The organism is Steroidobacter flavus (genome assembly GCF_042651805.1).
Lineage (GTDB): Bacteria > Pseudomonadota > Gammaproteobacteria > Steroidobacterales > Steroidobacteraceae > Steroidobacter > Steroidobacter flavus.
The window spans coordinates 115,343-172,678 of record NZ_JBHSDU010000010.1; the positions used below are offsets into that span (position 1 = coordinate 115,343).

At 61.8% G+C, this 57,336-nt stretch carries 53 protein-coding genes (2 of these 53 only partly in view); 38 read left to right on the top strand and 15 right to left on the bottom strand.

Translation table 11 applies throughout. The features are described from left to right. Positions 1–1,435: the 3' portion of a TonB-dependent receptor gene (locus ACFPN2_RS21900; protein ID WP_380600570.1), read on the top strand. Its footprint begins 737 nt before the window's first position; 1,435 of the gene's 2,172 nt are visible here — the last part of the coding sequence; its start codon lies off the left edge, out of view; it ends in the stop codon at positions 1,433–1,435. 67 nt (positions 1,436–1,502) lie between these two features. Here ACFPN2_RS21900 and ACFPN2_RS21905 read toward each other — a convergent pair whose 3' ends face one another. Next, on the bottom strand, positions 1,503–2,051 hold the full coding sequence (locus ACFPN2_RS21905) for a hypothetical protein (RefSeq protein WP_380600572.1): 549 nt from the start codon (positions 2,049–2,051) through the stop codon (positions 1,503–1,505). A gap of 139 nt (positions 2,052–2,190) precedes the next feature. Here ACFPN2_RS21905 and ACFPN2_RS21910 point away from each other — a divergent pair, with 139 nt between their 5' ends. From ACFPN2_RS21910 to ACFPN2_RS21940, 7 genes are all read left to right on the top strand, one after another. After that, positions 2,191–5,478, top strand: a complete 3,288-nt coding sequence (locus ACFPN2_RS21910) for a LamG-like jellyroll fold domain-containing protein (RefSeq protein WP_380600574.1) — start codon at positions 2,191–2,193, stop codon at positions 5,476–5,478. A gap of 105 nt (positions 5,479–5,583) precedes the next feature. After that, positions 5,584–7,155 carry a M48 family metalloprotease gene (locus ACFPN2_RS21915; protein WP_380600576.1) on the top strand — a complete coding sequence of 524 codons (1,572 nt, stop codon included), beginning with the start codon at positions 5,584–5,586 and terminating at the stop codon, positions 7,153–7,155. A gap of 6 nt (positions 7,156–7,161) precedes the next feature. Then, on the top strand, positions 7,162–8,421 hold the full coding sequence (locus tag ACFPN2_RS21920; protein WP_380600578.1) for a phospholipase D-like domain-containing protein: 1,260 nt from the start codon (positions 7,162–7,164) through the stop codon (positions 8,419–8,421). Positions 8,422–8,489: 68 nt separating this feature from the next. Continuing rightward, entirely contained in the window at positions 8,490–8,708 is a 219-nt protein-coding gene (locus tag ACFPN2_RS21925; RefSeq protein ID WP_380600580.1) for an AbrB/MazE/SpoVT family DNA-binding domain-containing protein, read from the top strand. A gap of 258 nt (positions 8,709–8,966) precedes the next feature. Further along, positions 8,967–9,155: a BrnT family toxin gene (locus ACFPN2_RS21930; RefSeq protein ID WP_380600891.1), complete on the top strand. Its 189-nt coding sequence runs from the start codon at positions 8,967–8,969 to the stop codon at positions 9,153–9,155. Beyond that, positions 9,130–9,510 (top strand): helix-turn-helix domain-containing protein, encoded by a 381-nt coding sequence (locus ACFPN2_RS21935; protein WP_380600582.1) that lies wholly within the window; start codon positions 9,130–9,132, stop codon positions 9,508–9,510. Before ACFPN2_RS21930 ends, ACFPN2_RS21935 begins: the two co-directional genes overlap by 26 nt. A gap of 49 nt (positions 9,511–9,559) precedes the next feature. Then, on the top strand, positions 9,560–9,790 hold the full coding sequence (locus ACFPN2_RS21940; RefSeq protein WP_380600584.1) for a DUF433 domain-containing protein: 231 nt from the start codon (positions 9,560–9,562) through the stop codon (positions 9,788–9,790). Between the two features lie 63 nt (positions 9,791–9,853). On the opposite strand, the gene ACFPN2_RS21945 is transcribed toward ACFPN2_RS21940, so the two are convergent. Next, positions 9,854–10,081 (bottom strand): hypothetical protein, encoded by a 228-nt coding sequence (locus tag ACFPN2_RS21945; RefSeq protein WP_380600586.1) that lies wholly within the window; start codon positions 10,079–10,081, stop codon positions 9,854–9,856. A 97-nt stretch (positions 10,082–10,178) separates the two neighbouring features. Further along, positions 10,179–10,433, bottom strand: coding sequence for a type II toxin-antitoxin system CcdA family antitoxin (locus ACFPN2_RS21950; protein WP_380600588.1), 255 nt, complete (start codon positions 10,431–10,433; stop codon positions 10,179–10,181). A 273-nt stretch (positions 10,434–10,706) separates the two neighbouring features. Between ACFPN2_RS21950 and ACFPN2_RS21955 the strand changes: the two genes are divergently transcribed. The 3 genes from ACFPN2_RS21955 (at position 10,707) to ACFPN2_RS21965 (ending at position 13,640) form a co-directional block, all read left to right on the top strand. Continuing rightward, positions 10,707–11,099 (top strand): cupredoxin domain-containing protein, encoded by a 393-nt coding sequence (locus ACFPN2_RS21955; RefSeq protein ID WP_380600590.1) that lies wholly within the window; start codon positions 10,707–10,709, stop codon positions 11,097–11,099. Further along, on the top strand, positions 11,096–12,568 hold the full coding sequence (locus ACFPN2_RS21960; RefSeq protein ID WP_380600592.1) for a hypothetical protein: 1,473 nt from the start codon (positions 11,096–11,098) through the stop codon (positions 12,566–12,568). Before ACFPN2_RS21955 ends, ACFPN2_RS21960 begins: the two co-directional genes overlap by 4 nt. A gap of 301 nt (positions 12,569–12,869) precedes the next feature. Beyond that, on the top strand, positions 12,870–13,640 hold the full coding sequence (locus ACFPN2_RS21965) for a hypothetical protein (protein WP_380600594.1): 771 nt from the start codon (positions 12,870–12,872) through the stop codon (positions 13,638–13,640). Here the strand turns inward: ACFPN2_RS21965 and ACFPN2_RS21970 are convergent. From ACFPN2_RS21970 to ACFPN2_RS21990, 5 genes are all read right to left on the bottom strand, one after another. After that, positions 13,595–15,001, bottom strand: a complete 1,407-nt coding sequence (locus tag ACFPN2_RS21970) for an MFS transporter (protein ID WP_380600596.1) — start codon at positions 14,999–15,001, stop codon at positions 13,595–13,597. The genes ACFPN2_RS21965 and ACFPN2_RS21970 overlap by 46 nt on opposite strands. Continuing rightward, positions 14,998–16,014 carry an alpha/beta hydrolase gene (locus ACFPN2_RS21975; protein ID WP_380600598.1) on the bottom strand — a complete coding sequence of 339 codons (1,017 nt, stop codon included), beginning with the start codon at positions 16,012–16,014 and terminating at the stop codon, positions 14,998–15,000. The genes ACFPN2_RS21970 and ACFPN2_RS21975 overlap by 4 nt, the downstream gene beginning before the upstream one ends. Positions 16,015–16,022: 8 nt before the next feature. After that, positions 16,023–17,372 carry an MFS transporter gene (locus ACFPN2_RS21980; protein WP_380600600.1) on the bottom strand — a complete coding sequence of 450 codons (1,350 nt, stop codon included), beginning with the start codon at positions 17,370–17,372 and terminating at the stop codon, positions 16,023–16,025. Between the two features lie 87 nt (positions 17,373–17,459). After that, a complete protein-coding gene (locus ACFPN2_RS21985; RefSeq protein ID WP_380600602.1) occupies positions 17,460–18,440 on the bottom strand; it encodes a DUF6282 family protein in 981 nt (326 codons plus the stop codon). A 13-nt stretch (positions 18,441–18,453) separates the two neighbouring features. Next, positions 18,454–21,333, bottom strand: coding sequence for a TonB-dependent receptor plug domain-containing protein (locus ACFPN2_RS21990; RefSeq protein ID WP_380600604.1), 2,880 nt, complete (start codon positions 21,331–21,333; stop codon positions 18,454–18,456). Positions 21,334–21,511: 178 nt separating this feature from the next. Between ACFPN2_RS21990 and ACFPN2_RS21995 the strand changes: the two genes are divergently transcribed. The 5 genes from ACFPN2_RS21995 (at position 21,512) to ACFPN2_RS22015 (ending at position 27,463) form a co-directional block, all read left to right on the top strand. Then, positions 21,512–22,921: an aldehyde dehydrogenase family protein gene (locus ACFPN2_RS21995; protein ID WP_380600606.1), complete on the top strand. Its 1,410-nt coding sequence runs from the start codon at positions 21,512–21,514 to the stop codon at positions 22,919–22,921. A 64-nt stretch (positions 22,922–22,985) separates the two neighbouring features. Next, complete coding sequence (locus ACFPN2_RS22000) at positions 22,986–23,483, top strand: MarR family winged helix-turn-helix transcriptional regulator (RefSeq protein ID WP_380600608.1); 498 nt, start codon at positions 22,986–22,988, stop codon at positions 23,481–23,483. 93 nt (positions 23,484–23,576) lie between these two features. Next, the gene (locus ACFPN2_RS22005; RefSeq protein ID WP_380600610.1) at positions 23,577–24,428 is read left to right on the top strand and encodes a p-hydroxycinnamoyl CoA hydratase/lyase; all 852 of its coding nucleotides are present in this window, start codon (positions 23,577–23,579) and stop codon (positions 24,426–24,428) included. A 3-nt stretch (positions 24,429–24,431) separates the two neighbouring features. Then, entirely contained in the window at positions 24,432–26,528 is a 2,097-nt protein-coding gene (locus tag ACFPN2_RS22010) for an acetate--CoA ligase family protein (protein WP_380600612.1), read from the top strand. Then, on the top strand, positions 26,525–27,463 hold the full coding sequence (locus tag ACFPN2_RS22015; protein ID WP_380600614.1) for an acyl-CoA thioesterase: 939 nt from the start codon (positions 26,525–26,527) through the stop codon (positions 27,461–27,463). Before ACFPN2_RS22010 ends, ACFPN2_RS22015 begins: the two co-directional genes overlap by 4 nt. On the opposite strand, the gene ACFPN2_RS22020 is transcribed toward ACFPN2_RS22015, so the two are convergent. Continuing rightward, positions 27,438–28,358, bottom strand: coding sequence for a beta-keto acid cleavage family enzyme (locus tag ACFPN2_RS22020; protein ID WP_380600616.1), 921 nt, complete (start codon positions 28,356–28,358; stop codon positions 27,438–27,440). The genes ACFPN2_RS22015 and ACFPN2_RS22020 overlap by 26 nt on opposite strands. Positions 28,359–28,522: 164 nt before the next feature. Here ACFPN2_RS22020 and ACFPN2_RS22025 point away from each other — a divergent pair, with 164 nt between their 5' ends. After that, positions 28,523–29,323 (top strand): HpcH/HpaI aldolase family protein, encoded by an 801-nt coding sequence (locus ACFPN2_RS22025; RefSeq protein ID WP_380600618.1) that lies wholly within the window; start codon positions 28,523–28,525, stop codon positions 29,321–29,323. Between the two features lie 192 nt (positions 29,324–29,515). Here the strand turns inward: ACFPN2_RS22025 and ACFPN2_RS22030 are convergent, their stop codons facing one another. Further along, positions 29,516–30,448, bottom strand: coding sequence for a DUF6282 family protein (locus ACFPN2_RS22030; protein ID WP_380600620.1), 933 nt, complete (start codon positions 30,446–30,448; stop codon positions 29,516–29,518). A 100-nt stretch (positions 30,449–30,548) separates the two neighbouring features. On the opposite strand from ACFPN2_RS22030, the gene ACFPN2_RS22035 reads away from it, so the two are divergent. The 8 genes from ACFPN2_RS22035 to ACFPN2_RS22070 all read left to right on the top strand — a co-directional run bounded on the left by ACFPN2_RS22035 (position 30,549) and on the right by ACFPN2_RS22070 (position 38,460). After that, positions 30,549–31,526, top strand: a complete 978-nt coding sequence (locus tag ACFPN2_RS22035) for a LysR family transcriptional regulator (RefSeq protein WP_380600622.1) — start codon at positions 30,549–30,551, stop codon at positions 31,524–31,526. Positions 31,527–31,917: 391 nt separating this feature from the next. Further along, on the top strand, positions 31,918–32,436 hold the full coding sequence (locus ACFPN2_RS22040) for a LeuD/DmdB family oxidoreductase small subunit (RefSeq protein WP_380600624.1): 519 nt from the start codon (positions 31,918–31,920) through the stop codon (positions 32,434–32,436). Between the two features lie 7 nt (positions 32,437–32,443). Next, positions 32,444–33,547 (top strand): M24 family metallopeptidase, encoded by a 1,104-nt coding sequence (locus ACFPN2_RS22045; protein ID WP_380600626.1) that lies wholly within the window; start codon positions 32,444–32,446, stop codon positions 33,545–33,547. Further along, positions 33,544–34,479: a hypothetical protein gene (locus ACFPN2_RS22050; RefSeq protein ID WP_380600628.1), complete on the top strand. Its 936-nt coding sequence runs from the start codon at positions 33,544–33,546 to the stop codon at positions 34,477–34,479. Before ACFPN2_RS22045 ends, ACFPN2_RS22050 begins: the two co-directional genes overlap by 4 nt. After that, positions 34,476–35,756, top strand: a complete 1,281-nt coding sequence (locus tag ACFPN2_RS22055) for an aconitase/3-isopropylmalate dehydratase large subunit family protein (RefSeq protein WP_380600629.1) — start codon at positions 34,476–34,478, stop codon at positions 35,754–35,756. Before ACFPN2_RS22050 ends, ACFPN2_RS22055 begins: the two co-directional genes overlap by 4 nt. Further along, complete coding sequence (locus ACFPN2_RS22060; RefSeq protein ID WP_380600630.1) at positions 35,753–37,015, top strand: 3-isopropylmalate dehydratase large subunit; 1,263 nt, start codon at positions 35,753–35,755, stop codon at positions 37,013–37,015. Before ACFPN2_RS22055 ends, ACFPN2_RS22060 begins: the two co-directional genes overlap by 4 nt. A gap of 22 nt (positions 37,016–37,037) precedes the next feature. After that, the gene (locus tag ACFPN2_RS22065) at positions 37,038–37,547 is read left to right on the top strand and encodes a LeuD/DmdB family oxidoreductase small subunit (RefSeq protein WP_380600631.1); all 510 of its coding nucleotides are present in this window, start codon (positions 37,038–37,040) and stop codon (positions 37,545–37,547) included. 4 nt (positions 37,548–37,551) lie between these two features. Beyond that, complete coding sequence (locus ACFPN2_RS22070) at positions 37,552–38,460, top strand: hypothetical protein (RefSeq protein ID WP_380600632.1); 909 nt, start codon at positions 37,552–37,554, stop codon at positions 38,458–38,460. Here ACFPN2_RS22070 and ACFPN2_RS22075 read toward each other — a convergent pair. Next, positions 38,457–39,236, bottom strand: coding sequence for an SDR family oxidoreductase (locus ACFPN2_RS22075; protein WP_380600633.1), 780 nt, complete (start codon positions 39,234–39,236; stop codon positions 38,457–38,459). The two genes, ACFPN2_RS22070 and ACFPN2_RS22075, sit on opposite strands and share 4 nt — an antisense overlap. Before the next feature lie 134 nt (positions 39,237–39,370). Here ACFPN2_RS22075 and ligM point away from each other — a divergent pair, with 134 nt between their 5' ends. Together ligM and ACFPN2_RS22085 are read left to right on the top strand one after the other, a co-directional pair. Further along, on the top strand, positions 39,371–40,777 hold the full coding sequence (ligM, locus tag ACFPN2_RS22080) for a vanillate/3-O-methylgallate O-demethylase (RefSeq protein ID WP_380600634.1): 1,407 nt from the start codon (positions 39,371–39,373) through the stop codon (positions 40,775–40,777). Positions 40,778–40,893: 116 nt separating this feature from the next. Next, entirely contained in the window at positions 40,894–42,267 is a 1,374-nt protein-coding gene (locus tag ACFPN2_RS22085; RefSeq protein ID WP_380600636.1) for an MBL fold metallo-hydrolase, read from the top strand. Between the two features lie 9 nt (positions 42,268–42,276). Here the strand turns inward: ACFPN2_RS22085 and ACFPN2_RS22090 are convergent, their stop codons facing one another. Then, complete coding sequence (locus ACFPN2_RS22090) at positions 42,277–43,830, bottom strand: hypothetical protein (RefSeq protein ID WP_380600637.1); 1,554 nt, start codon at positions 43,828–43,830, stop codon at positions 42,277–42,279. A gap of 272 nt (positions 43,831–44,102) precedes the next feature. Between ACFPN2_RS22090 and ACFPN2_RS22095 the strand changes: the two genes are divergently transcribed. After that, positions 44,103–44,444, top strand: coding sequence for a type II toxin-antitoxin system RelE/ParE family toxin (locus ACFPN2_RS22095; protein ID WP_380600639.1), 342 nt, complete (start codon positions 44,103–44,105; stop codon positions 44,442–44,444). Continuing rightward, positions 44,441–44,737: a helix-turn-helix domain-containing protein gene (locus ACFPN2_RS22100; RefSeq protein ID WP_380600641.1), complete on the top strand. Its 297-nt coding sequence runs from the start codon at positions 44,441–44,443 to the stop codon at positions 44,735–44,737. The genes ACFPN2_RS22095 and ACFPN2_RS22100 overlap by 4 nt, the downstream gene beginning before the upstream one ends. Positions 44,738–45,068: 331 nt before the next feature. Here the strand turns inward: ACFPN2_RS22100 and ACFPN2_RS22105 are convergent, their stop codons facing one another. Together ACFPN2_RS22105 and ACFPN2_RS22110 are read right to left on the bottom strand one after the other, a co-directional pair. Then, positions 45,069–46,139, bottom strand: coding sequence for an AbrB family transcriptional regulator (locus tag ACFPN2_RS22105; RefSeq protein WP_380600642.1), 1,071 nt, complete (start codon positions 46,137–46,139; stop codon positions 45,069–45,071). A gap of 7 nt (positions 46,140–46,146) precedes the next feature. Continuing rightward, positions 46,147–47,463, bottom strand: a complete 1,317-nt coding sequence (locus ACFPN2_RS22110) for a CitMHS family transporter (RefSeq protein WP_380600893.1) — start codon at positions 47,461–47,463, stop codon at positions 46,147–46,149. A 75-nt stretch (positions 47,464–47,538) separates the two neighbouring features. Here ACFPN2_RS22110 and ACFPN2_RS22115 point away from each other — a divergent pair, with 75 nt between their 5' ends. From ACFPN2_RS22115 to ACFPN2_RS22155, 9 genes are all read left to right on the top strand, one after another. Beyond that, a complete protein-coding gene (locus ACFPN2_RS22115) occupies positions 47,539–48,297 on the top strand; it encodes a GntR family transcriptional regulator (RefSeq protein WP_380600644.1) in 759 nt (252 codons plus the stop codon). A gap of 152 nt (positions 48,298–48,449) precedes the next feature. Then, positions 48,450–50,597, top strand: a complete 2,148-nt coding sequence (locus ACFPN2_RS22120; protein ID WP_380600646.1) for a TonB-dependent receptor — start codon at positions 48,450–48,452, stop codon at positions 50,595–50,597. Further along, the gene (locus tag ACFPN2_RS22125) at positions 50,597–51,997 is read left to right on the top strand and encodes an acyclic terpene utilization AtuA family protein (protein ID WP_380600648.1); all 1,401 of its coding nucleotides are present in this window, start codon (positions 50,597–50,599) and stop codon (positions 51,995–51,997) included. The genes ACFPN2_RS22120 and ACFPN2_RS22125 overlap by 1 nt, the downstream gene beginning before the upstream one ends. Continuing rightward, complete coding sequence (locus ACFPN2_RS22130) at positions 51,997–52,308, top strand: DUF4387 domain-containing protein (RefSeq protein WP_380600650.1); 312 nt, start codon at positions 51,997–51,999, stop codon at positions 52,306–52,308. The genes ACFPN2_RS22125 and ACFPN2_RS22130 overlap by 1 nt, the downstream gene beginning before the upstream one ends. A gap of 2 nt (positions 52,309–52,310) precedes the next feature. Next, positions 52,311–53,330 (top strand): phosphoglycerate dehydrogenase, encoded by a 1,020-nt coding sequence (locus tag ACFPN2_RS22135; RefSeq protein ID WP_380600652.1) that lies wholly within the window; start codon positions 52,311–52,313, stop codon positions 53,328–53,330. Positions 53,331–53,337: 7 nt separating this feature from the next. Further along, positions 53,338–54,114: a class II aldolase/adducin family protein gene (locus ACFPN2_RS22140; RefSeq protein WP_380600653.1), complete on the top strand. Its 777-nt coding sequence runs from the start codon at positions 53,338–53,340 to the stop codon at positions 54,112–54,114. A 13-nt stretch (positions 54,115–54,127) separates the two neighbouring features. Beyond that, entirely contained in the window at positions 54,128–55,543 is a 1,416-nt protein-coding gene (gene leuC, locus ACFPN2_RS22145; protein WP_380600654.1) for a 3-isopropylmalate dehydratase large subunit, read from the top strand. Continuing rightward, positions 55,533–56,171 carry a 3-isopropylmalate dehydratase small subunit gene (gene leuD, locus ACFPN2_RS22150; RefSeq protein WP_380600656.1) on the top strand — a complete coding sequence of 213 codons (639 nt, stop codon included), beginning with the start codon at positions 55,533–55,535 and terminating at the stop codon, positions 56,169–56,171. The genes leuC and leuD overlap by 11 nt, the downstream gene beginning before the upstream one ends. A gap of 91 nt (positions 56,172–56,262) precedes the next feature. Further along, positions 56,263–57,039, top strand: a complete 777-nt coding sequence (locus ACFPN2_RS22155) for a MipA/OmpV family protein (RefSeq protein ID WP_380600657.1) — start codon at positions 56,263–56,265, stop codon at positions 57,037–57,039. 32 nt (positions 57,040–57,071) lie between these two features. Here the strand turns inward: ACFPN2_RS22155 and ACFPN2_RS22160 are convergent, their stop codons facing one another. Then, on the bottom strand, positions 57,072–57,336 hold the end of the coding sequence (locus tag ACFPN2_RS22160) for an MmgE/PrpD family protein (protein ID WP_380600659.1). The gene runs 1,100 nt beyond the window's last position; 265 of the gene's 1,365 nt are visible here — the last part of the coding sequence; its start codon lies beyond the right edge, outside the window; its stop codon occupies positions 57,072–57,074.

Consider the following 57,336-nt stretch of genomic DNA (forward strand, 5'->3'; position numbering starts at 1 on the left):
CCTGACGGCCGACTTGAAGTACACCTACGTCGATAAGCTCGGACCGAGCTTTCTCTACCATCAAGTGACCGACATCGATGACAAGCACGGCCAACTGCGGGTCACTCCGCGCTTCGGCGCCGCGACGGGCGCGCTGGCTGGAAGCCGCCAGCAAAGTCGTGTCCGCAGCGACGCCTATTCGGGCCGGCTTACCTACGCGGCCGATGCTTTCGAACTGACGAGCACCTCCGCACTAACCAAGATTCAGTTCAGCGATACGTTTGACATCGACACCATACCGTCCGATTTCTTTGCGGCCAGAGGAGTCAGCGCTCTGCATGACTTCAGTCAGGAAGTGCGTGCGCTGTCGGCCGGTGAAGGGCCCTTCAAGTGGCTGGTCGGCGGCTACTACAATCGCGGCAAGGTAGGCGATTGCGGTGAGTGCGGCAATACGCTTGGCGGTGCCGTGGTGGGCGGCGGTTCGCTGTTTCAAAAGGCGGCTTCCGTTCATTATGAAGCCTACGCAGCGTTCACCGATCTGGAATACAGGCTGACCGATCATGTGGTGATCGGCGGCGGGGCGCGCTATGACGAAATCGAGCAGGAGTTGCGACCGGCCGGCGGCGTATCGGCCGATGCGACATTCCATGGCTTCCAGCCCAAGCTGACGGCTCGTTATCAATTCGATCCCGACACTCAAGTCTACGGCACGATCAGCAAAGGCTTCACCCAGGGAGGCTTCAATGCTCCGCTGGTCGGGACCGGCAGTGCGCTCGCAACCTTCCCGAACCAGGAGCTGTGGTCGTACGAAACGGGATTCAAGACCAACTTCGACGATCGACGCGGCAATGTTTCTGTCGCCCTGTTCTATATCGATGCGGAGTCCTTCAACGCCGCAGCGACGGTTCCTACCCCGCTCGGACCCAGGGTCGCGATTGTCAACGTGGGCAAGGTCGAATCCTATGGCTTGGAAGTCGACACTTCGTATCGCGTAACGCCGGAGCTGATGCTCGAGGTGAGCGGTGGCTACAATCCGGTCGAGCCGACCGTTCTGTCGCCAAATACTGCACCCGGCATCGGTAACGTTGGCGAGCAGTTCCAGCGCGCTCCTGAATGGAGCTACCGCGCAGCGGCGACCTACACACAGCCGCTGTCAAACACTCTCTCCTTGGAGTTCAATGGAGCGCTCAATGCGGTTGGCCCCACTCGCTTCTGCGGCGAGGCGGCGGTATTCGGGCCGTGCCCGGTCCGAGATACTTACTACCTCGTCGACGCCAGCAGCACATTGGTCTGGTCGCGTTATCGAGTGTCTCTATTCGCTCGCAATCTATTCAACACCACCTATGTGTCGGATTATCTGGCCCAGTCGGCACTGGCGCAGTTCGGCGGTCCTGCCGCCGGGTCCGTCTACGGCGATCCGCGCTACTGGGGTGTGCGTGTAAACGCGCAGTTCTAGACGACGAGGCTGGCCTGCTGGTAGAAGGGCGATGGAATGATTTGGGAACAACCGACGATGACCGCCGCTACGCTCGAATCAATTCACCGCCCGCGGCTTGCCACTCGTGTTGCAGATAAGCCGTGTCGGCATCGTTGCGGGCTTTCACGCCGATCAATACACCGCCCTGACGAATCTGCGATTCGTATGCTTCGACCCGACCTTTGGGAATGCCCCAGTTCGTGAGCGTGGTGATCAAGCCACCGGCGATTGCCACGGCGCCACCGGCGGCCAATGCCACAGCGATGGGACCTGCGAGCACCAAACCCGGAAGCAACGCCGCTGATCCGATGGCGGCGAGGGCAGGGGCAATGGTCGCCGCCGTTCCACCTGCAGGCCCGCCGAGTTTCGCGGCCGCCGGTTGTTTCTTTTCCGTGCTGTGCGCGGCTTTGTCAGCAAGCTCCGTTTCCACCTGATCGACATTGAAATATCGCCGGCGGGTGTCCTCCGACAGCACGAGGTTGATGTCATCTTGAGTGTACCCTCGTGCGAGCGCGGCGTGATAGGCGCGCTCGACACCGCTCGCCTCCTTGAACAGGGCCGTCACCATCGCTGCATGGCGAATCGCAGGTGTCATACGCGCTTCCCCCTTCAAACCCCTGAAACGCGAGCCGTTGCGAATCGTTCCGCCCGGGCAGGACGGCCCTGATGCGATAGCTGTTGCCAGTCATTATTTGTCTGAGTTATAAAGTCGGCACCAGACGGGGGATCAAACAATGAAATCGATAAGAACGGCGCTCGCCGCGGGCGTGCTGCTGATCGTGGGCGGCTGCCTGTTAGATGCACCCGATCCAACGGTCGATGTGACTTCCATTACCCATAACGATCTGCCGGTGCACGATCCTTCCGTGATCCGTGCCGACGACGGTAGTTTCTATGTATTCGGTTCGCACCTCGCAGCTGCGCGCAGCACTGACTTGATGAATTGGCAGTTCGTCGCGAACGGCGTCGATGCCGCGAACCCGTTGTGGAGCACGATTCCCGCTGAAGGCACGCAGTGGACCGGCGCGCCGGGATCCTGGGCCGCGGACGTGATCAAGCTCAAGAACGGTAAATACAATTTCTATTACAGCTTCTGTGGCATTCCGCCAAACGGCGAGTGCACGGGGCCGCGCTCGTATCTTGGGGTCGCCACCTCCGATCGCATCGACGGTCCCTACGTGAATCAAGGCATCTTCCTGCGCTCGGGGATGTCGGCTGCGGAGATCGCGGCGGGCTATGGACCGGAAGGCATCACGAGCTACGACGCGACGATTCATCCGAACACCATCGATCCGGACGTGTTCTACGACAAGCAGGGCAAGTTGTGGATGACGTACGGGTCGTATTCCGGCGGCATCTTCATCTTGAAAATGGATGAAACGACCGGTAAGCCGCTGCCCGGCCAAGGCTACGGCAAACATCTCGCCGGCGGCGATCACAGCGCCATCGAAGGCAGCTACATCCTGTATAGCCCCGAGAGCGGCTACTACTACATGTTCACCTCGTTCGGCGGCTTCGTGTCCACCGACGGTTACAACATTCGCATCTCACGATCGCGCACGCCTGATGGCCCGTATCTCGATGCCGAAGGTCGCGACATGGTCGGCGCGCGTGGCAACTGGGACAGCATCGCGCCCTATGGGGTGAAGCTCATGGGTGGCTTCAACTTCGCGGCGGCACCGGGCGATCGTGAGGTGGCGCGCGGTTATCTCTCGCCGGGCCACAACTCGGCGTACTACGATGCGGCGACCAAGAAACATTTCCTGATCACGCACACGCGCTTTCCGAATCGCGGCGAAGGACATTCGATTCGCGTGCACGAAATGTTCGTCAACGCGGACGGCTGGCTCGTGGCCTCGCCGCAGCGTTACGTGCCGATCAAAGGTCAGAATATCGTCGACGCGAACGATGCGCTCGGCGATTACAAGTTCATCAACCTCGGCAAGGACATCAATCGGCAGGCGAAGCAGTCTGTCTACATCTCGCTAAACGCGGACTACAGCATCACCGGCGAAGTGACGGGTCAGTATCGCTGCTACTTCACCGATCCCAATCGCATCAGTATCCAGCTGACCGGCAGCGACGATCTCTACGAGGGCCGGCTCGCGTGGCAGTGGAATGAGGCCGCGAGCAAGCTCGTGCCGGTGTTCACGGCGTTGTCGAGCAAGGGTGTGTCGATCTGGGGCACGAAGCTCGAGAAGCGAACGACGCGTCAGGCGTTGAAGGATGTCGCGGACGCGCTCTCTCTGCCCGATACCATCAAGGCCGGCACGTTGGACTTGCCCACCCGCGGCACGCGAGCCACGACGATCGTTTGGTCCTCGAGCGATCCGTCCGTCATTCAAGCCGATGGCACCGTCCTCCGGCCGAACGTGGGCGAGGGTGATCGTACTGTCACGCTCACCGCGACGATGACGCTGAATGGCGTCACCACGACGCGCCAGTTCCAGGTGACGGTGCCTGCGCGCTTGCCGTTCAACCGTGTCGCGCAGTTCAGCTTCGAGAACTCGTTGAACGAGCAGCTCGGTCGATTCACCGCCGCCACCGCGACGGGCAATCGCGTCTGGAATCTGGGCGCGGTGTCGTTTGCGCCGGGTGAGCAAGGCCAGGCGGTGAGTCTCGAGGGCGCCTCCGGCGTGTTGTTGCCCGAAGGCGTGATCGACAACTACGAGTACACCGTGTCCTTCTGGGCGAATCCACGCGTGCTCTCGCAGTTCACGCCAGCGTTCTTCGGCGCGGTGGATGAGCAGACCGATGCGGCCGGTGTGCCGTTCTCGAATCGCTGGATCAGTCTCGTGCCGCACAGCTGGGATGGCAACACGATGCTCTGGAGCGGCAGTGAGGCGTGGTTCGATGGCAGCGCCGGCGAACGCATTCCTGCGAATGCCTGGACGCATGTCGCGTTCTCGGTGAATCGCGGGGTCGTGTCGGTGTACTTGAACGGCGTGCGCAAGTTCGGCACGGGAACGCTCACCGACTTTTTCAGCGCGCGTCGAGGCAAGTTCGCGCTCGGTGTGAACTATTGGGATCTGCCGTTCAATGGATTGATCGATGAGCTGAAGATCTACGAGGCGAGCCTGTCCGCCGCTGAGATCAAAGGGCTCGACATCGATCATCTGTCCGGCCCGCAGCTGTTGCAATCGGCCGCTCAGATTCTGGACCTAGGCGACGTGAGTGCCGTGCAGTCGGATCTCGATCTGCGACGCACGGGGCCGTACGCGTCGGTCATCACGTGGGAGTCCTCGCGTCCGGAGGTGCTGAGCCCGACAGGCCGGGTGACGCGTCCAGGTCGCGATTCGCCCGATGTGAATGTGACGTTGACGGCGACGATCACGTTGAATGGCATGCAGACGACGAAGACGTTCGAGGTGACGGTCCGCTCGCTTGCGCCGCCGTCGCCGATTGCGGCTTACGATTTCGAGAACGATCTGAACGCCTCACGCGGTGTGTTCGGTCCGGGTGTTGTGGTGGGGCCGCGGGTCGATCAGCCGGGCGGTGCGGTGTCGTTCGCGCCCGGTGCGGCCGGTAGTGCCCTGGTGCTGGACGGTGCTTCGGGCGTGCGGTTGCCGGACGGCCTGGTCCGCGACCACAGCTACTCGATTGCGATGTGGCTGCGGCCGACTGCGGTCTCGCAGTTTACGACCGCATTCTTCGGCTGGGCGACGCCTTCGAGCTGGATCAGCCTCGTGCCGCGCGGCCCGGGCTCGACCCAGCCGACGATGGTGTGGTCGGGCACGGCGTGGTTCGATGGCACGTTCAATTCGTCCATCCCGGTGGGCGCCTGGTCGCACCTCGTGATGGCGGTCGATCATGGCACCTTGCGGCTGTATCTGAACGGCGCCCTGGTCAACACGATGACGGGCTTCCCGGATGTGTTCACACCGGCGGCGCAGCGGCAGTTCGCCCTGGGCGTGAACTTCTGGGATACGCCGTACGCGGGGCTGGTCGACCAGCTGCAGATCTACGATGAGGCCGTGAACGCCGAGGTCGTGAGCCAGTTGTATGCCGAGGGCGCCGGTTGAGGCGCCCCCGACTCGACAACCCGGGGGAACAAATCGCCGTCATTGATCGCTCTTGAACGAGGAGGGCCGTAGAATCTTCCATCCTCACTGACGGCGGACCCATCGATGCGCAACGCAAAGCTTCTGTGCTTGACCCTATTGGCACTGCTGCTGAGCGCGTGCGGCGTCAACCCGGTCACCGGCAAGAAGGAGATTCAGTTCGTCTCCGAGGCCCAGGAGATCAAGATCGGCGAGCAGAATTACGCGCCGACGAAGCAGAGCGAGGGCGGCGACTTCGACGTGTTGCCCGATCTCACCGTCTACATCAACGAAGTGGGCAAGAAGCTGGCGGCCGTCTCGGACCGCCAGCTGCCGTACGAGTTCGTAGTGTTGAACAACCCGGTGCCCAACGCCTGGGCGCTGCCCGGCGGCAAGATCGCGGTCAACGTGGGCCTGTTGTCGGAGCTGCAGAACGAGGCGGAGCTCGCCGCCGTGCTTGGCCACGAGATCGTTCACGCTGCCGCACGGCACGGTGCCAAGGCGCAGGAACGCGGCACGATCATGCAGGTCGGTCTCGCCGCGGCACAGATCGGGGCTGCGATCAGCGATGTCGATTCGACCGTCGCGAATCTCGCCGTTCAGGGCGCGGGCGTCGGTGCCCAGATGATTCAGCAGAAGTACGGTCGCGACCAGGAACTGGAGAGCGATGAGTACGGCATGAAGTACATGAAGCTCGCCGGCTACGATCCGCAAGGCGCCATCACCTTGCAGGAAACATTCGTGCGTCTGTCACAACAGGGCGGTGCCAAGAGCCAGAGCTTCATCGAAGGCCTGTTCGCATCGCATCCACCGTCGGAAGAGCGCGTCGCGAAGAACAAAGCGACGGCGCAGCGACTCGGCCTCGGCGGCGATCTCGGTAAGGATCGATATCAGGCGCGCTTGCAACCGTTCCGCAAGATCGAGCCCGCGTATAAGAAGTTCGATGAGGCGATGACGGCCGCGCGCAAGAAGGAATATACGAAGGCTGAGTCGCTGGTTCAGGAAGCGATCAAGATCGAGCCGCGCGAAGGACGCTTCCATGAGTTTTTGGGTGAGATGAAGCTCGCTCAGAAGAAGCCGGAGGAGGCGCTGCCTTACTATCAAAAAGCCATCGATCTGAACTCGGATTATTTCGGCTCGTATCTGGGCGCGGGCGTCGCGCAGTACCAGGCGGGCAATAAGGCACGCGCGGAGGAATGGCTCACGAAGAGTGTCGAGCTCTTGCCCACGGCGCCGGCCGCTTATTACTTGGGCACGATCTCTCGCGATCGCGGCGATCGCACCAAGGCGATGGAGTATTTCCGGGCCGCGGCCGGTTCTCAAAGTCAGATCGGTCAGCGCGCGGCGGCGGAGTTCGTGCGCATGGATCTGCCGCAGAACCCCGGCAACTACGTCGCGACCCAAGGCCAGATCGATCCGCAAGGCCGCGTCGTGGTCGTCGTCCAGAATCGGGCACCGGCGCCGCTGGTTGGTATTCAAGTCACGCCCGTGCTCGTCGATGCAAGCGGTCGCATCGTTCAACAAGGCCAGCCTGTGGTATTTCGCTCGGCAGTGCAGCCTGGACAGCAAGCGGCCGCCCAGACCGGCATCAATAGCATCGCGCAGGAGCAGCTGCCGTATCTTCGCTTCCGCGTGGATGGGGCGAAGGTCGCGGAGTAGTGGGTCGTGTTAGCGGGCGCGCTGACGTTTCTGGCCGGCGCGCTGCTCGCCAGTGCCTACTTCCTGCTCAAGAATCGTCGTAACACACCCTATCTCCAACTCGACCTCGATGCCTTGCCGGCCCTCGGGGAGGATCTGCGGACGCTCGCAGGCTTGACCGATGGCGCGGTCACGAGCGGGAACGCCTGTCAGATCCTGCAGGACGGTGCCTTGTTTCCTGCGATGGAAGCCGACATCGCGGCCGCCCGATGTGCCGTTCACTTAGAAACATTCGTGTGGACGGCGGGAGAGGTCGAGCGCCGCTTCGTTGAACTGCTGAGCCGCAAAGCGCGCGAAGGTGTCAAGGTTCGGGTGCTGATCGATGCGCTCGGCAGCTCCGGCGGCGATGAGGAGAATTTGAAACGCCTGGTGGAGTCGGGCGTGCAGTTGTCCAGCTACTGCAAGCCACGCTGGTGGAACCTGCGTCGCTTCAACCATCGCACGCATCGCAAGCTGCTGATCATCGATGGCGTGGTGGGCTACACCTTCGGTCACGGCATCGCCGATCAATGGCTCGGGCACGGCGAGGATGAGAAACATTGGCGTGACACCGCAGTTCGCGTCGAAGGCCCCGCGGTGCAGGCACTGCAGTCCGTGTTCATGGAGAACTGGATCGAAGAGAGCCACTGCGTGCCCGCCGGCGAGGGCTGTTTCCCAGCGCTTGAGCCGAAAGGCGACATTGATGCGCATGTCGTAAGCAGCGCCTCGGGCGATGCGGTGTCCTCGGTGGCGCTGCTCTACACCGTCGCGATCGCCTGCGCCAAACGCGAGGTGATCATCCAGAATCCGTACTTCGCCCCTGACGATGGCGTGTGCGAACTGTTGGCCATGATGGTGAAGCGCGGCGTCGCCGTTCACCTCATGCTTCCCGGCGCACACACCGACAGCCCCTTCGTTCGGCGGGCGGGCTGCCGTTTGTATGAGCAGCTACTTGAGGGCGGCGTACGCTTGTATGAATTCATGCCGACCTTGATTCATCAGAAGATCGTGATCGTCGATGAGATCTGGGCCCACATCGGCTCCACCAACTTCGACTCCCGCTCATTGTCCCTGAACGAGGAAGTCGGCATCGGCATCCGCGACGTTCGGATCGCAAGAGAGCTGAAGGCGGCATTCGAGAGTGATTTGAAGCGGAGTAAGGAACTGACGCTGGAGGCGTGGCGGCGGAGGGCGTGGTACAGCAGGGTGTTCGATTGGGTGGCTTATCAGGTGCATGATCAGCTGTGAGTCGGACTGCAATTGCACATGCACCGCTTCCTTACTATGGTAGGCGATGAAAGAGGGAGGCTGTTGCCATGACTGCAGACGCGATCCTGACGAGCAAAGGCCAGGCCACCATTCCGAAGGAAATTCGAGAAGGCCTCCGAATGAAGGCAGGCGACCGGATGACGTTCACGTTGCTCTCGGACGGGACCGCATTGATGCGTGTCAAGAATAAGAGCGCAATGGATGTCGCGGGGCGCTTCCACAAAAAGGGGCAGAAGGCATTACCGATTGACGAGCTCTCTCGCTGACGGATTGGACTCTCATGCTCTTTCTCCGATTGGCATGAGATGCGGGCACCACTTTGCGCAATCGTCGATCGTGGACGATCCCATTCGGCGTTCGAAGTGCCGCTGCGACTGTTAGATCCCGCATCGGCGGCTAGCCGGATCCCGGCACCACGTGGGGCGATTGACAGGAGTACGGAATTTCCGTATGGAAGAGAGGGTGAGCGCCGGCGACGATGATCTACACTTCTGCTGGGATGATGCTAAAGCCGCATCGAACCGCTGCGACTTGAGCACGAGGATGTATTCGCGCGAGGTGAATATCGCAATATTGTCATCGGCCGAGTGGATGGCGTGCTTCTGACGGTCGTCTATTCCTGCCCGGAGGCAGATATCTACCGGATCATCTCTGCCCGGCGATCAACTGCGCAGGAGCGGAGAATCTATGAGCAAAACCTCCTTCAGTCGTAAGCGCGGCTCGGCCCTCCGATTTTCCGACAAGGATCGTGAGCGACTCAATGGCATTAGCGATGAGAAAGCCGAAGCTCAGGCATTAGCCGATCCTGATAATCCTCCGCTCACAGAGGGGCAGCTCAGCCGAATGGCTCTGGCTCGCGAGGTGAGGCTGGTTCGGGAGAAGACCGGCCTGAGTCAACCGCAGTTTGCTGCCCGTTATCACATTGGTCTCGCCCGTTTGCGTGATTTTGAGCAGGCGCGTTCCGAACCGGATTTTGTGGTCCGAGTGTTTCTGCGGATGATCCTTGAGGATCCGAACAAGGCGCATCGCCTAGTCAAGCTGGTCGAAAGCGAAGCGAACGCGTCATGACCCCAGTTTCCGCACGTGGCGGCGGCTCTGAAGATATCGAGAGATGCCGATGTCGTGCTCCGATCGTATAACTTTCAACCCTGATGTGATGGGTGGCAAGCCCTGCATTCGGGGAATGCGTGTGACCGTCGGAACGATCGTGGGGCTGATGGCTGATGGGCAATCGGAAGAGGAGATCCTGCGAGCCTATCCGCATCTTGAACGTGCCGACCTTCGCGCGGCTCTTGCCTATGCGGCGTGGAGGTCCGAAGAACGAGAGCTGCCAATCGCTATTAGATAGTGTGGCTGTCGGTTTGTTGCCGCTCGGGATATTCCTGACGCAAGAATTCCCGCGCACACATTCTCAATTCTGATTCCTGAAGTCGAGAATCGACTCGTCGGAAAACTTGCCGTGCCGCAGATCGTTTAATCCATCAACTATGTTGACGGCTACGGCTCGATTCCGCATGTCTTGGCGGATCAGGTCGCAAACGTATTCGCTCGGCGTGGCATATGCATCTTTCTCGCTGGCGCGCTCGTCAATGTACCTGCGTAGCGCATCGGTCAGTTGTACCCGGAGAATGCTGCTCAAGTTAGACTCCTCTGAGGTTCCAAGAACGAGAGTTGCCCATCGGTATCGGTGCTCGTGGATCGGCAGTGTTGATCGCTTGTACATGTGAACTGCGCCATCAAAAGCTCTGGCTCTTATCGTAGAACCCGCCGTGCTTCTCCACATGCTGGTTGTAAGCTTCAATGGAGTCACGGTTCTCCTGCCGCCATTGCAGCTGCGGTACTGAACTCAGCTTCTTGACTAAGGCTTGCTCGAGTGTGGCGGATAGATTGATCTTCGCGGCCCGGGTCGCCTCCAGCCAGATCCCGACGGATGTTGATGCGCGTGACGCTCTTCGCTGGGACGCGACGGGTAGATGGCATGGCGGCTCCACAGAGAAGGCGTGGCGTAGATCGATGATGCGCCCACCTGTCCGCGATTGCGAGTGAGCGTCCCAGCCTCGGCATCTTGCCCGACATGAGGGCGTATCTGATCCAATATTCAGCGCTGTCCCAAGTCCGGAAAAAGCGGGTAGGGGCCGTCGACGCTTGCTGAGGGGTTCAATCCAGGATAAGGCAGACAGCTTCCGGGACGATCGTCATGGAGCGGAGGGTCTTACTGGATGGTTACGACAGAGTCTCGAAGAGGGCGACCAGGCAGCAGTCGCATGTTATGGGCCGCGGCGACCCTCGTCGCATTGGTCGCTCTGTATTTTGGCTCGCGTACCTTGATCGGTGAGCGAGATGCCAGCGTCGCGCCCAATCCGACCTTCAATCTCATCATCGCGGCCCCGCGGCCGGACGAGGCGATGACTGTTCTCCCGGCTAAGCAGAACGAGACCGTGACACTGCGAATTCGCTCCGACCGGGCCGGGGAAGTCCATGTGCATGGTTACGATCAGAACGTGGTCGTCGCCGCGGGCTCCGAGGTCGTGCTCACCTTCGTCGCAAAAGACTCGGGTATCTATCCCATCCATCTGCACGAGCGAGCGAATCCCGCCGATCCCGAGAGTCCGATAGTCCATCGTCAGTTGGCCGTGCTCGAGGTGAAGGCGCAATGACGCCAAGACGGCTTCGACACTGGATCGTTCTTGCGTGCCTCGTTCCGACACTTGCGAGCGCGCATTCGTTCGGCGCGGTGTATGTGCTGCCGGTGCCGTTCTGGATGTACGTGTACTCGTGTGTCGCGACCCTCTTAATCACTTTTTCGCTGCTGGGCTTTCTGGTCACGGCGCCCCCAGTGCGGGTGCAGGTTGCTCACCAGCATCTAAAACAGAGTCGACGTGAAGTTGTCTTGAGTCCGCTGATGCTGAGTCTGATGCGGGCGGTGGCGATGGGATGTCTGTTGCTCACTCTCGTCGCGGGATGGTTCGACAGCGACGATGCCGGCCGTAACATTGCGATGACACTCTTCTGGGTGATGTTCCTATTGGGCTTCGCCTACATCACCCTGGTGGCCGGCGATCTCTACGCGCTGATCAATCCCTGGCGAACGGCGATCGACGGGTTGGAGCGCCTGGGCTGCGATCTCGCCCGACGCCGGCTGAGGTGGCCCCGCCGCCTGGGATACTGGCCGGCGGTGGTGGGCTATGTCGCGCTGGTCGCGATCGAGTTGTTCGTGAAGCCTACGCCGCGTGCAACGGCGATCCTGTTGTTGATCTACAGCGCGATCACGCTGCTGGGATGTTTCGCGTTCGGCGCGACGAAGTGGTTTCGCAGGGCCGATTTCTTCAGCGTGTATTTTCGTTTAATCGGCACGCTCGCGCCGGTCGAATACCGGCGATTGCGCGGTGCACCGGTTCGCTGGCGGGTACGTCTGCGCTCGCCGTTTGCAAGTGTGCTGAGACAAGCACCATCGCATATCGCGCTCGTGCTGTTCGTGCTTTTCATGCTGTCCTCGACCACCTACGATGCGATTCTCGACACCGTGCTGTGGGTCGGACTGTTCTGGAAGAACGCACTGTGGCTCTTCGAGCCGCTGTGGGGAGAGGATCTGGGCAAGGCACAGACCGTGCTGATGGATTGGTACCTGCTGTACCGACAAGCGGGCCTGCTGATCTTTCCGTTTCTTTATCTCGGGCTTTATCTGCTGGTGCTGTATCTCGCGAAGCTCGTAACCCGAAGCGTGATTCCTCTCAACACGCTGGTGTTGAAGTTCTGCTATTCGCTGCTGCCGATCGCGATCGCCTATCACTTCTCGCACTACTTCACCTTCCTGTGGATGCAGGTGAAGGCATTGCCACTGTTGTTCTCGGATCCGCTGGGGTTGGGCTGGCATCTGTTGCCGCTGCAGGGCGGGGTCCCGGCGGAACCCTCGACCCTGGAGATGGGCGTCGTATGGCATACGCAGGTGGCAGTATTGCTGGGCGGTCACGTCGCGAGCATCTATCTCGCGCATGTTATCGCGATGCGAACCTTCGCGAACCGGCGGCCCGTGCTCAGCCAGCTGCCGACCCTGGTCTTGATGGTGGCGTACACTATCGTCGGCCTGTGGATTCTGTCGCTGCCGCTAGGCGCGGAGCAGGGCTGACGAGGTAACGCGTTTCGATCGAGGTCACCTTCTGAACGATCTTCCAGAGGCGTGAGACCGATTGTTACATTGGCCTTGACAAGCACGATTTAGGAGATATTCTGCGCGCCTTGCACGGAGAACCGTCCCGATCATGAACACACCAACGGAAACACTAAACATTTCATAAGTGCCTGCTCGCAGCCATGGGCTTCGAGGGGGCACACCCCTGAAGCCGAGTGGAGCGGGCTCCGTTGTTTGCGGACTCGAAAAGCTCTCGGTAACAGATGACCGGGAGCTTTTTGCTTTTTTGGAGTTCGCAATGCGTAAGGATATGTACAAGGTGATCGTGGAGCGCCCCCGCCACTGGAAAGGCGGGGATTCGCGGGCGGCTCGGCGACGTGACGATCACGACGGTCCCACTCACTTGGGCATGCGTGTGGGCTATGGCTACCGCTCGCTCAATGAGAATCTGGCGCCGCTGCGTCGCTATCTGCTGGCGCAGGTCGGACGCCCCTGGGACAAGGTATTCAGCGAGATTTGCGCCGGCATCGATCGCCGCAACACCGTGCAACAGCACATCCATCAGCACATCGAGGACTTCATCGCGACGCGTGTCGCAATTCGCGATGAGGAACTGATCGATCTGAGCAGCCCGTTCCGGCATGCCGCGGAAATCAGTCAACCGTTGTATGTCGATCCGCGCACCGGGCTGATCCGCATCAACAAGAAATATCGGCGGGGCTATCGTGGTTACTACGCCGAACGCAAAGCGCAGGAACAGGCGGAGATGGCTGCGTGTCGACGCGTGCTGGATGAGCGTACGTTGCTGCTGCGACTGGAGGAGCTGTGGTTTGAAGTGAAGTTGGCCGAGTTGCCGGCGTCCCAGGAGGTGCTCACCCTCGTCAAGGGTCGTCGACGGATCAAGGTCATCGTGGAGCGTCGGTACGATGCTGTGTTTCGTCGTGAGACATCGCGGGCTCACACCGATTGGGACGAACGGAAGCGTCTCTATGGGGCTCGCGATTTGTATGCGGTGAGCAAGCGTCAGCTCTCGACGCGGGAGCTGAAGGCGCACGGGCTGCGCGAGTGAGAGGGCGGGGTCCGCAATCTCAACAGGCTAAGCAACGCGGCGAGTAATGTCATCGCCGCGGCGATCGTCAGCGCGATCTTGGTCCCTGCTGCCGGGTGGGCGCTGAAGAGCAAGGCGACGATGGCTGCGCCACTGGCGTGCCCGAGCGATCGCACGGTGCTCAGCATGCCGGCCGCGGCACCGCTTCGGGCACGCGGCGCCGATGACAGGAGCGTGCGGTTGTTCGGCGCCTGAAAGAAACCGAAACCCACTCCGCACAGCGCCATCCGCCAGATGAGATCCCAAGCGGTGCCGTGCTCGGGCAAGTGCGCGAGTAACGCGAGTCCCGCCGAGAGCGCGACGAGTCCGACGCCACTCAGAATCGCCGCGGAATATCGATCCGCAAGCCGCCCGGCAATCGGCGCCGCGAACGCGACGGCGATGGGCCACGCCGTCATGAGCAAACCCGTCGCGACGACGCTGCGGCCCAGTCGCTGTATCTCAAAGGGAAGCGCGACGAAGGCGGCCATCTGCGCGAAGAACGAGCAGAGGCTGATGGCGAGCGATAAAGAGAAGATCGGCAGGTGCATCAAGTCAAAAGGCACGAGCGGGGCGGGCCGGTCGATCTCACGGCGGATGAGCAGCAGGCCAAACGCGCATGCGGCGGCGATCTGAAGGGCGGCGCCGAGTCGCGCGTCCTCATGCGCAAGCGACTGCAGCCCGACGATGAGCAAGCCGAACGTGACGATGTGCAGTGTCACGCTCAGGTAGTCGAGTGAACGTTGCGCGCGTTCGGTGTAGGGCAACGAGAACTGTGCGATTACCGCCGCGAGGATGCCGATCGGGACGTTGATGGCGAACAACCATCGCCAATCTGCAATCGCGAGCACCGCCGCGCCCGCACTGGGGCCAGCGGTCGCAGCCACGGCGGCGACCATGGCGTTGATGCCGGTCGCACGCCCCAGCATATTCGCGGGATAGGTGAGCCGAACCAGCGCGGCATTCACACTCATGATGCCGGCGGCGCCGAGGCCCTGCAGAGCGCGAGCCATCGTGAGTTCGAGCAGTGAGTGAGCAAACGTGCATGCGAGCGATGCGATGGTGAAGAGGATGAGGCCGGCCTGGGAGACGCGTCGATAACCCACGATCTCCGCGAGCGAGGCGAGCGGCAGAATCGCGATGAGAATCGCGATTTGATAGCTGTTGACGATCCAGATGGCGCTTGCGGCACTCGCCTCGAAGTGTCGCGCGATCGACGGCAGCGCCACACTGACGATGGTGCTGTCCAGGACACAAATCGCGATCACCATCATGGTGGTCGCCATGGACCAGTAACGGCGGGGCGAGGGCAGGCCGTCGACGTAGAGGGTGTGAGAGCTCACCGCCGATCGAGACCGTGAGCGGCGAGAAACGTCGAGAGCAAATCTGCGACCGCGACGTTGTTGAGATCAGCGAACGGCAGATGGGTGTTGCCCTTCAATCCGGCCTCGGGCAACACGAGGACCTCGGCCTGGCCGCCGTACTTGTTGACGATCTCGACGAAGCGGCGGGATTCCGCCAGACGCGCCCGGTACGTGGCGGATGGCTCGATGTTGTCGCCCCACACTACTTGTATTGGAAAGCGCGTGAGCTTGCGGAATGTTTCGAGCGGCACCTCGATGGGACCAAACGGTCCTTCCGGCACGTCGGGCCCTTCGCCCTGCGGGTAGACCCAGCCCACGTTCTCGTACGCCACGATGCCTTTGACGTTGTCACTTTTGAGTGCCGTGAGCAGGGCACGCAAGCCGCCGGCCGAATTCGTGAGTGCCACTGTCGGCCCGATGCGGTCCGCTAATACCGCCGCGGCGTCGCTTTCGAGCTGCGCGTTCGCGACGGTGTCGAATTCATCGTAGCGGGCGCGCATGGCCTGATTCCAGGCTTCGGAATCGTTTTTCGGGAACTGCACATTGTCGAACCAGTTCGGATAGGTGAGGCCGAAGCGCCACGCGACGAAGTTCTGCTGGTCGGCCCGGGCGCGCGGGGTGTACGTGGTGTCGGCGCAGCCCCAGTTGGCGCGACCGACGCGTGGCCCGTCCCACAGATAGACGGGGTAGCCGCGCCTCACGAAAATACTTTGAAAACCTTCGCCGCCATCCCAGCGTCGTTGCCAGGCCACGGCGCTCGCGCTGTGCCACATCAGCAGATTCACCGCGCGGGCTCGAGGGGGAATCTGATATTCGACGACCCCGTGATCGCAGTGGAGCGAGGCCGTTGCCGGATCGCCGAGCATCTTGCCGCCGACAGCAAAGCTTCCTTGAGATGCGATGAGCAGTGGTTCTCGTGACGCCGCGGTGAACGCGCAACCGGTGATGAGCGCCGCCGCGGCGATGACGAAGGTTCGTGCGATCAGCTGCATGAGCTTTGTTAATTCGCGCTCACGGGCTGGCCTTCACGAACATCCGGCGGCCGGCGGGACATGGCGGCCACGATGGCGATGGCGCCGATGACGGCGGCGGAGGCATAGACCGGGAAGTACACCGAGCGATCGAAGCCCATGCCGATGAGCGCGCCGCCGACGTAGGGCCCGACGATCGCGCCGAGGCGGCCGATGCCGACCGTGAAGCCGACGCCGGTGCTGCGGTTTTCGACCGAATAGAACCGGGTGCTGGTGATGAGGATGCCGGTGAATGCGGCTTCGATCGTGAACATGCAGGCCACCGCCAGCAGCACGAGCGGCAACGGGGAGTGAGTGAAGCCGAAGCCCATGAGCGCAGCGGCGCAGCCCGCAAGCATGATTGCCGTGGCGCGTGCGGCGCCGATCTTCGCTGCAAACAAGCCCATGCACAGCACGCCCACCGACGCCGCCGAGCTGGTCGCCATACCGACGGCGATGGCCGCCTTGTCGGTGAAGCCCGCCATGACCAGCACTTGCGGCTTCCAGCCGGTGAGAAAATAGCTGATGAAGAAGCGGGTGAACGATGCCAGCCACAACAGCAGCGTCGCGCGGATCAGTTGCGGCGAAAGAATCGCAGCGATGCCATCGAACGTTCGCACCTTTGTTTGCGGCCTGGGCGGCAGCTCGGTCAACAGGGATTGGCCGAAGCGCTCGCGAATCTTGTTGATGCGCGCCAACGCATTCGGGGGCTGCCGCGCGAGCAGAAAGTTCACCGACTCGGGCAAGGCGGCATAACAGGCCAGCGTCGTGATGCTGGTGACGATCGCCCCCGTGAGGAAGATGGCGCGCCAACCATAGGTCTCGACCAGGCTCGCGCCGATGGCGGCTCCGAGGATCGCGCCGATGGCAAAGCCGATGTGCACGAGGGCCAGAAACAGATTGCCTCGTTTTTCGTTGGAGAACTCGACCACCATGATGCTGAGCGAGGGCAGCAGGGCACCGACGCAGGTACCGACCATGAAGCGGAAGATCATGAGCTGGGTCAGGTTCTGGCTCGCGGCCAGGCCGAACATACAGATCGAGGAGGTGGTGGTCGCGGCGAGAATGATGGCGCGGCGGCCCACCTTGTCGGCTTGGGGCGCAACCAGAATGGCGCCGACCAGCATGCCCAGCGCGCCCGCGCTCAATACGATGCCGAAGGCCTGAGGTGAGATGTTCCATTCACGCAGCAGCGTCGGCGCGGCGTATGCGATCGACGTGGTATCGAGTCCGTCGCAGATGTTCGCGAGGATGCACAGAGCGACGACGGCGATCTGCCAGAACGTCAGGGGCCCATCCTGGCCAATGGATTTGACTCCGGCAGTGGAGGGTGCCGCCATACGATGCTCTCCTCTCAAACGATGGGGCCGATGGTATCAGCCCGTCTGATATTATCTATGCAAAGTCGAAGCGTCGGTTGATGCGCATCAGCTGGGCCGCTGCGGCAGACCCAGCAACCTCGCCGGATTGTCGACCAGCATCGTGCGCAGCTCGCCGTGACTCAGACCCAGCTCGTGCAACTGCTGCGCGGCCTCGGCGATCAGATCGTCGGGGAAGGGTCGATTGGCCTGGCCACCATCGCTGCTCAAAATCACCCGCGCCGGTCCAATCTCGCGGATGGCGTCATGGTATTGCTGGACAGTGAAGCTCGCGCGCGTGCCACTCAGGAAGTTGGCGACGAATTCGATGAATGCGCCGAGCCCGGCGGCTTCTTTCATCTGCGCGAGAGTCATGTTGATCGGATGGCCCATCGCGTGGGTTGCGATGATCCGATCGATGCCTCGACGCCGGGCCTCGCGAATGACGAGTAGTGCCTCGTCGGCGGACACATGGCCGGTTGCCAGCGCGAGCTTGACGTTGCTGTCACGAATCTGCGCGTGCGCAATCGTTTCTATCAGCGCGAGGGTTTCAGGCAGGAGCACCCCCTCACGCGCGATGGGGACCGCCGGGCGAGTCGGGTTCTTCGACTGGCGCACGTAATTCTCAGCATCCCAGGTCGGCATGCTGACGATTCGCGCATGCCCGCCGAGCACTTCGGCGAAGTGGTGTACCGTCTCGGGATTCAGGCCACCGACAGTACGGTTGCTACAGAGCATGCCGAACACTTCGACCTCAGGAACGGCCTTGCGTGCGAGATAGGCGAGGTGCGCGGTTTGATCGTAATGCTGTTTGATCACAAAGCCGCGCATGCCCGCGCGCTGCGCCCGACGTGCCATGTCGACGACATCGAGAGAACGGGCCGCTTGATTGCTGTGCGGCCCGAAACTGTCGGGATCGAGGTGAGTGTGAACGTCAATGGCATCGCGTAGCAGGGCGCGAGCGGCGACGCTCGCCCCCTGCGCATGCGATGCCGCGCTCGTCACCAACGCCAGGCCGGCGCCCATCCCGATCAACGTGCGCCTGCTCACGGTGGCCATCGCGCTAGAAGCTCACATCCACGCCGAGAGAGTACTGGCGTCCCACTTTGTCGTAGTAGGCGCCGTACACCGGCGTATTGAGCACCGTGTACGGCGTCATCACCGGATCGCGATTCAGCGCGTTGCGAATCGAGCCGAACAGTCGGATCCGGTCGTTGAGCGTGTAGGAGCCGTAGACGTTGAACAGCACGTACGAAGGAATATCGTTCTTGCTGATCGTCGGATTGCCCGGCGTGTTGTAGAGGTTGTCGAGCTTGCCTGAGCTCACGTGGACGGCTTGCAACGTGGTCGACCAGGTGTGTGTTTTAAAGCTGGTTGTCAGGTTGCCGCGGAAGTCCGGCACGGCCGCGAAGTTGGCGGCGCCGTGCTCGCCGGCGCGGTCCACCGGAACGGCACCCGGCAGCCCGGTGTCGACGATCGAGTCGGCGACGAAGGTGCCTGTATAGCCGATCGTCCACGTGCCGTTGAAGAGCTCGTGCGAATAGTCCAGCTGCACGTCGTAGCCTCGCTGCTCGAAACTGCCGAGGTTGATTGAGCCGGCATTCAACGCCGTGGGATCGCCCGCGGCGTTGAACGTGAATAGATTGCAGAAGGAACGAACGCCGGAGATGCACAGATTCGCGATGTTCGCGCCATTCAGATTGGTGATCGCCTTGTCGAGCTGGATGTCGTAGTAATCGACAGAGAAATTGAAGCCCGAGAGTGCGCCGGAGCTGGGCGAGAACACGAAACCGATGGTCGTCGTGTCGCCTTCTTCGGCCTGGACGTTCACGTCGCCGCCCGCGGTTCGTTGCGGGATCACGTAGTTGCGTACGGTGGGATTGGGGGTGCCCAGATCGTTGATATTGATCATCGTGATGTTGTTGGTCACGGCGGCGCCCGGGCTGTACAGCTCATTGATGGCGGGCGCGCGGATGTCGCGAGACTGACTCACGCGCAAGCGCAGGAAATCGAACGGTTCCCACACGAGGCCCGTTTTCCAGGCCTCCATTCCGCCGACCGTGCTGTAGTCGGCGTAACGGTAGGCGAGGTTGAGGTCGATTAGTTTGGCGAAACTCGACTCGCGAGCCAAAGGGACGATCGCTTCGACATAGCCTTCCGACACGTCAAAGGCACCCGAATAGGGCGAGTTGTTGCCGGTGAAGAAACCGCCGGCGGTCGCGATCGGATCCGCGGTGACTTCTTCCTCTTCCTTGCGATACTCGACGCCGGTAGCCACCGCAATCTCGCCCGCCCAGGTGGCGAACAGCTTGCCGCTCAGATTGGCGCCGAACGTCTTTTGTTTGTAAACCACTTCCGCGTGCGGATCGCCCTGGAAATAATCGCGCGCTTCGGCCGACGTGTTGCCTTCGCCGAAGAGATTGAGCGGGACGCAGCCGGCCGCGTCGGCATTGAAGCGGGGGTGACCGGGAATGGTCGCCGCGCAGACGATATTGCCGTTGCCGTCTCGGACCGCATCGACTGCGAAGGCCAGATTGGCCGTGATGGGATTGTTTTCGGAATCGTAGTTGTAGTCGTTGCGTCCGTAGGAAACGTGCGCATCCCAGTCCCAGCCATTGGCGAACGAACCCTCGAGGCCCGCGGTGAAGCGGGGCGACTTGTTCTCGATCTCATAGGAGTTGTTGCCAAGGTCGTTGCCCTGACGCGTCATTCGGAAGCCGCCGACGCCTTGCGCGGTCATGGCATCTCTGACAACAGTGGGCAGGAACGCGTTGTCCGCTCGAATGAACAGTTGGGTGGAGGTGAGGCGCGGCTGGGCCGCCGTCAGCAAACCTTTGGATTGCGAGTAGCCGAGCGATGCATAGCCATAGAGACGGTCGCTGAAGTCGAAGCCAAAGCGTGCGTAGGTCGAGGCGCGTTCGACGCCTGGCACTTGCGACACGCCTTTGGTGATGGACTCGCCTTCGCCACCGATCATGGTGCTGGAGGTGGCGCCGGGGCCGAGCGGATAGCCGTATTGGAACGGACGAATCGAGCCGTCGGGATTGAAAGTCTGGCCGGTCAACGTAAAGCCCACGTTGGCCGTATTGGCGGCGTTGCGGCCCTGGCCAATGATGCCGCCGACACCGAGCGCGGTATGAACGTTATCGCCCCACGTGAGCGAGGGGTTGCCCGGCGTCGAGACGATCATGGTTTCGCGACGACCCCAATCGCGGGTGTAGATATCGCCCATGCCTTCGCTGTCGACCCAGTCGGCGCTGAAGACGACATGCGCGCGACCGCTGTCCGAGTTCCAGCCGCCGAGCACGCCGACGCGCTGTTCCTCCGCATCGCCTTCCTCAGAGATACCGGTCTGAGCACGCACGCGGACACCGTCGAATTCACGGCGCAACAGGATGTTCACGACACCGGACACGGCGTCGGAGCCGTATTGAGCCGAGGCGCCGCCGGTGACGGTCTCAACCCGTTCGACCATCAAGGTCGGGATCAGATTCAGATCCGTCGTGGTCGGCACGGAGAGGTTGCTTGCCGGAGCGAAGGGCACGATGCGGGAGCTATCGACGAGCACCAGTGTTCGCTGCCCGCCGAGGCCTCGCAGGTCCGCGGTCCATTGACCGGGGCTCGCCGTGTTGACCGCGTTCGAATTCGGATTGCGCGTGCCCTTGACCATGCCGGTCTGTTCGAGAATTTCGCCCAAGCCGGTCGCGGCCTGGGTGTCGATGACCGCGGCGCTGATGACGTTGGTGGGGCTCGGTGCCTGATAGCCGTCGCGTGCCGCGCGGGTGCCAGTCACGACGATTTCCACGAGCTCCGTCGTTTCCGCAGGCGGTGCGTCCTGCGCGAAGGCGGGCATCGCACTCAGCGCGGTCGCCGCGAGCAGCGTCTCGCGCAATGGCATTCCCTTGCACGAAACCCGCGTGGGAATGTTCCTCTTCTTCAGCATCTTTCCCCCTTATCTGCACTTGCAGAGCTGATCTCGCCGTGTGAAGCCGTTTGTGGCCTGGCGCAGGTGATCTATTTCGATCTTATGTAAGCCGAGCTGATATCAGCTAAGATGATCTATAGCGCGCGGCTTGTCAACGCGCATTGATCAGCCTGGCTGATATAGATACAGTTGCTCCATGCAAGCGAGCCTCACACACACCATCGATGGCCGCCCGGTCGAGGCCGTCGAGTTCTTCGATGTCATCAACCCGGCAACCGCGAGTGTCTTTGCGCAGGCGCCCGAGGCCAGCCGTGCGCAGCTCGATCTCGCGGTGGAGGTGGCACGACGCGCGTTCGAGCGCTGGCGGGCGGTCCCAACGGCGAGCCGGCGAAAGATTCTGTCCGGATTCGCCGCGGCGATTCGCGCCGAGACGCAGATCCTCGCACCCTTGTTGACTCGGGAGCAGGGCAAACCGTTGGCGGCAGCGGTTCGTGAGATCGAATCGACCGCGGCTCGAATCGAAGGACTGCTCGCATTCGAGTTGACGCCCGAAACATTGCGCGACGATGAACGCGGACGTGTGGTACTCGATTACCAGCCCATGGGAGTGGTGGGGGCGATCGCGCCCTGGAATTCGCCCCTGTTGCTCGCGACACAGATTGCCGCGCAGGCCCTGGTGACCGGCAACAGCGTGGTTGTGAAACCCTCGCCGTTTACGCCGCTTGCGACGTTGCGACTCGGAGAGATTGCCGCAAGGACTCTACCGCCAGGCCTTTTCAACACGCTCTCAGGCGGCAACGAGCTCGGCCGATGGATGACGGAACACGCCGGCATCGACAAGATCGGCTTCGTGGGCTCGGTCGCGACGGGTAAACGCGTGCTGGCCAGCGCCGCGGCGTCCAATCTCAAGCGGGTGTCGCTCGAGCTCGGCGGCAACGATGCCGCGATCGTGCTGGCCGACGCCGACGTCGATTCAATTGCGCCGAAACTCTTCTCGGGCGCGTTCGCCAACAGTGGCCAGCGTTGCATGGCTATCAAGCGAGTGCTGGTTCACGAGTCGCTGATCGATCGGCTCGGCGCCGCGCTCGCGCAGCTTGCGAAACAGGCGAAGGTGGGCGATGGCTTCGAGCCGGGGGTGGAGTTGGGACCGGTTCAGAATCGCCCGCAGTTCGAGCGCGTCCTGGGCCTCATCGACGATGCGCTGAGCCGGGGCGGGCGGGCGCTCGCGGGTGGCGCGGCGCTGAACAGAGCCGGCTACTTCATCGCGCCCACGATCGTCACCGGCGTGGCCGAAGGCACGCCCCTGGTGGATGAGGAACAGTTCGGCCCGGTCTTGCCACTGCTGACATTCACTCACGTCGATGAAGCGGTGGCCCGCGCCAACGCGACTCGCTTCGGCCTGGGCGCCTCGGTCTGGAGCGGAGATCCGGAACGTGCCGCGGACATCGCGCATCGGCTCGAGGCCGGCACGGTCTGGATCAATTCTCACGGCGGTTCCTTGCCGGAAATTCCTTTCGGCGGCTGCAAGGAATCCGGGATCGGCCGTGGCATGGGGTTGATGGGGCTGAAGTCGTACGTAGAACCGCGTGTGTCGTATCTCCCGTGAGTTGGCACGTGCGCCAGAGTTATATACTGCTCCTAATTGACATGATTGGAGCACGATAGCCGGCATGGCGAAAAAACAGCCACCTTCGAAAAACACGCGAAGCGGCGCCACCCGTGGCCCGTTCCGCACCCTCTACCTGGTCAAGCAGGTTCAGTACAAGACGTTCCTGCGCCTGGAGGCGGCGCTGCAGCCGCTGGGCGTCACCACGACCCAGTTCCGCATCCTGACGGCGCTCTCGCGCGGCGATAACAAGCGCTCCTCGGCCGAGTTGTCGCGCCTGTTCGGCGTCAAGCCCCAGACGATGATCAAGCAGATCGTCAACCTGGAAAGCAATGGCTTGATCGAGCGCAATCTCGCCAAGGGCAGCAAGCGCGTCCTCGAGGTGTCGATGACCGAGGCGGGCCGCGGCGCCCTGCGAGCCTGCGACAAGGCGGCCACGGCGGTCGAGGCGAGCATTTTCGCAAGCTTCGGGCCCGGCGAGCTCGAGACCTATCGCGCGCTCATGGAGAAGGTGCTCGCCGGCCTGCACGACATTCCCGATGACGAGGAAGAAGAGGAATGAGTTATCAGCTTGGCTGATTTTATTTGATCAGCCAGGCTGATTGAATTATGGTGGCGCTCATGGGTTCGCATTTCCCTTTGGGAGGGATATAAGTTGACTACCTCTGAGCAACTCGCCTTTCAGCCGCCGCTCGCCAATGTGCTGGTGGAAATCGACGAAGGCATCGCCTGGGTCACGCTCAACCGGCCCAGCAAGCGCAACGCCATGAGCCCGGCGCTGAACGATGAGATGGTGAGAGTGCTCGATGCCCTCGAGATCGACGATCGAGTCTCGGTGGTGGTGCTGACTGGTGCCGGCGATGCGTTCTCCGCGGGCATGGATCTGAAGGAGTTCTTCCGCGATCTCGATCCGCTGCCGTATTCCCGGAAAATGCGCATCAAGCGCTCCGCGTGGCAGTGGCAATGGAAGATGCTCTTGACCTATCCGAAGCCCACGATCGCCATGGTCAACGGTTGGTGCTTTGGCGGCGCGTTCACGCCGCTCGTCGCCTGCGATCTTGCGATCGCAGCCGAAGAGGCGCAGTTCGGGCTTTCGGAAATCAACTGGGGCATCCTGCCCGGTGGCCAGGTGACGAAGGCGATCACCGCCGTCATGTCGCACCGGGATGCCATGTACTACGCCTTGACCGGCAAGACGTTCGATGGTCGCAAGGCGGCGGAAATGCGCCTGGTCAACGAGGCTGTGCCGCTCAGCGAGCTCAAGAAACGAACCCGTGAGCTCGCGACGCTTCTGCGCAGTAAGAACCCGACCGTCATGCGTGGCACGAAGATGGCTGTTCGCATGGTGCAAGAGATGCCGTGGGAAGTATCGAACGATTATTTGTTTGCAAAGAGTGCCGAATCGCAGTTCCACGATCCCGAGCGCGGTCGCAGCCAGGGGCTGACTCAGTTCCTCGACGAGAAGAGCTATCGTCCGGGCCTGTCGGGTTACAAGCGGCCGGAGTAACTCGTGTCGATCAGTCGGCTTCTGCGTCCCCGCAGTGTGGCGATCGTTGGCGCCTCTGCCACTCGGGGTTCGCTCGGCGCGGGCGTACTGGCGAACCTCGATCGATTCAGCTTCGCTAAACCCCTGCACCTGGTGAATCCCCGCTACGATCGTATCGGGGACCGTCCTTGCGTGCGTTCCATCGCCGAGCTGCCCGATGGCATCGACTGCGCGGTGCTGGCGATTCCACAAGCACACGTGGCGGATGCGGTACGTGCGTGCGCCGAAAAAAACATTGGCGGAGTGATCGTCCTCGCCGGCGGCTTTGCTGAGGCGGGCGAAGAGGGCAAGCGTGCGCAGGAGGAGATCGCGGCCATCGCGCAGAGTGCGGGCATCGCGCTACAGGGGCCGAACTGCTTGGGCACGATCAACTATGTCGACAGCGTGCCGTTGATGTTCGGCGTGGCGCCCTTCGAGTCGCTCGGCGATCGAGCGGGCGTTGCAGTCGTTTCACAAAGTGGCGCGATGGCCTCGGCCGTGAGAGTGGCTCTGCAGGCGCGCGGCGTCGGTGTGTCGTATTCGGTCTCGACCGGCAATGAAGCGTCGCTCGGCGCCGAGGATTTCCTGGAAGAGTTCATCGGCGATCCGCATACGCGAGTCATCGCCATGTTGATGGAGCAGATCCGCCGGCCGGCGAGGTTCCTGGATCTAGCCATCCGTGCACGCGAGGCCGGTAAGTACATCGTCTTGCATCACCTCGGGCGCAGCGCTGCCGGACGGGATGCGGCCAAGACTCACACCGGCGCATTGTCCGGCGACTATTCCGTCATGGCGGCGCAGGTCACGGCGCGAGGTGTTTGTCTCGTCGATAGTCTGGAATTGTTGATCGATGTTCCGGAGCTCTTGATCCGTTTGCGGACCCCCCGCTCTTCGGGAGGGACTGCGATCGTCGGCGAATCGGGGGCCTTCAAGGGTCTCGCGCTCGATTTCTGCGAGACGGTCGGGCTGCGGTTGCCACCGTTGTCCGCCTCGACATACGCCGCGCTGGTGAGTCAGCTGCCGGTGTTTTCTCCGCCCAGCAATCCGCTCGATCTGACGGCGCAAGCCATGAGCGACACCGGCCTGTACCGCAGAGTGCTGGAGTTGATCGCGGTTGATTCAGCCTTCGGCAGCGTCGTCATCACCATTTCGTTGCCGAGCGCGGAGTCGGCCAATCGCAAGTTACCGCTGATCATCGAGGCGCTGCGTTCGCTCGATGGCAAACCGGACGTGGTCTTTGCCATGTTGGGCGAGGACTGTCCGATCCCGCAAACGTATGTGGAACAGATCAGGGACGCGGGCACCCCGTTCTTTCGATCGCCCGAGCGAGCCTTCAGGGCGCTCGCGGCCGTGAAGCGGCTGGCAGCTTCGATTGACGTCACCCCATCCGTTGCCCGAGCGTTCGAAGTGCCGCTCGATGCGGGGATGATTCCGGAATACCGCGCGAAACAGTTGCTCGCGCGACGGGGCTTGAAGATGCCCGCGAGTCGCTTTGTCGTGTCATTGGAAGAGGCGTCGAAGGCCGCGGCAGAGCTTGGGTTTCCGCTTGCTTTGAAGGCACAGTCGAGCCTTCTGCCGCACAAGTCCGAAGCCGGCGCCGTGGCGCTCGATATTCGCGATGACGCCTCGTTGCGTTCGGCATGGACCACGATGACACAACGGTTGTCGCTCGAACGGCCCGGCGTGTCGATCGATGGCATGCTGTTGGAACGAATGAGCGAGGCGGGCATCGAGATCATCATCGGTGCGCGCAACGAGGCGGGTTGGGGGCCCGTCATCATGGTCGGGCTCGGCGGCATCCTGACGGAGTTGTTACAGGATGTGGTGTTCATTCCGGCGGGCGTCGGGCGTACGCAGATCGAGCAGGCACTGCGTTCTTTGAAGGGCGCTAAGTTGTTCGATGGCTATCGAGGCGCGCCTCCCGCGGATCTCGATGCGGCCATCACCGTGGTTGAAATCCTGAGCGCGTTGCTGCTCGAGCATCCGGAGATCGTCGAAGCCGATCTGAACCCGGTTCGGATTCATGCGCGCGGGCAGGGAGCGACCGTGCTGGATGCACTCTTCGTCGTGGGGAACTCATGAGTGGCGCGCCCATCGAGGTCTGGCGGGGATGCGCCAATGCGTGGGAATGCGACCACGTCGGTCATCTCAACACGCGCTACTACGTGGCGCGCGTCGAGCAAGCACTCGCAGGGCTTGCGCGATGGCTCGGGCTCACGGACGTCAATGACGGCTCAGGAGCCCACCATCTCTTCGTCAAAGCCCAACACATGCGTTTTTTGCACGAGGCGCGGGCCGGCGCAGCCTTGCATGCGACGGCGCAAGTGCTCAGCTGGGGCCGCGACGAGGCGGTGGTTTTGTTTTTGTTACATCACTCGAATTCCGGGAAGCTGGCCGCGACCTTCCGACTGTCGATCGCTTACCTCGAGCGCGGCAGCCGCCGGCCTGAAGCCTGGCCCGCACCTGCGACGCGTGCCGCCAGCGCGCTGCTCTGTGAAGCGCCCAGCGAAGCAAAGCCACGCAGTCTGGCTCTCGATCACGTCGAGGTCACCGCCTCCTTGGAGCGCGCCCGGCAGTTGGGAATGCGCACGACGGGTGTCGGCACGATCATGCCGGAGGCCTGCGATGTTCACGGTCACTGGCGGCTGTCGTCATTCATGGGGCGGGTTGCCGATAGCATTCCTCACTTGAGAAATGGCGAATGGCGCGACGTGCTCGCGCGTACCATGCCGGGCGGAACGTCGCGGGTCGGCTCGGCGCTCATCGAGTTTCAGACGGTACACGTACGATGGCCCAAGGCCGGCGATGGTTGTGAAGTGCGCTCGGCGCTCGCGGGCTGCACGGACCGAGTCACGCATGCGTCGCACTGGCTGCTCGATCCGGAGACCGGGGCGCCGTGGGCCGCCGTCAGGACGGTGGGGATCGCGCTGGATCTGGATGCCCGGCGGTCCATCCCGTTGACCGCCGAGGCACAGGCCGCTTATCGCGACGCTAGCGTGGCAGGCTTGGCTCTGTAAGCGCCGCCTGCTTCTTCAAGTGAAAGATCTCGCGCGCTTCCTCGGGCGTCGCGACGCTGAGATCGAGACATTCGAGCAGTTTACGGGCGCGTTCGACCAGCTGACCGTTGGTGGCAAAGACGCCGCGCGAAAGATACAAGTTGTCTTCCAGGCCCACGCGGACGTGTCCGCCCAGCAGTGCGGTGTGCGCCAGCATCGGCATTTGTTCCGTGCCGATACCGAAGGCTTGCCACACGGCGTCGGATGGCAACAGGTTGCGCTGATAGAGCAGCGGCTCGATGCCGCTCGGCGCGGTCCATTTGACGCCGAACACCATCTGGAACAACGGCGGGCCCTCGATCAGTCCTTCGGCGATCAGCTCCTTCGCGAGCACGATGTTGCCAGCGTCGAACACCTCCAGCTCGGGCTTCACGCCGAGCTCTTTGAAGCGCTTGGCCATCAGGCGCATGGAGTGTGGCGTGTTCATGTAAATGGCTTCGAACCGTCCGTAGTGACGGTTGCCGGCGGTGATATCGAACGACGCAAGCTCCGGCAGATTGCGCTCGATGTGGCGCATCCGCTTGGGAACGGGGTAGATTTTGGAGTACGGCCCGGGGCGGGACTCGTCCTCGGGATCGGGCACGAACAGCGCACCCATGCCGCACGTCAGGTTGATGACGACATCGACGCCGCTCGAGCGCACGCGATCGACCACCTCGTCGAACAGCCGCGGGTCATCGGAGCTCATCCCGGTCTCGGGGTTGCGCACGTGGATGTGAACGACGGACGCGCCTTCTTTCGCGGCTTCGAGACAACTGTCCGCGATCTGGGCCGGGGTGATCGGGATCGCGGGATGACGGGGATGCGGCCGTCCGCCGCCGGTGACGGCACAGGTGAGGACCACTTTCCGGCTCATGCAACGACTCCTTTGACAGGCAAGAACGATCGGTCTAATTTAGATAAGCCTAGCTGATTAGATCGGTCGATTGAACCGGATCGAGAAAAATATTCGTGCAAGGGATTGGCAGGGGGCGAGCGCATCGCCAGTTTTCTTTCGATTGAATCGAGGCATCGCTCGTTATGACATCCACACAGCAACGTCCCGCGCCACGCGACTTCCGCAAGCGCTTGCTCGCTCGCGAGCTGCTGATCGGCACGTTCTGCAAAACGCCGACCTCGCATTCGACCGAGATCCTGGGCTCGCTGGGTTATGACTTCGTCATGCTGGACGAGGAGCACGCGCCGTGGACGCGCCAAACACTCGAGGTCGGCTTCCTCGGGGCCCGAGCGTTCAACATCGCGGGGCTCGTGCGGGTTGCGCGGCCGGATGCGAACAGCATTCTCTCCGCGCTGGATGATGGAGCCATCGGTGTCATGGTCCCTCATGTCGCCTCGGCGGAGAAGGCGAGAAACATCGCCTCATGGGCCCGTTACAAGGGCGGTACGCGAGGTTCGGGTGTCGGTCGCGGCGGCGACTATGGCGGCCGGCCGTTCGAGACTCACTACGCAGCCTCCGATGCGACCACAACAGTGATTGCGATGATCGAGGACCGCGAGGCGCTCGAGCATATCGATGAGATCGTCGCCGTCGAAGGTATCGACGGTTTCTTTCTAGGACGCGGCGATCTTGGCCTGTCGTTGAGTAACGCGACCGGATCTGTGCCGACGGTGGAGGAAGCAGTGGAGATCGTTGCGAAGGCGGTGCTGAAGAGCGGCAAGGCCCTGTGCGCCGTCACGCAGAACATGGCCTCGGAGGATGCAAAACGGATGCTCGACCTCGGCGTTACGGCGCTGATGGTGGCGAGCGATCAAGGGTTGCTGCGCTCGGGGGCGCTCACGCAGTTGGAGCATTTCAGGAAGTTGAGCAAAGCGGGGACATGATCAAGAGGCCCTCAATCGCCGTACGGCTCCGAGGGACCTTGCTTTCAACGATCCCGCTGTTTCACACGCGATTCCGAGCCGTGGGCTCGGAAGGACCTTGTTTCCAATGACCCGGCAATGATCAACGCGATTCCGAGCCCCACGCGGTTCCGAGCCGTACGGCGATTGAGGGCTTCCGGATCTCCGACTCTCTCATATCCCCAACAACTCAACCGGATTCCGCGACACCATCTTATGAATGTCCTCATCCGAATACCCCAACCCCATACAAATCTTGATCACGTTCCGAAACCCGACGACCGGATGATCGGCGCCTTGCTGACCGAGGTCCGAGGCGAGGATGGTTCGATCGACCGTGCCCGCCTTGATCAACTGATCCAGATCCTCGGGCGGAAACGGATCTCTTTTTCTTCTTGCGACCGGGATGAACATGCATAGCGAGTGCTCGATATAGGCGCCCATCGCGACAAACTGCCGGACATCCTCGAGCGTGGCATCGACGATGAAGCTCGGGTGGTTGACCAGCAGCCGCTTGACGCCGCGCTGCTTCGCCTCCTCGAACACCGGGAAGATCTCCGAGACATGACAGTGACCGCCGGCCAGGATGACGTCGTTTTGCGCAATCAGATCCAGAATCTCCTTGACCTCGTCCTTGACGTTGCCATTGGCGTCGAGCGGCGTGAGCTGATCGATCGGCAGCAGTTTCTTTTTGGTGTGCGGGAACCCGGCCTTGATGCCATAGCGGGACTCGCAATGGTTCTTCGAGGAGAAGGTCGGCAGCCAGACGAGCTTGGCACCCAGTGCGATGCCATGATCGACGGCGTGCTTGTTGAAGCCGCCGAGCGCATTGTTGAGCGGGACGCCGGAGAACATCGTGACCTTCAGATGTCCGTACGTCTGGTTGAGCATCTCGGTGACGGGCGTCGCCGAGTAGTAGTGATCCTTGATCAGCATGGCGCGAAAGCCTGCGGCGGCCGCTTCCTGCATGGCCTCGATGTGATTGATGTCACGGGCCATGACGGACGGGCCGGAATGACAATGCATGTCTACGGCGCCCACCAGCAGGCGCGAGATGCGCTCTTCGAGCGCGTCATCGGTGCTGTCGGATTTGAGGTTCGCGGCCATTGTTCCCCCTCGCATGCTGCTGCCGGTCGATTCTGGTCGACTCGCTCCTCACTGTCCAATAGCCGGCCCGATACAGGTCATAGCCAAAGGATGTGACTTCATGGATTTCGCACAGCTCAAACGTTTTATCGCCGTGGTCGAGGGGGGCAGCTTTGGCAAGGCGGCGGAGAGTCTTAGCCTGTCACAGCCTGGCTTGAGCAAGAGCATCCATCAGCTCGAGGCGTATTTCGGCGAGCCACTGCTCTATCGCGGTACCAAGGGCGTGACGACGACGGAGCTTGGCAAGGCCGTCTATCGTCGCGGCAAACGTGTACTCGCCGAATGGCGGCAGCTCGACAATGAGCGTGCTGCCATCTCTGGCGGCTTCACCGGTCATGTCACGGTAGGTGTCGCTCGTGGCACAGGATTTCTAGGCCGGGTGATTCCGGCGGCCAACGCAAAGTTGTCACAAAGCCGCTATTCGGTGCGGCTCAGCGTGGTGAGCGGCGTCGCTGAGGAACTGGTGCCCGCGCTACAACTGGGCGAGCTGGATTTCGCGATCGCGCCGCTCGATGCCATCGTGGGTAAGCCGGATCTCGTGGGCGAAACGTTGTTTCACGATCGTTGCGGGCTGTTTGTCGATGCCAACCATCCACTCGCAAGCGTTGGCGCGGTGAGTATCGAGCAGCTTACGAAGTATTGTTGGCTCTATTCCGCGGATGTTCTTTCTTACTATGACGCGCTGTGCGCGCTCGCGCACCGTCGCGGCGTGGAGCCGCGCGCGACGACCATCACCAGTAATTCGGTGATCTATCTAAACGCCGCCACCATCGGCAGCGAATTCATTGGCATTCTGTCGATGGACTCGGTGGAGGATCAGGTGATTGCCGGAAAGCTGCTGGAAGTGGTGTTGAAGCCGTCCCAGCGCGAGCAGGTGGCCACGGCGGCCGTCGAGCGGCCCATGGGGTTTTTGATGCGCGCTGACGCGCAGCTGTCGGAGCTCGCACGCGTGTTGCAGAAGGAGATTTACGCACTGTGTCCGACGCTTGGGTATCCGCTGCTGCCGAGGCGCAAAGCCTCTCGGCGAGCGAGACCCTGAGCTGTAGTCGCCGCGAGCTATGGTTGTTCTGAGCCGCAGTCCCTTTGAGCCACAATCGATTCAAGGCACACGGGTTCCGAGCCGCACGCGCTCCAAGCCACAGTTGCTCCGAGCCGTACGGCGATTGAGGGCTTCTTATCTCGTTCAAACGGAGTAACGGAGGCCCTCAATCGCCGTACGGCTCGGAAGGAGTGCAGTCAACAAATCGGCCGAGTGATAGCGCAAGGGACAACGCAAACGGCTAACTCGCAAGAGCAACGCAAACGGGCCGCTCAAAGTCATAACGACCCGCTATGACTCCTTGAGCAAGGGCTAATGGACGGCATGGGCGAGGGCCCTTGAGAATGTTTGTTGTCAAAGGCAACCACGTACGTGGACAGGAAGAAGGCGCTTGGCAACGAACTGGATCTTTCAAGGGCGGTGCTGGAAGTTTGGCGACAACATTCCTACCGATGCCCTGACGCCGACGGCCGTCATGTTCAAGTCGCCGAAAGAGATGGCGGCCTTCGTGCTCGAGACCTTGAATCCGGACTTTCCAAAACAGGTTCGGCCGGGCGACATCCTGGTGGCGGGTCGTAACTTCGGCTGCTCCTCAGGTCGAGCCCTCGCTACCAAGGCGCTCCAAGCGACCGGCATCGGCGCCGTCGTGGCAGAGCAATTCTCCCGCACGTTCTATCGCAATTGTCTGGAGATCGGCCTGCCGCTGCTCGAAGCAACGGGTGTGCACGCGCTGGTCAACGACGGCGATGAAGTACGCGTCGACATCAAGACCGCGACGCTCGAAAACCTTACCACCGGCAAGCGCCTGCAGGGCGCGCCACCGTCGCAGTTTCTGCTGGGGATGCTGCAAGCGGGCGGACTCATTCCGCTGTTGAAGTCCGGACGTTTTCCCGGCTCGGCGACACGGTGAACGGCCCATGTTGAAGTTGAATCCGACGCGCAAGCAAGAGTTTCTAGAACTGATGGCGCAGCGTGGCTGGGACATGCTGCTGTTCTACGGCGATACGTGGCGCAAGGACCATTTCCGCTGTCTCGTCAGCGTATGTTTCTCCGGCCCGCAAGCGGTCGCCTTGCTGACCAAAGAGGGTGAGGTGCGCGCTGTCGTGACGCATCCCTGGGACGTAGAGCCGGTGAGGGCGGGCACAGGGGGCTCGGTGACCTATGCCCCTCGACTCGTCGAGGGGCTGAAGCACCTGTTGCACGATGCCGGCACGGCGGTCGTCGCCATCAATGGCCTCGAACAAATGGAAGCGCGTTTCGCGCGTGCCGTGAAAGAAAGCTCGAGCGCGGCGCCGATATCGGCGACCGCGGCGGTCGAGGAGATCCGCCGGGTCAAAACTCAGGAAGAGATCGAGTGGATTCGCAAGGCCGCGCTGCTCGCCGATCGCGGTTACGAACATTTCGTGAGTGTGGCCCGCGCCGGCATGACGGAATATGAGCTGGTCGCGGAAGTGGAGGGCTACGTCAAGGCCCACGGCGCCGAGGACAACTTCATGCTGGTGGCCTCAGGCGGCACGGAAGTGACGGCGATGAAACCGCCCACCGCCCGCACGCTGCGCACCGGCGATTCGGTGATCACCGAGCTCACACCGCAGATCAACGGCTATTACGCGCAGATCTGTCGCACGCTCATCATCGGTCCGCCCTCAGCGAAACAATTGGAGTCTTACGCCATTTTCGCCGAGGCACAGCAAGCCGCGCAGGACCTGCTGCGTCCCGGAGTGGATATCTCCGATGTCGCCCGCGTGCAGAACGATGTCTTCCGAAAACATGGTTACGGTGAGTATACCGGTTCGAAGTACACGCGCGTGCGTGGCCACAACCTGGGGCTGTATCCCGATGAGTTGCCGCACGTGCTAGAGAGCACGCACTACACCTGCAAGAAGGACATGGTCATCATCTGTCACCCCAATACCTATCTGCCGCTGTCGGGCTACATGGTGTTCGGCGACACGTTGCTGGTGACCGAGACGGGGTGCGTGTCGCTCAGTCAGACCGAAAAGAGGCTGTTCCAGGCATGAAACGAGGACTCGTCAGTTGGGAAAAGAACGAGCTGCCCCCCGAAGAACTCGCGACTCGGCTGGCCTCCATTCGTGCGATCGCGCGCAAGAAACGCGTCGATGCTGTGGTGGTGTACTCGGACGTCTGGCGCTCGAACGACGCGCGCTACGTGTCGAACTACATGCCGTATTGGAATCGAGCCTTCGTGGTCGTGCCCCTCGAGGAGCCGCCCATCTTGTTGTGCGCGTTGTCGCCTCGGGTCTATCCGTGGATCAAGACGGTGACCGTGCACGAGACCATCATCGCAAGCCCGAGCCCGCCGGCTGCATTGTTCAAGCTGTGCGAAGAGCGCGGCTGGAAGCGGGTGGGCGTGTGCGATCTCGAAGGCTTGCCCACCGATCTGCATGCCGAGATGACTGCCGGCAGCGTCGATCTGCTCGATTTGCCTCGCAGTGACATCCACCCCGCGCCCACCGATGTCGAGGTGCGGATGCATGGGCGCGCGGCCTCGATGGCGCGCGAAGTGCTCGAGCAGGAGCTTGCGACGCTCAAAGAACAGAACGATCACGAGCTGACGGGGCGGCTCGAGCGCGTGTTACGTCGTGCCGGCGCGGAGGACGTCGTCATTCTGGTGTCCGATGGCCAGGGGCCGCCGATACCGGCGGAAGGACGCCCGGTCGGTCCGCACACTTCCGTGGTGGTCGCGATCGAATACAACGGGCACTGGGCGAAGGTGACGCGCAACGTTGCAGGCCGGACCGCGAATCTCACCTCGCCCGAGAGCGAGACACAGCTGCGCGAGATTCTGTCCGGGCCTTACTCATGGGAGAACGTCGAGGACACGGCTGCGACCGCCATCGTTTCTTTGCAACTGCAGATCCTCGCGGCCGATCGACAGCTCTACTACGGAGACACCTGTCTGCAGAGTCAGGAAGGACTGCGCGTACTATGAACATGGTGGAGAAAATCCTGGCCCGCAAGAGCGGCCAGAAGAGCGTCGCGCCCGGCGATGTCGTGCTCACCGACATCGACCTGATGTTGATGCACGATCTCAGCGCCAACTTCGTCATGAAGGTGTTCGAGAACGAGATGGAAGGCGCGAGCATCGCCGACGCCTCGAAGCTCGTCTTCGCCTTCGACCACAACTTCGCGCCGGCGACGCGCGAGGCCGCCGAAGCGCTCGCGGCCGTGCGTAGGTTCGCGGCAAAACACAACGTGAAGAATCTCTTCGATAGCGGTTGCGGCAGCATCCATCACGTCGTCATGGAGGCGGGGTTGGTCACGCCCGGCATGATCGTCATCGGCTGCGATTCGCACTCGCCCATTTACGGGGCGCTCGGCGCCTTCGGCACCGGGGTCGGCAACAACTCGATGGCCGCGCTCGGCTTCACGCAAAACAAGGGATGGTTCAAGGTTCCCGAGACCGTCAAGATTCATTTCCACGGCACACCGATGAAGGCGGTTCAGCCGCGGGACATCTCGCAGTTCCTGGTCGGCAAGCTCGGTGAGGACGGCGCCATCTACAAGGCGTTGGAATACGCAGGTCCTTACATCGAATCGCTCGACGTGAACGATCGGGCGCTGTTCCCCTTGCAGGCGATCGACGTGGGCGGCAAGTGTGGCTTCGTCAACCCGGATGAGAAGACGTTGCGTTACGTGCGTGAGTTGTTTGCAAACAAGCCCGGCGTTCCGCAGTTTGAGCTCTTTCAGAACGATGCCGATGGTCGTTACGCCGATATCATCGACATCGATGTCAGCCGGATCGAACCCCAGGTGGCGTGTCCGCCGACGGTCGGCAATGTGCATCCCATCGATGTCGCCGTGGGAACACCGATCAACGTCGCGGAGGCGGGGGGTAGCACGGGAGGAAGGTTGAGCGACATCCGCACGCTCGCGCGTTGCTTCGCCCATCGGCGTGTTCATCCGGGGGTGCGCCTGCAGGTCGTGCCGGCCTCGCGCGACATCTATCTCGCCGCGCTCAAGGAAGGGTTGTTCGAAACGCTGCATGTCGCGGGCGCGAATATCTTCCCGCCGAGCGCGGGCTCGAACCAGGCATTCAACATGGGCGCGCTGGCGGAAGATGAGGTGATGATCTCGACCCAGGCCCGTAACTTTCCCGGCCGTAACGGCCACCCCAAGGCCCGTCACTTCCTGGCTTCCGCGCTCACCGTGGCGGCCTCGGCGCTCACCGGCAAGATCACCGACCCGCGGACCCTGGAGGAACGATGAGTCAAACAATCGCGGAAAAGATTCTGGCGGCGAAGGCCGGCGTTGACCGCGTCACGCCCGGGCAAATCGTCGATGCCTATCCAGACCTCGTGATGAGCCACACGGCAACGTGGCGCTCCGTCAGTGTCATGAAGAAGATCGGCGCGAAGCGACTGTATGATCCCAACCGGCTCGCGATCGTGCTCGACCACATCTCGCCGGCAAAAACCGAGAAGTACGCCGCCGACCAGCAGACCTCGCGCAACTTCGCGCGCGAGTACGGCATCGAGAAGTTCTACGACGTCGATGCCGGGATCGCGCACCTGGTGCTGATGGAGCACGGACACGTCAAGCCTGGCGATCTGATCGTCGGCACCGACTCTCACTGCACGATCTACGGGGCGTTGGGCGCGCTGGGATCGGGGATCGGCTACACGGAAGTGGCGTCCGTGTGGGTGACCGGCAAATTGTGGATGAAGGTGCCGACCACGATCAAGCTGACGCTGAGTGGCCGTTTCGCCGGCGGCGTCAGCGCGAAAGATCTGATGTTGTATCTCATCGGCACCCTCGGCGCGGATGGGTGTGGATATAAGTCGGTGGAGTTTTATGGCAGCGCCTTGCCCCAGATGAGCATCTCCGAGCGGATGACGATGGCGAATCTCGCGATGGAGATGGGCTCGAAGTGCGTGTTCATTCCCCCCGATGAGAAAACCCGCGAATGGGTGTTGCCGCGTCTGAAGGACTCATCGAGCTACAAGCCGGTGCTTGCCGATCCAGACGCCGTTTATGAGCAGAGCATCGACATCGACCTTACGAAGCTCACGCCCATGATCGCCTGTCCCCATCAGGTGGAGAACACGAAGCCGGTGGATGAGGTGATGGGCACGCGCATCGATCAGGCGTTTCTCGGGTCCTGCGCCAATGGGAAGTACGAGGACCTGGTGGTCGCGGCCGACATTCTGGCGGGACGCAAGATCGATCCGCGCGTGCGATTGATCGTCACGCCCGGATCGAAGGAGATCATGCTGCAAGCGATGCGCACCGGCGTCCTTGCCACGCTGATTGAGAGTGGCGCCCTGGTCACGAATCCGGGGTGCGGGGCCTGTGCGGGCGATGGTGGCACCATGGCCGACGGCGAAGTCTCGCTTTCCACCGCGAACCGGAATTTCGTCGGTCGCATGGGAAGCAACAAGAGCAGCATCTATCTGTCGAGCCCGGCGACGCTTGCGGCCTCGGCGCTCAAGGGTGCGATCGCCGATCCGCGCGAGTTCTACCGATAAGTCTTTTCGGAGCGAGGGCGAGATGCAAGACAAGATTACCGGCCGCATTTATAAATTTGGCGACAACGTCAACTCGGACATCATCATCGCCGGCCGCTATTTGATTTACATCGATCCGGTGAAGCTCGCGGAGCATGCCTTCGAAATGCTCGGCGAGGGCTTCCCGGCGAAACTGCGCAGCTTCGACATTCTGGTGGCGGGTCGCAACTTTGGCTGTGGCAGCGCTCGCGAGCAGGCCTCGACCGCCATCCAGGGGCTCGGCATCAAAGCAGTCGTAGCGGCTTCGTTCGCTCGCACGTTCTATCGCAATGCCATCAACGACGGATTGCCGATCTTCGAATGCCCGGCGGTGTACGATGCGGTCGCGGAGGGCGATGAGCTATCCATCGACCTCGCCGCAGGCCTGATTTCACACTCAGGTCGCGATTATGAGTTTCCCCGAATCCCGGCGTCGGTGGCGAAGATTCTGCAGCTCGGGGGCCTGGCAAACTATCTGAAATCGACGCTCGAGGCAGAAGCCGCTTCCCGGTGACCGTATGTACGAAAAGTCAGATCCGCGCCCGGCGCTAACGGCGCCGAAAGGTAATACGCCCGCCGGCACGACGACGATGCCCGCGTCCTACGGTCGCTATTATCTCGACAGCGCAATCGATAACGATGCCAATGGCCGGGGTTGGTATACCCGCAGCCAGAACTTGATCGTTCACTGGATCGAAGCCAATCCGGGCGCGACCTTCTCGCGCTCCGCACAGGTGGATGAGTACATGATCGTCGTGCCTGACGATGACACGCCTTATGAGGCGAGCGCGGGCGGTGAGTCAGTGCGCGGTGACGGTCACCAGTTGCTCATCCTGCCGCCCGGAGATAGCTGGATCAGCTTGCCCAAAGGCGGGCGCATCGTTCGGCTGTTCTCGACGCAGTCCGCCGATTTGAGTGCCAAATGCGCGAATGCCGCGACCTACGCGCAGCCCGATCCATCGCATCCTCCCTTCCAACCCTGGCCGGCGCCGCCCGCGGGTTACAAGCTGCGCCAATATGAGTTGGCACGAGGGGAGAGAACGCCGGGACAAATGGGCCCGATGTGGCGCTGTACTACGATCATGGTGAGCTTTCCTCCGACCAGCCGCCGTGCGCGCGACGCGAGCAAGATGTCACCGCACAGCCATTACGACTTCGACCAATGTTCGCTGGTGTTCGCGGGCAATTACTTGCATCACCTGCGCTGGCCGTGGGGTCCCAACAAGAGCGACTGGCGCGAGGATGAGCATGCTCAGGTGGGAGCGCCCTCGGCAACCATGATCCCGGCTCGGGTCATCCATACCTCGGAAGCCCAGGCGCCGGGGCCGGAAGGCAATCGCATGGCCGATATCTTCGCGCCACCGCGGCTGGATTTCTCACTGCAGGAAGGCTGGGTGAAAAACGCCGACGAATACCCGATGCCTTAGCCGCGCCCGACGAACGGCATCTTCGTCGGCAATAGCGTCGTGAACAGCATGTTCGCTTCGATCGGCAGGTTCGCCATTTGCAGGACGGCCTGCGCCGCGAGCTGTGTGTCGAGCTTGGGGATCGAGCTCGGGTTGGCCGTTGCGCTCGAGGCGCCGGCGCCGATTTCGCTATCGATTCTGCCGACGTCGATCTGGCCGCAGGCGATGTCGAAGTCCCGACAGTCGAGCGCAATGGATTTCGTCAGCCCGGTCACCGCATGTTTGGTCGCCGTGTAGGCGATCGAGTTGCGACGGGGCACCTGCGCGGAGATCGAGCCGTTGTTGATGATCCGGCCGCCGCGGGGCGTCTGATGCTTCATGAGGCGCACCGCTTCCTGAATACAAAGAAACATGCCCGTGAGATTGGTGTCGATGACCGATCGCCACACCTCGATCGATAAGTCTTCGACGGGCACCTCCTGGCCACTGATGCCCGCATTGTTGAATAGCAGGTCCAGCCGTCCGAAGCTCGAGTGCGTGCGCGCAAACAGGTTGCGAACGGACTCTTCGGAGGTGACGTCCGTCTGCACGGCAAGGGCTCGGGGCAGGGGCGCGGTTTCACCCGCCTGGTCGAGATGTGCCTCGGTCGCGGCAACGATCGCCTGTTCCAGCCGCTCCAATCGTCGCCCGGCGAACACGACGTGCCAACCGTTTGCGAACAGCGCCACCGCGGTGGCCTTGCCGATGCCACTGCTGGCCCCGGTGACGATGGCGATCTTCTCTGCGCGGGTGTTCATTCGCGCATTGTACTTGAAGCTGTATCAGAGAAACGAATAGAGACAATCAGGATAGTCGTGTTGCCGGCTCACCGACAACGGCACCATTGTATTGCGCTGAAACGCGGTTCCATACATCGACGGGTCACTGAAACATGGCACAAGAATCCTTGGAGAGTCTTCTCGCGCGCACCGGCAATCCGGTGACACTGCTTCGTAACTCACAGATCGGCGCCTATGTGTATCCGGTCGTGCCGACAGAGTTCAGCAACTGGCGGACCGAGCAGCGCGCCTGGCGTGAGACAGCGGTGCTGTTCGATCAGTCCCATCACATGGCCGAGATCACCTTGAAGGGGCCCGACGCCTTGAAGCTCTGCTCGTACACCACGATCAACAGTTTCAAGAATTTCACGCCGGGCAAAGCCAAACAGATGGTGCCGCTCAGCTACGACGGCTATGTGATCGGCGATGGCATCCTGTTCTACGTCGATGAGCAGGAGTTGCTGTTCGTGGGCCGCGCGCCCACGGTGAACTGGCTGCAATTTCATGCGCAGACGGGCGGATTCGACGTCTCAGTGATCCGGGACGACCGCTCGCCGTCGCATCCCAATGGCAATGCGGTCACCCGACGCCACTACCGCTATCAAGTCCAAGGTCCCAAAGCGGCGCAGGTGCTCGAACGTTTGAATGGCGGCCCGTTGCCGGAGATCAAATTCTTCAACTTCGATGAGATCACGATCAAGGGCCGCAAGGTGCGCGCTCTACGCCACGGAATGGCGGGTGAGCCCGGCCTGGAGTTGTGGGGCCCCTACGAGCAGCGCGATGAGATTCGTGCCGCGATTCTCGAGGCGGGCAAGGAAGTGGGCATCGTCGCGGTCGGCTCGCGAACCTACGCGAGCAACACCCTCGAGTCCGGCTGGATTCCCTCGCCACTGCCCGCGGTTTATACGGGCGAGCAGATGAAGAAATATCGTGAGTGGCTGCCGGCCAACGGCTACGAAGGCACCGGCTCGATCGGCGGTAGCTTCGTCTCGAATCGCATCGAGGACTATTACCTCACGCCCCATGAGCTGGGCTATGGCCCTTTTGTGAAATTCGATCACGACTTCGTGGGACGCGAGGCGCTCGAGCGTCGAGCCCAGGAGAACGGGCCCCGGCGCAAGAAAGTGACGTTCGAATGGAACGGCGCGGATCTCGCACAGGTGCTCGGCTCGCTCGCGCAGCCGGAGCAGAAACCTTATAAGTTTTTCGATCTACCGATCGCGAACTATGCCTCCTCGTCCTATGACGCGGTGATGATGGGCGACAAGCTCGTGGGGCTCTCCATGTTTACCGGCTACAGTCACAACGAGCGCTGTGGCCTGTCCTTGGGCGTGGTCGATGAGCACATCAATGTCGGCGACGTGTTGACGCTGATTTGGGGCGAGGAGAATGGCGGTACCGCCAAGCCCACCGTCGAGCGACATCGTCAATGCGAGGTCCGCGTCAAAGTGGCCGCAGTCCCATACTCGCGCGATGCCCGCGAGACCTATCACAGCGGCTGGCGGACTCGACAGAGCTGACGGGACGGGTAGGGAACGCCGCTGTCATCCAAGCTGCACAACACTGATCACCATGCGCGTATAGCTGTTTCCTCGCGGCCCGTAGAAAGTCTCTGATCCACACTAGAGGGATTCCCATGAACCTCGGATTCGAGACCTGCGGCAACGCAACGCTGATCGTCTATGACGGCGGCGTTCCCGTGCTCGTCACCGACCCTTGGATTCAGGGGGCGCAATACTTTGGATCCTGGATTCTGCCGTATCGTTTTACCGCGCAGCAGTCAGAAGCCTTCGCGGCAGCTCGACATGTCTGGCTGTCCCACGGCCATCCCGATCATTTGAATCTCGACTCGCTTGCGCTCTTTCGCGATAAGACGCTGCTCGTGCCCCATCACCACGGCGGGCGCATCCTTCGCGATCTGAAGGCGGCGGACTATCACGTGCACGAGATCGCAGACGATGACTGGGTGCAACTCTCACCGAACGTCAGAGTGCTGTGCTGTGCGGATTGGAATCAGGATGCGGCGTTACTCATTGCCTTGGGAGAGGAGTGCGCGGTCCTGAATCTCAACGACGGTTCGGCGCTGGGGACTCGAGCAACGCTCGAAGCCCGGCTCAAACCCTTCAAACGTCGGTTCGTGCTCCGGCTCTTCAGCAATGGCACGGCCGATATGATGAATTTCTTTACCGAGGACGGCAGGCGGATCGAGCCGATGCCGGCCGACTCGAAGCGACTGGGCTATTACTACAGCGCATTGCTCAAGAAATGGGAGGGCACGCACACCGCCCCGTTTTCCTGTCATCACGTGTTTGCGAGGACCGATTCGCGTTGGGCCGCCGCCTACGAACTCCCCGTCGAGGCTCACCAGGTGGGCTTCAATCACGAGCGGGGGGAGTTCATTCCGGGTTACTTCTCATACGACGTGACGGGGGATCGCATCACCGAGACGGCGATGGAGCCTGTGCCCCGAGAGTTCCGCGAACCGCACGAGTTCGGCGATGACTGGTCGCAGCCGCTCGAGAGTGAGGAGATACAAACAGCGCGGGCGTACTTTGAAAAGTTCGATCACCTGCGCCAGCACTTCCAATTCATCGCCTTGCGGGTCGGCGGCAAGGAGCATGTGGTGGACCTCGGTGGTCCTAAGGGCCGCGGTATCACCTTCGAGGCGCCACGCCACTCGCTGATGACGGCGATCAATTACGAGATCTTCGACGACTTGCTGATCGCAAACTTCACCAAGACGGTGCTGCATGGGGGCGTGAAATCGCTCTATCCGGACTTCACGCCGTACGTGGCGAAATACGGCGACAACGGCCGCGCTTTCAGCACCAGCGAGCTGCAGGACTATTTTCGCGCGTACCGCGAAGACACGGGCTTTCACGGATGGCTCGACCAGGTTCGCGTGAACTCCTCGCGCAAGTTGCGCCGAAGAATGATCGCGACGTTCCAGTCGGCAGCGCCTGCTTTATATCAACTCGCTCGACGCAGCTATCGGCGCTTCACGGCGTGATGAGCTGCCTCACTCATTCGCGAACTCGACCGCCCAGCCGCCTTCCTTCTGATCCAGGATGGTGCCGCCGGTGGTGAGACAAAACCGCTGGCGGTAACTCGCATCGCGGAGCATGACGTGACAGCCGGCCGGGGTTTCGCCCGTCTTGCGCCAGTCGCCGATCTTTGGATCGTAAGCGTAGATTTCGAGCGCGTTGGCGAAGGCGCCCAGGTTGATTCGCATGGCTTCGCCGCTCTCGGGCGTTTCGAACACCGCATCGGAGATGACGTAGGGCGGACGGGAGGTCTGTTTCCACGTCGCACCGCCATCGCTCGATAAGCTCATTTTCGAGAACGCGCCCTGGATCTTGTTGATGGTGAGGAGCGTGCCGTCGCGAGAGATCTGGAACGAGTTGATCGTATGCGGGGCGCTCAGCGTGCGCCAGGTCATGGAGGTCGTGTCGAGGGCCTGCAGCTCTTTCATCGTGTTGATGAGATACGTGGTGCCCTGGGCCTGCCCGACGATGGGCTGCGCGACGCCGACCAGGCGCCCGAAGGTGTTCTTCGGAATGGACAGCTCTTTCAACAGCGCAAGATCCGACAGATCGTCCGCGACGCCGCTGTACACCCGCACCCGGCCCGCGAGCGTCCAGGGATCGGCGAGCCCGGCGGATTGGGGCGCAATCACGAACCAGCGCGGGCCGACGCGATCGATGTCGGCGACGATTTCATCGCGATCCAGGTGCTTCACCAGCGTCCAAGTCGCGCCGAGATCGGGGCTCGTCAGAATCTGACCGCGCCTCGTGCCCGCAACCAAGCGAGAGTCGCTGCCTTCCACCGACGCAATTTCATCGAGCGTGCCCGAGTCGACGACGCCCCACGTGCCATCGGCATGGCGCACGCGGATCTGTCCGAAGTCCGCGCCATAGTAGAGATTGGATTGGCCATCGACGCCCGGTTCTTCAACCATCGGTGCCACCGCTTGTCTCGCAAGTGGGATGAGCGTCTCGAACGTTCGCGCTTCGCGCAGTTGCTTTGCCATCGGCGGCTTGTTCACTTTGCGCCCGTAGGACTCGAGCAGCTCGATGACCAGGCCCTGGTTTGAAGCGGGGACGGGCGACTTGATGGGCATCGAGGGTGCCGGCGCCTGCCAAGCGGTGACATTGCCGATGAGGGCGCCCAAGCGGGTCTTCGCAGCCTCAGCCTCCGCGGCCGCTTCCTTGTGTTGCAGGGGAAGCCATACATATTCATAGCCGCCCAGCTGGATCTTCAGCACGGCGCCAAGCTCCGTCATCTCGCCTTTTTTCACGACGAACTGCCCGGGCGTGTCTGCAATCTCGTAGTCGCCCTCCGGCACCCAGGCGCCAAAGGAATAGGGGCCGTCCTCCGGCTGGTGTTTGAAGCCGGTGTTTTTGTTCGTTTTCAGGTTGTGCAGCTTGAACGTCGCGGGCGACTGCAACTGCGGCAGGCTCACCCGCACATACCCGTGCGTCTGGGCGAGCTTGGCGGGGTCGGTTTCTTTGGCGGCGAAAGCGGTGGAGGCGAGGAACAACAGGATTGCGGTGGCCCAGCTTCTCACGATCATGTAAACGTCCGTGCGTATTAGTTATGTGAAGTGTTGCAACACCTCCCAGGCGGCGTGCAATGGCGCGGAGTTTATATCGAACGAAGCGCCATCGCCGATTTATCGGCGATATCAGGACCGCCGAGCTTACCTTGAGTAACGCCGCAAAAGCGGCGAAAGATGGATGTCGAGGGTTTCGCGATGCAGGTCCGAGCAGAAGCGAGGAGCCCAGATTCTGCTCAATTGGAAGTACTGTCAGTCGGTTTGACCGATGTAACCCAATGGGTTATAGTATGATGGTGCAAACGGTCGTTGAAACACCGGTGTTCCTGCGTCACGCCGCGAAGCTGCTGGGTCAGCAGGAGCACGACGAGTTAATCACTTATTTGGCCACGCATCCATTGGCCGGTGATGAAATTGTGGGTACCGGAGGCGTCCGGAAAATCAGATTCGCAGCAAAGGGGAAAGGTAAATCCGGCGGTGTTCGCGTGATTTACTATTTCTATGATCGGGAGATACCGATCTATGCGTTGCTGATTTATGGAAAGAATGAGCGCGCTGATCTGACGCCTGATCAGCGAAAGTCGGTGGCGTCATTCGCCGCTGCCATCAAGAGTACGAGGAAGCGTAAATGAGCAAGCTAGGTGATGAATTGGTTCAGTCCATGGCGCAGGCGCTGGCACATGCTCAGGGCAAGCGCACTCGTAGCCGAGTGCGTAAGGTCGAGATTCGCCCCGACGAGATTCAGAACGCTCGCAAGGTGCTGGGGCTTTCGCAAGATCAGTTTGCGGATGCCTTCGGCGTTAGCGCCTCGACGCTGCGCAAGTGGGAGCAAGGGCAGCGTGTCCCAACCGGCGCGGCGAAAACGCTCCTCAAAATCATCGAGCGCGAGCCTAAAGCAGTGGTCAGAGCCTTGAGAGTAGCGTGAGCGCCACACGCACACGTTCCCGCGACCGGAAGCGGCGCGGGTGATCGAGTTTTAGAGGCACATCTGGTGCCGTGACCGAGCGTGGGCGTCCATGCCATTACCATAGGATGAGTTCGCGCGCCGTTCGCTTACCGCACCGGTGCATAGCCCATGTCCATCGCCGCGCGCGATCATGGCGGGGCGCCTTGCTAATACCAAGCCGTCGACGCCTAGCGCGGCGGCCGCACCGATCTTGCAGCCCATGCTGAATATCGCGATCGCCGTCGCCACCCGTTTTGGCGGCGCTTCTGATCAAGAGCAAACGAGCAGGGGATCGCGAAGTCGGCCGCTGCTATCGATGCCGCTGTGCCAGCCACTTTGCCAGCGCGGGTGCGCCCCCGATGACGATCAGCAGGCGGACGAATTGTGATGCCAGGATCACAGGTAGCGATACATTTGCGTGGGCCGCGATGATCACTGCGGCGTCGATGCCGCCGGGGCTCAAGGCAAGATAGGCAGTCAACGGATCCGTTCCTGGCAACAGTTTGCAGAACGCGACCGACAGCAGTGCGCACACCAGGATCATCGCGACGACGGCCAGCAACATTTTCGGTAGCGCCGATAACGAGTGAATCAGCGTCGCGCGATCAAAGCTCAATCCGACGTAGAGGCCCACGGTGCCGAATGCCAATGCCGCAAGCCAGGGTGGGGCGCTGATACTAACGATCCCAGCCGCCTGCAGGGCGGCGCCAGCGAAGGCGGGAATGAACAGCGCCAGGGCGGCTTTGCGAAAATACAGTGAGATCGCCACCGCTGCTGCGGCCAATGCAAGCGTCTCGATCAGCGACAGCGTGGGAGGAAGCGTCAGCCACTCTGAGGCCATGCTGCCCGATGCATCGTGCACCGGATGCGGACTGGCATCCCCGATAAACGCTGCCACGAGGATGGCGGCGAGGGCGACCAGGGCGATGCGGGAATATTGCATCAATGCGACGAGGCGTCGATCCGCGCCAAAATCATCGGCCAGGAGCACCATCGCCGAAGCTGCACCGGGAGACAGGCCCCAGATCGCCGCGGTTCCCGGCAGCCAGCCGGCGCGAGCGATCGACCAGCCCAAGCCCGCGGTGATGAGCATGCTTGCGAGGCTAAATGCCAGGAACAATCCCCAGTGGGTGCCAATCATCGCGATGAGCTCGGCGTCGATGGCCTGCGCGATGAGACAACCCAGAATGGCCTGCGCACCGATCGTTAAACCCCGCGGCAGACGGATGCTCGATCCGCTCACCGCGAAGATGATGGCGGCAAGCATCGGTCCGAGCAAAAGCGCCGCCGGAACACGAGCCGCACGCAGCCCAATCACGAGCGCCGTAGCCATTAGGAGCAGCGACAGCCATTGGGTTGCCGAACGTAGATGACCTCTCATTCAGAGGTCACTTTGTCGGCAGCGCGAAGCCATCGCCCGCCAGCGGAATCGCACCGGTCAGCAGCGCAGCTGCGGTCACGATCAGACTGGTGAGTACCGCCCACTTCAATGAGAACCGTTGGGCGTCGGCCACATCGACCCGAAGCAGTCCGCAGACTAGATAAATCGGTGCCAGCAACGGGCTCAGGGTATGCACCGGCTGGCCCATTAACGACGCTCGCGCGATCTCTTCGGCCGTGATGCCGTAGCTCGCGGCGGTTTGCGCGATGATCGGTACGACGCCGAAGTAGTACGCGTCGTTGGACATCACAAAGGTCAGCGGCATGCTGACGATGGCGGCGATCGGCGCAAGCAGCGGACCGATGCTGGGCGGGACGATGGACAGCGCGGCCTTGGCCATCGCATCCGTCATCCCGGTGCCGTTCAAGATGCCGGTGAAGGCGCCGGCTGCGAAGATCAGCACTACGATGTTGACGACATTCTCCGCGTGACACGCGAGCCGTTCCTTCTGTTCCTTCAGACGGGGATAGTTCAACGTGAGTGCGATGGCGAAGCACCCCATCATCAGCACGGGCAGCGGTGCCAGGCTGAGGAGCATTCCGAGCACCAGCGCGAGCGTGAGAATCAGATTCAACCAGAACAGATGAGGCCGGCGTGCGCTCGTGTCCTGCTGCAACTCCGTAAGGGAGGCAGCCTGAGCACCCGCTGTTGTGTCGGCAACGAGCGGTGCACCGGCCGCGAGCCGCCGCTTTTCCGACAGACCGAAACGCCAGGCCATGACGAGCACTGCCGATAAGGAGACTGCCATGGCTGGCAGCAGCGGCAGAAACACCTGGTTGAGATCGGCTTGCACGGCGGTCGCGGCGCGGGCCGACGGGCCGCCCCAGGGCACGAAATTCATCACCGAGTTGCTCAATCCCAGCAGCGTGGCGAGAATCAGCGGATTCATGCCGACCCTGCGATACACCGGCAGGAACGCCGTGATCACGATCAGCGCGGTGGTCGTGCCGTCGCCATCGAGCGAGACCACCATGGCCAGCACCGCGGTGCCGATACTGATTCGCACGGGATCTTCGCCGACCGCCGCCAGGACTCTTCGCACCAGCGGATCAAACAGTCCGGCATCCATTACAATGGCAAAGTACAGAACGGCGAAGCACAGCATCAGCGCGGTGGGCGTGACCTGCAGTACTCCTTCCAACATCATGTCGCCGAGGCCGGGCCCGACACCGGCGATGAGCCCGAACACGATGGGCACAGCGATGAGGGCCGCGATGGCGGACATCCGCTTGGTCATGATGAGCGTCATGAATGTGACGACCATCGCCGTGCCGAGCACGGCCGGGTTCAGAAGGGTGTCGGCGTTCAATGGCTAATTTTCCTGGAGGATGCGACCACGATGGCGGAGGAAACGAATGAAGGCGCGGAGGTGTGGGCCGATCCGCAGCACGCCGAGACCACGACGCATACGGTGCTGTCCAAGCTGCGCGAGTTGATCGTGACCGGAAAGATCGCGCCGGACGCGCGTTTGCGCGCCGAGGCGCTTGCGGAGCAACTCGAAGTGTCGCGAACTCCGGTGCGCAGCGCCCTCGCGTTGCTGTCCGCCGAGGGGTTGGTGAACTACAGCGTGAATCGCGGCTACACCGTGCGGCCGGTCACCATTCGCGATGTGTTCGATTCCATCGACGTGCGGGCGACGCTCGAGTCGCTGGCATGTCAGCAGTCGGTGGATCGCGGCTGGAGCGAGCAGGACCTGGACAAACTTGCTGGCCTGGCGCGGCAGTCGCGAGTCATCGTCGACAAGGGCGAGTGGTCCGAGGTCATCGAGCGTGAGTGGTATGAGGTCAATCGATTGTTTCATCGCTCGATTCATCGCGCCGCGCAGAATGCCGTGCTCAGAAACGCCATGCGCATGACTCTGATCTATCCAGTGCTGGGCGACGTGGCACGCATCTGTCCCAGTGTCGCTGGCCACGTCCCCCAGCGCTTTCGACAGTTGCCCACGTCGGTCCCCGAGCACATTCGCGAGTCACAACTCGATCACGAGAACGTGGTGCAGGCGATCCAGGCAGAAGATGGCAACGAGGCGGGCCGGCTCATGGCCGCGCACGTTCTGGCCACCAAGACGCGCCTGCACTCGGTCGCCACATTGCGCTGACTATGCTCTGGCCTGAATTCAAAGCTGTCAAGGATAAAATCCAAAGGCAGATAATTTTGCATCCAATCCGTTGACAGATTGAATCCCGTCGCCCTATCGTTTGCCTGACCTGCCAATCCGGCAGGGCATAACAACGACTTCAGGGGGCAACCATGAGTGCGAGCAGCCGACAGTTGTTGGTCTGCGTGGCGGGAGCATTGATGTCCGCGGCGAGTCCGAGTGGCGCGCAGTCGACGGCAACGTCGGAGCTGGAGGAGGTGCTGGTCACCGCGCAACGGCGTGGCGAGCGCCTGCAGGACGTCCCGATCACCGTGACGGTATTGGATGCGAACCAGGTCCAACAGGCTCGCGTGCAACAGATCGGCGACGTCGCAACCCGCACGCCGGGGTTGGGATTCGACGGGTTTCCAGCTTCACAGCCACGCATCGTGATTCGCGCTATCGGTTCGTCGGACCGTGGCGCTGCCGGTGACCCGAGCTCTGCCGTGTTCCTCGATGAAATCTATCTGGGCCGACCGGCGGCGGTGGCTTTCGACGCCTTCGACGTGGAGCGCATCGAAGTCTTGAAAGGGCCGCAAGGAACGCTGTATGGCCGCAACGTGGTCGGCGGCGCGATCAACGTGCTGAGTCGCCCACCGGATCCGTCGGCCTTCGATGCCGGCGCCGAAGTGACGGTTGGAAATTATCAAAGAGCCGACGGTGCGGCGTTCGTGAACGCGCCGCTCGCCGACGGCAAGGCAGCGGTTCGCGCCAGCGGCAGCTGGCGAACTCACGACGGCTACGTTCGCAATACCTTCACTGGCAATCGCGTCGAGGATCAGGACACCTCGAGCGCGCGTCTGCAATTCCTCGGCCGACCCAGCGACACCCTGCGCTTGTCACTCACCCTCGATGGCACTCGGGATCGAGCTGCGGGTCCCGCGCAACATACGCTCGACCTCGATGAAGGCGCTGACGAGGCAGTGTTCTGGACGGTGGATCGCGACCGAGAGCACACCGCGGGTTCCACCGACGGTTATCAGAATCGGGACACCTGGGGTGCGCGCGTGCAAGTGGACTGGGATGTTTCGTTCGCGACGTTGACCTATCTGGGCTCCTATCGCGATCTCGACTACGAAACTTCCTACGATTTCGACGGCGGCAACTCGAGCACGAACCTGATCGATATCGGTGGCGGCAACACCGAGCAAAGCGATTTTTACAGTAACGAGCTTCGAATCAGCTCGCTGCCCGGTGCTCGCGTGTCGTGGGTCGCCGGGCTCTATAACTTCGGCAGCGAGACCGATCGGCTGGATACGCTGGCGTTGGATATCGCAGGCGATGGCCTCACTGACATCTACACGCAGCGAGCGCTCCTGGACAGCTACGCCGTGTTCGGCGACGTGAGCTGGCCGCTGACGGACAGATTCTCTCTCACCGCTGGCGTGCGCTACTCTCGCGATGAAAAGGAATACCGCGTCTCGAACACGGCTGGCACCGGTGTCGTTCGCGCGCAAGAACAGTTCGACGTGAGCGTGGCCAAGAACTACGACGCTGCGACCTATCGTATCGGCGGCGCGTTCAATCTGGCGGAAGATCATCTGCTGTACGTGATGGTCTCTCGCGGCTTCAAGAGCGGCGGGTTCCAGGACACGCCGTCGTCGGCGGCGGATGCGGCCGATGACTTCGAGCCGGAGTACGCGACACAGTACGAGCTCGGGCAGAAGAGCACGTTCGCGGACGGCGCGCTCATCTGGAACAACACACTGTTCCTGCTGGACTACACGGACCTGCAAACGCGCCGTGTGCTCGACAATCTCGCCATCGTCACCGACAACGCCGGCGAGGCGACCATCCAGGGTTATGAAACCTATCTGAGCTGGCGAGCATTCGCCGGTGCGCGCCTGACGTTGAGCTATGCGTACACCGACGCGACCTTCGATGTGTTCTCGCCCGAGCCCGGCGTGAACTATGCGGGCAATCGCGTGTCGCGCACGCCGGAGCACAAGGTGGTGGTGTCGCCGTCGTACGAATGGGTGCTGTCGCAAGGCGCATCGCTGAGTTTCGCGGCCGACTACAGCTACGAAAGCAAGATCTTCGATGACAACTCCAACGTGGGGCCGGAGGTGCGCGAGCCCACGCACTTCGTCGACGCCCGCGTCATCTACACCAGCGCGGGCGAAAAATGGGCGGTGTCGTTGTGGGGCAAGAATCTCACCGATGAGCTCACGCGCAGCTTCCAGGCGACCTTCCTGGGGGCGAATTTTGGCGCCTACAACCCGCCGCGAACCTACGGCGCAACCTTTTACTGGAATTATTGATGCGAACCGATACGACAACGTTCGATGGACCGGTCCGGATATTCGTGCCCACGGGATCCTTGGGCGCGGGCGCGCGTGAGGAGGAGATTCGAGAGGCCATCGCCCGAGGCGCGCACGCGATTGCCACGGACGCCGGTTCCACGGACAGCGGTGCTGCGTACCTGGCACTGGGCATCTCGAAGAACAATAGAGGGTCGGTCAAGCGCGATCTGAGCTTGCTCATGAAAGCAGCGGCCGAGGCGCGAATTCCGCTGATCGTTGGCAGCTCCGGTCAGGCGGGCGGCGATGCCAACGTCGATTGGACGAAGGAGATCGCGATCGAGGTTGCCGCGGAGCTGAATCTAACGCCGCGTATCGCCGTGCTCTATTGCGAGCAGGACAAGGCGTCGCTCAAGACGCAGAACGCGGCAGGGAAGATTCGTGCGTTGCCGCCACTCGGGGACTTGGATGATGCCACCATCGACGCATGCGATCACATCGTGGCGGTGATGGGAGCGGAGCCTTATATCGAGGCGCTGAAGGCCGGCGCGGACATCATCCTCGGCGGGCGCACCACGGATACAGCCGTTCTCGCGTCCTATGCTTTGATGAAAGGAGCGCCGGCCGGTGCGTCGTGGCACGCCGCCAAAGTTGCAGAGTGCGGCGCTCAATGCACGGTGAATCCGACCGCGGCCGCCGGCGTACTCATCTGTATCGATAAAGAGGGTTTCGAGGTGCAGACGCTGGTGCCGGCGAATCACTGCGACCCGCACAGCGTCTCGGCACACATGCTGTACGAGAACAGCAATCCGTTCCTGCTCACCGAACCCGGCGGTGTGCTCGATGTGACGGACGCCGACTACGAGTCCATCGACGAGCGACGCGTGCGAGTCACCGGCTCAGTGTGGCGGCCGCAGCCCTACACGCTGAAGCTCGAAGGGGCGGGGCGCGGACGGTATCAAACATTGATGCTGATCGGCATCCAGGATCCCAATATTCTGGCGCGGGTCGATGAGTTTCACGACAAGATGCTGGCGGCGTTGTACGAGCGCACCCACAAGACCATCGGTCCGGCGGCGGGCGACTTCCATATCTCGCTGCGCATGTACGGTTGGAATGCGGTGTCGGGCGACAAGCCGCCGCGGGGCACAGCGGCCCCGCGTGAGATCGGTGTGCTGTTCGTGGCGACCGCCGATACGCAGGAGATGGCGACGCAGATCGCGAAGGCATGCAATCCCTATTTCTTTCACTTTCCCATCGACCTCGCGAAGGAACTGCCGAGCCACGGATTCGCGTTCTCGCCAGCGGACATCGAACGTGGGCCGGTGTACGAGTTCAAGTTGAATCACGTGGTGGAGGTCGACGATCCAATGAAACTGGTGCGGACGCAGTGGGTGGATCTTCGGCAGGAGCGCAAGTAATGCCCACGGTCAAGCAGGTTTGCCATCACATTCGTTCCAAGAACGCCGGCCCGTTCTGGGTGACCCTCGACCTGTTCTTCGACGGACCGGACAATTACCGGCGTTATGCCGATTCCCCGGTGCTCGGGCCCGAGCTGATCGAGCGGCTGTATGGGGCCGATCCGCGTCTGGTCAAAAAGTATCCGGTGCCGAAGCTGAACATGGTGAAGATCTCCTATGCACGAACCAACGTGCAAGGTGGCGAGGTCGAGCGCGACATGCACTGCGGACAGCAGTTCGTGCGCTTGTTGGACATCGAGCTGGACGTCTAGGCATGGGCGATCTCACGCGGAGGCATGAGGTTGTCGTCACTCAGCGCTTCTTCGACGAAGCGGCCATGGCTTATCTGCGCGATCACAACTGCAATGTGACGATCGCGGAGTTGCCGCCAGGCAAAGCAGACGGTGATCTACCCGAGGCAATGCTTCGAGAATGGTTGCAAGGCGCAGCGGGTTGGATTGTCGGGCATGCGCGCGTGACGCGCGATCTGCTGACGGCCCTCCCGCAGCTGAAGATCGTCTCGCGCAGGGGCGTCGGTTACGAGCGAGTGGATGTCGCTGCGATTCGCGAACTCGGGCGGGTTGCAACCATTGCAGCCGGTGGAAACGATGCGACGGTCGCCGACCAGACCATCGGCATGATGCTGGCACTCGGTCGCCGCTTCCGCGAGGGCCAGGCGGCAGTCGCTCGGGGCTCGTGGGCCATTCCGCTGGGCACGGATCTCTATCGGAAAACGGTAGGTGTCATCGGGCTCGGTCGAATCGGGCGCAGCGTGGTCAAGCGCTTGTCGGCGTTCGATTGCAAGGTGCTGGTCAATGCCCCCAGGCAGGATGCAGATCTCGCGGTCCAGCTGGGATTCGAGTATGCCGATCTGCAGACGGTGTTGTCGCAAAGTGACTATCTCACGTTGCATGCACCGCTGACGCCGCAGACACGCTTTCTGATCCGGGAAGAAACGATTCGCTCGATGAAACCGACCGCGTTCATCATCAACACGGCACGCGGCGGCCTCGTCGAAGATCGGGACCTGTTGCAGGCGCTCGAGAATCAGCGCCTGGCCGGGGCCGGCCTCGATGTGTTCATGAGCGAATCCGATCCCAGCTATCAATCCGTGACCCAGGCGCTGGCCTCCCTGCCCAATGTGATTGCTCAGCCTCACTCCGGTGCGTCCACCCGCGAAGGACTCGATCGCACGAACATGATCGCCGCGCGCTGCGTCGTCGACGTTCTGCACGGAGTGGACCCACCTCGTGAATGCATCGTCGCGGACGGCCGGGCCGTCCGTACTGCGTGAGTCAGCCATGAGTACCGCCAATAAACTCTCGATTCCCAGCGTTCAGGATCGCGTGTCCGCGGAGGAATGGCAGACTCGCGTCGATCTCGCCGCCTGCTATCGTCTCGTCGCGCGCTTCGGGTGGAGCGATCTGGTGTTCACGCACATCAGCGCTCGTGTGCCTGGCGTGAAGGACCAGTTCCTGATCAATCCCTACGGCATGATGTTCGAGGAGGTGACGGCGTCCTCGCTGGTCAAAGTCGGTATGGCTGGTGAGAAGCTCGACGATTCGCCCTTTCCAGTGAACCCCGCGGGCTTCGTCATTCACTCCGCCGTGCATTCGGCTCGTCACGATGCGCAATGTGTGTTGCACGTCCACAGTCTGAACGGCGTGGCCGTCTCCGCCCAGCGCGAGGGGGTGCTGCCGATTTCGCAGCAGGCGATGTTCGTTCTGGCGAGCTTGGCGTATCACGACTATGAGGGTGTCGCGCTCAACGACGAAGAGAAGCCACGGCTGGTTGCCGACCTCGGCAACAAGACCTTCTTCATGCTGCGCAATCATGGGCTGCTGACAGTGGGCCCGAGCATCGCGGATGCGTTTCTCGCGATGTATATATTCGAAGCCGCTTGCAACATTCAGATTCGTGCTCAATCGGGAGGCCGAGATCTGACGCCAATCCCGGCGGCGATGATCGCGGGCGCGCAGGCACAAGCCGCGGCGGTGACGCGTTCGCTGGGCGGCAAGCTGGTCTGGCCGGGACTGCTACGCATGCTCGACCGCGCGGATTTCTCGTACGCGACCTGACTCATCGATCACCATGCCGCGAACTCTCTACGACAAGCTGGTCGACAGCCATACCGTGCAGCGCCTCGATGATGAGCATGTCCTGCTCTATGCGGACTTGCACATCATGAATGAGTACACCAGTCCCCAAGCTTTCGCCGGACTACGCCAGCGCGGACTGCCAGTGCGCAGGCCGTGGCAGAACGTTGCGGTGGTCGATCACATCATTCCAACCCATCCGCTCAAGCATCGCGTGATCCTGGATGAAGCATCGGCGCTGCAAGCGAGCAATCTCGCGCGCAACTGCGAGCTGCACGGTATTGCGCTCTTCGACACCAACGATCCGTTGCAAGGTATCGAACACGTCGTGGCGCCCGAATTGGGAATGATTCGTCCCGGCATGGTGGTGTTGTGCGGTGACAGTCACACGACCACCTATGGGGCGTTCGGCGCGCTTGGCTTTGGTATCGGAACCTCAGAAGTGGAGCATGTGCTGGCGACGCAAACGCTGGTTCATCGAGTGGCGAAGAACATGCGCATTCGAGTGGACGGTCAGTTGGGCCTTGGGTGCACGGCCAAGGATCTGGTGCTTCATATCATCGCGAGCATCGGTGCTCAGGGTGCGCGAGGCTACGTGGTGGAATTCACAGGTGAGGGCATCGCAGCCTTGTCCGCCGAAGCGCGCATGACGATTTGTAACATGGCTGTCGAAGCAGGCGCGCGGAGCGCGCTGATCGAGCCCGATGAGGTCACCATCGAGTATGTTGCGGTTCGGGCCATCGATATGAAATGGCATCTGCCACGGGCGATGGAGCAATGGCGGCAGCTGCGCTCCGATCGTGACGCCCGTTTCCATGCGCAATTCCACTTCGATGCCAGCGAGGTCAGCCCTCGCGTGACTTGGGGGACCAGCCCCGATCAGTCGATTCCGATCGACCAGCGCGTCCCCGATCCGGCCGCGGCGATGACGCCTCAGCAGAGGGACGCAGCGAGAAGGGCGCTTCAGTACATCGGGCTCGAGCCGGGCGCCTCGCTGCAAGGCTTGACGATCGATCGCGTATTCATCGGCTCCTGCACCAATGCGCGCATCGAAGACTTGCGAGAGGTCGCCAAGGTCGTTCGCGGGCGCAAGGTCGATCCGCGCGTTCGAGCCATGGTCGTGCCAGGCTCAGGGGCGGTGCGCGATCAGGCGGAGGTGGAAGGCATTGCCGCTCAGTTGATCGCCGCAGGCTTCGAATGGCGTCAGCCAGGATGTTCCATGTGTCTTGCGATGAATGACGATGTGCTGCGACCCGGTGAGCGATGCGCTTCGACGACCAATCGTAACTTCGAAGGGCGCCAGGGACGCGCGGGGCGCACTCATCTCATGAGCCCAGCCATGGCAGCTGCCGCTGCGATTCACGGCTGCATCACGGACGTCCGTCGGTTGGAGCAAACACGTGTCCAGTGACAGAACGATTGCCGGTGTGGCGGCAGCATTGCCCATTCCCAACCTCGATACGGATCAGATCATGCCGAAGCAGTTCCTGCGCGGCATCGACAAGTCGGGACTCGATCGCGGCGTCTTCTACGATTTACGGTTTGACGCCGCTGGCACGCCGCGCGGCGATTTCGTCCTCAATCGTGCCGGGTATGACGCATGTCGGATCCTGGTCGGTGCGGAGAATTTCGGTTGCGGCTCGAGTCGCGAGCATGCCGTGTGGGGGCTGCTGCAGTTCGGTATCCGCGCCGTGATCGCGCCGAGCTTCGGCGAAATCTTTTATTCCAATGCCATGAACAATGGGTTGTTGCTGATCGGCGTCAGCCAGGCGGATGTCGATCGTTTCATGCACGATGTTCAGGCGCCGGCAACGAACAGAATGTCGATCGACCTCGAGCGTTTGCAAGCGCGTAGCGCGACACACACCGCGCAGTTCAGCATGTCTGCGCGCCATCGCCAGATGTTCATGGACGGGCTCGATCTCATCGGTGCGTCACTCGCGCGTGTCGCGGCGATTGCGGAATTCGAACGTAAACATTGGGAACGAGAACCTTGGTTGCAATCCGTCGCGGCGGTCGTCCGCGCACGCGTGCGTTAGTTACGAAGAGCGCGATTGAAATATTCGGCGTCTGCGTCTAACCCACGGCCGCTTCCGCGGTCTGTTCATTCTCCAATCCGAGGTTCTCTGCTTGAAACATTTCACGCCGTATCATGTCGCGGTGCTTGCTGTCCTGGCCGCGTGTAACGCCTCCGCCGATGAAAGCTCTGCCCGATGGGGTTTAGGGCTGGGCGCGATCGCCAGCGACAATCCCTACGTCGGACGAGGCGTGCGTTACTCGCCAGTTCCCTTGATTACTTACGATAGCGAGCGCCTGTTCTTCAAGGGCATCACGGCCGGCGTGCACCTGCTCGATACGAGCGCGCTCGAGATCGATCTCATTGCCGAGGCCAACTTCGACGGTATCGATGCCGAGGACTTCGGCGCTCGAGAGTTAGCTGAAAATGGCATCGATCGCGCACTGCTGTCGGATCGCAAGGACAGCGCCGACGTTGGCTTCGACGTGAGCTTCGCGAGCGGCTATGGCGAGCTGAAGTTTCAGGCGCTCGCCGACGTGCTCGATGCCAGCGGCGGCTATGAGCTGAGCGCGAGCTACGGCTATCCGTTCCGGCTGAGTGAACGCTTGGTTCTGACGCCGAGCGTCGGTGCGAAATGGTTGTCCGCCGACCGGGCGGATTATTACTACGGCATCCTCGATGAAGAGATTGCGCGAGCCGTGCCGCGCTATCGCCCGGGGTCCGTTGTCATTCCGGAGGTCGGGCTCGATCTGCAATACAGCTTCGCCGATCGGTGGGCACTGCTGGGGAATCTCAAGTACCGCGCGCTTCCGGGCAAGGTCGAGGAGAGTCCTTTGCTGGACTCCGGGCAGTCGATTCGATTGTTCATCGGAGTGTTGCGAGCATTCTGAATGGCGCCATGAGCCCGAATGGGTGCGGTCGCTCAGTCAGAGGGCAGAGCGATCGCGGCGAAGAACGGCTCGAGCGATTCCTGGCGCTCGAGCGTCCAGCAAATCTCGAGGATGTTACGTATCTGTTGCTCCGGAAGTCGCGTCCTGGCGAAGTCTCGAAACTTTCGTTCGATCTGCGCATCGGCAATGCCCATCCCCGCATTGCCCTGGGTGCCGAGCTCCTTGGAGAGGATCTTACCGCTGTGAGTCTGGATCGTTACTCGATTGGCGAGCGAGGGCATCTGTGCGGCCAGCACA

Coding starts and splice junctions, on each gene's coding strand:
- ACFPN2_RS21960 (WP_380600592.1), top strand. CDS start 11,096: ATGACGCCAAGACGGCTTCGACACTGGATCGTTCTTGCGTGCCTCGTT.
- ACFPN2_RS21995 (WP_380600606.1), top strand. CDS start 21,512: ATGCAAGCGAGCCTCACACACACCATCGATGGCCGCCCGGTCGAGGCC.
- ACFPN2_RS22110 (WP_380600893.1), bottom strand. CDS start 47,463: ATGGTCGTCACATTCATGACGCTCATCATGACCAAGCGGATGTCCGCC.
- leuC (WP_380600654.1), top strand. CDS start 54,128: ATGCCGCGAACTCTCTACGACAAGCTGGTCGACAGCCATACCGTGCAG.
- ACFPN2_RS21905 (WP_380600572.1), bottom strand. CDS start 2,051: ATGACACCTGCGATTCGCCATGCAGCGATGGTGACGGCCCTGTTCAAG.
- ACFPN2_RS22065 (WP_380600631.1), top strand. CDS start 37,038: ATGCAAGACAAGATTACCGGCCGCATTTATAAATTTGGCGACAACGTC.
- ACFPN2_RS21975 (WP_380600598.1), bottom strand. CDS start 16,014: ATGCAGCTGATCGCACGAACCTTCGTCATCGCCGCGGCGGCGCTCATC.
- ACFPN2_RS22000 (WP_380600608.1), top strand. CDS start 22,986: ATGGCGAAAAAACAGCCACCTTCGAAAAACACGCGAAGCGGCGCCACC.
- ACFPN2_RS21910 (WP_380600574.1), top strand. CDS start 2,191: ATGAAATCGATAAGAACGGCGCTCGCCGCGGGCGTGCTGCTGATCGTG.
- ACFPN2_RS22130 (WP_380600650.1), top strand. CDS start 51,997: ATGCCCACGGTCAAGCAGGTTTGCCATCACATTCGTTCCAAGAACGCC.
- ACFPN2_RS22115 (WP_380600644.1), top strand. CDS start 47,539: ATGGCGGAGGAAACGAATGAAGGCGCGGAGGTGTGGGCCGATCCGCAG.
- ACFPN2_RS22090 (WP_380600637.1), bottom strand. CDS start 43,830: ATGATCGTGAGAAGCTGGGCCACCGCAATCCTGTTGTTCCTCGCCTCC.
- ACFPN2_RS22025 (WP_380600618.1), top strand. CDS start 28,523: ATGACATCCACACAGCAACGTCCCGCGCCACGCGACTTCCGCAAGCGC.
- ACFPN2_RS22105 (WP_380600642.1), bottom strand. CDS start 46,139: ATGAGAGGTCATCTACGTTCGGCAACCCAATGGCTGTCGCTGCTCCTA.
- ACFPN2_RS22100 (WP_380600641.1), top strand. CDS start 44,441: ATGAGCAAGCTAGGTGATGAATTGGTTCAGTCCATGGCGCAGGCGCTG.
- ACFPN2_RS22035 (WP_380600622.1), top strand. CDS start 30,549: ATGGATTTCGCACAGCTCAAACGTTTTATCGCCGTGGTCGAGGGGGGC.
- ACFPN2_RS22095 (WP_380600639.1), top strand. CDS start 44,103: ATGATGGTGCAAACGGTCGTTGAAACACCGGTGTTCCTGCGTCACGCC.
- ACFPN2_RS21955 (WP_380600590.1), top strand. CDS start 10,707: ATGTTATGGGCCGCGGCGACCCTCGTCGCATTGGTCGCTCTGTATTTT.
- ACFPN2_RS21980 (WP_380600600.1), bottom strand. CDS start 17,372: ATGGCGGCACCCTCCACTGCCGGAGTCAAATCCATTGGCCAGGATGGG.
- ACFPN2_RS22050 (WP_380600628.1), top strand. CDS start 33,544: ATGAAACGAGGACTCGTCAGTTGGGAAAAGAACGAGCTGCCCCCCGAA.
- ACFPN2_RS22020 (WP_380600616.1), bottom strand. CDS start 28,358: ATGAGCCGGAAAGTGGTCCTCACCTGTGCCGTCACCGGCGGCGGACGG.
- ligM (WP_380600634.1), top strand. CDS start 39,371: ATGGCACAAGAATCCTTGGAGAGTCTTCTCGCGCGCACCGGCAATCCG.
- ACFPN2_RS22085 (WP_380600636.1), top strand. CDS start 40,894: ATGAACCTCGGATTCGAGACCTGCGGCAACGCAACGCTGATCGTCTAT.
- ACFPN2_RS22030 (WP_380600620.1), bottom strand. CDS start 30,448: ATGGCCGCGAACCTCAAATCCGACAGCACCGATGACGCGCTCGAAGAG.
- ACFPN2_RS22060 (WP_380600630.1), top strand. CDS start 35,753: ATGAGTCAAACAATCGCGGAAAAGATTCTGGCGGCGAAGGCCGGCGTT.
- ACFPN2_RS21990 (WP_380600604.1), bottom strand. CDS start 21,333: ATGCTGAAGAAGAGGAACATTCCCACGCGGGTTTCGTGCAAGGGAATG.
- ACFPN2_RS22045 (WP_380600626.1), top strand. CDS start 32,444: ATGTTGAAGTTGAATCCGACGCGCAAGCAAGAGTTTCTAGAACTGATG.
- ACFPN2_RS21965 (WP_380600594.1), top strand. CDS start 12,870: ATGCGTAAGGATATGTACAAGGTGATCGTGGAGCGCCCCCGCCACTGG.
- ACFPN2_RS22120 (WP_380600646.1), top strand. CDS start 48,450: ATGAGTGCGAGCAGCCGACAGTTGTTGGTCTGCGTGGCGGGAGCATTG.
- ACFPN2_RS22055 (WP_380600629.1), top strand. CDS start 34,476: ATGAACATGGTGGAGAAAATCCTGGCCCGCAAGAGCGGCCAGAAGAGC.
- ACFPN2_RS21935 (WP_380600582.1), top strand. CDS start 9,130: ATGAGCAAAACCTCCTTCAGTCGTAAGCGCGGCTCGGCCCTCCGATTT.
- ACFPN2_RS21915 (WP_380600576.1), top strand. CDS start 5,584: ATGCGCAACGCAAAGCTTCTGTGCTTGACCCTATTGGCACTGCTGCTG.
- ACFPN2_RS22125 (WP_380600648.1), top strand. CDS start 50,597: ATGCGAACCGATACGACAACGTTCGATGGACCGGTCCGGATATTCGTG.
- ACFPN2_RS22015 (WP_380600614.1), top strand. CDS start 26,525: ATGAGTGGCGCGCCCATCGAGGTCTGGCGGGGATGCGCCAATGCGTGG.
- ACFPN2_RS22135 (WP_380600652.1), top strand. CDS start 52,311: ATGGGCGATCTCACGCGGAGGCATGAGGTTGTCGTCACTCAGCGCTTC.
- ACFPN2_RS22070 (WP_380600632.1), top strand. CDS start 37,552: ATGTACGAAAAGTCAGATCCGCGCCCGGCGCTAACGGCGCCGAAAGGT.
- ACFPN2_RS21940 (WP_380600584.1), top strand. CDS start 9,560: ATGTCGTGCTCCGATCGTATAACTTTCAACCCTGATGTGATGGGTGGC.
- ACFPN2_RS22140 (WP_380600653.1), top strand. CDS start 53,338: ATGAGTACCGCCAATAAACTCTCGATTCCCAGCGTTCAGGATCGCGTG.
- ACFPN2_RS21925 (WP_380600580.1), top strand. CDS start 8,490: ATGACTGCAGACGCGATCCTGACGAGCAAAGGCCAGGCCACCATTCCG.
- ACFPN2_RS22075 (WP_380600633.1), bottom strand. CDS start 39,236: ATGAACACCCGCGCAGAGAAGATCGCCATCGTCACCGGGGCCAGCAGT.